Source organism: Filifactor villosus (assembly GCF_042652965.1).
GTDB lineage: Bacteria > Bacillota > Clostridia > Peptostreptococcales > Filifactoraceae > Filifactor > Filifactor villosus.
Map to the genome: position 1 here is coordinate 1 of NZ_JBHSHL010000051.1, position 57671 is coordinate 57671.

58 protein-coding genes, 1 other RNA gene and 1 other annotated feature (1 of these 60 running past the window's edge) are annotated in these 57671 nt (G+C 44.7%); of the genes, 57 read left to right on the forward strand and 2 right to left on the reverse strand.

The window, feature by feature from the left end:
• The 28 genes from ACFO4R_RS10215 to ACFO4R_RS10350 form a co-directional block, all read left to right on the forward strand.
• The coding region (locus tag ACFO4R_RS10215) for a hypothetical protein (RefSeq protein ID WP_379789008.1) at nucleotides 1-190 on the forward strand (190 nt) is incomplete at its 5' end.
• Nucleotides 190-744, forward strand: coding sequence for a phage protein Gp27 family protein (locus ACFO4R_RS10220; RefSeq protein ID WP_379789009.1), 555 nt, complete (start codon nucleotides 190-192; stop codon nucleotides 742-744). The genes ACFO4R_RS10215 and ACFO4R_RS10220, both read left to right, overlap by 1 nt.
• 179 nt (nucleotides 745-923) lie before the next feature.
• Nucleotides 924-2435 (forward strand): phage terminase large subunit, encoded by a 1512-nt coding sequence (gene terL / locus ACFO4R_RS10225; protein ID WP_379789010.1) that lies wholly within the window; start codon nucleotides 924-926, stop codon nucleotides 2433-2435.
• A 9-nt stretch (nucleotides 2436-2444) separates the two neighbouring features.
• Nucleotides 2445-3782 (forward strand): phage portal protein, encoded by a 1338-nt coding sequence (locus ACFO4R_RS10230; protein ID WP_379789011.1) that lies wholly within the window; start codon nucleotides 2445-2447, stop codon nucleotides 3780-3782.
• A gap of 8 nt (nucleotides 3783-3790) precedes the next feature.
• Nucleotides 3791-5380: a minor capsid protein gene (locus tag ACFO4R_RS10235; protein WP_379789012.1), complete on the forward strand. Its 1590-nt coding sequence runs from the start codon at nucleotides 3791-3793 to the stop codon at nucleotides 5378-5380.
• Nucleotides 5381-5396: 16 nt separating this feature from the next.
• Nucleotides 5397-5687 carry a hypothetical protein gene (locus ACFO4R_RS10240; RefSeq protein ID WP_379789013.1) on the forward strand — a complete coding sequence of 97 codons (291 nt, stop codon included), beginning with the start codon at nucleotides 5397-5399 and terminating at the stop codon, nucleotides 5685-5687.
• Nucleotides 5688-5801: 114 nt separating this feature from the next.
• Nucleotides 5802-6365, forward strand: coding sequence for a DUF4355 domain-containing protein (locus ACFO4R_RS10245; protein ID WP_379789014.1), 564 nt, complete (start codon nucleotides 5802-5804; stop codon nucleotides 6363-6365).
• A gap of 13 nt (nucleotides 6366-6378) precedes the next feature.
• Nucleotides 6379-7293: a hypothetical protein gene (locus ACFO4R_RS10250; RefSeq protein WP_379789015.1), complete on the forward strand. Its 915-nt coding sequence runs from the start codon at nucleotides 6379-6381 to the stop codon at nucleotides 7291-7293.
• An 11-nt stretch (nucleotides 7294-7304) separates the two neighbouring features.
• Nucleotides 7305-7598 carry a hypothetical protein gene (locus ACFO4R_RS10255; protein WP_379789016.1) on the forward strand — a complete coding sequence of 98 codons (294 nt, stop codon included), beginning with the start codon at nucleotides 7305-7307 and terminating at the stop codon, nucleotides 7596-7598.
• The gene (locus tag ACFO4R_RS10260) at nucleotides 7585-7962 is read left to right on the forward strand and encodes a head-tail connector protein (RefSeq protein ID WP_379789017.1); all 378 of its coding nucleotides are present in this window, start codon (nucleotides 7585-7587) and stop codon (nucleotides 7960-7962) included. The genes ACFO4R_RS10255 and ACFO4R_RS10260 overlap by 14 nt, the downstream gene beginning before the upstream one ends.
• Nucleotides 7963-7968: 6 nt before the next feature.
• The gene (locus ACFO4R_RS10265; protein WP_379789018.1) at nucleotides 7969-8307 is read left to right on the forward strand and encodes a hypothetical protein; all 339 of its coding nucleotides are present in this window, start codon (nucleotides 7969-7971) and stop codon (nucleotides 8305-8307) included.
• A 4-nt stretch (nucleotides 8308-8311) separates the two neighbouring features.
• Entirely contained in the window at nucleotides 8312-8710 is a 399-nt protein-coding gene (locus ACFO4R_RS10270) for an HK97 gp10 family phage protein (protein ID WP_379789019.1), read from the forward strand.
• Nucleotides 8707-9123 (forward strand): phage tail terminator family protein, encoded by a 417-nt coding sequence (locus ACFO4R_RS10275; RefSeq protein WP_379789020.1) that lies wholly within the window; start codon nucleotides 8707-8709, stop codon nucleotides 9121-9123. Before ACFO4R_RS10270 ends, ACFO4R_RS10275 begins: the two co-directional genes overlap by 4 nt.
• A 4-nt stretch (nucleotides 9124-9127) precedes the next feature.
• A complete protein-coding gene (locus ACFO4R_RS10280) occupies nucleotides 9128-10447 on the forward strand; it encodes a phage tail sheath family protein (RefSeq protein ID WP_379789022.1) in 1320 nt (439 codons plus the stop codon).
• Between the two features lie 12 nt (nucleotides 10448-10459).
• Nucleotides 10460-10945, forward strand: coding sequence for a phage tail tube protein (locus ACFO4R_RS10285; RefSeq protein ID WP_379789023.1), 486 nt, complete (start codon nucleotides 10460-10462; stop codon nucleotides 10943-10945).
• A 9-nt stretch (nucleotides 10946-10954) separates the two neighbouring features.
• On the forward strand, nucleotides 10955-11410 hold the full coding sequence (locus tag ACFO4R_RS10290; protein ID WP_379789024.1) for a phage tail assembly chaperone: 456 nt from the start codon (nucleotides 10955-10957) through the stop codon (nucleotides 11408-11410).
• Between the two features lie 169 nt (nucleotides 11411-11579).
• A complete protein-coding gene (locus ACFO4R_RS10295) occupies nucleotides 11580-13601 on the forward strand; it encodes a tape measure protein (protein ID WP_379789025.1) in 2022 nt (673 codons plus the stop codon).
• A complete protein-coding gene (locus tag ACFO4R_RS10300; RefSeq protein WP_379789026.1) occupies nucleotides 13602-14018 on the forward strand; it encodes a hypothetical protein in 417 nt (138 codons plus the stop codon).
• The gene (locus ACFO4R_RS10305; protein WP_379789027.1) at nucleotides 14015-14986 is read left to right on the forward strand and encodes an XkdQ/YqbQ family protein; all 972 of its coding nucleotides are present in this window, start codon (nucleotides 14015-14017) and stop codon (nucleotides 14984-14986) included. Before ACFO4R_RS10300 ends, ACFO4R_RS10305 begins: the two co-directional genes overlap by 4 nt.
• Nucleotides 14979-15353, forward strand: coding sequence for a DUF2577 domain-containing protein (locus ACFO4R_RS10310; protein WP_379789028.1), 375 nt, complete (start codon nucleotides 14979-14981; stop codon nucleotides 15351-15353). Before ACFO4R_RS10305 ends, ACFO4R_RS10310 begins: the two co-directional genes overlap by 8 nt.
• Before the next feature lie 9 nt (nucleotides 15354-15362).
• Nucleotides 15363-15791, forward strand: coding sequence for a DUF2634 domain-containing protein (locus ACFO4R_RS10315; protein WP_379789029.1), 429 nt, complete (start codon nucleotides 15363-15365; stop codon nucleotides 15789-15791).
• Nucleotides 15792-16832, forward strand: coding sequence for a baseplate J/gp47 family protein (locus ACFO4R_RS10320; RefSeq protein WP_379789030.1), 1041 nt, complete (start codon nucleotides 15792-15794; stop codon nucleotides 16830-16832).
• The gene (locus tag ACFO4R_RS10325) at nucleotides 16829-17455 is read left to right on the forward strand and encodes a YmfQ family protein (protein ID WP_379789031.1); all 627 of its coding nucleotides are present in this window, start codon (nucleotides 16829-16831) and stop codon (nucleotides 17453-17455) included. The genes ACFO4R_RS10320 and ACFO4R_RS10325 overlap by 4 nt, the downstream gene beginning before the upstream one ends.
• 11 nt (nucleotides 17456-17466) lie before the next feature.
• Nucleotides 17467-18513, forward strand: coding sequence for a hypothetical protein (locus ACFO4R_RS10330; protein ID WP_379789032.1), 1047 nt, complete (start codon nucleotides 17467-17469; stop codon nucleotides 18511-18513).
• Nucleotides 18514-18528: 15 nt separating this feature from the next.
• Nucleotides 18529-19551 (forward strand): hypothetical protein, encoded by a 1023-nt coding sequence (locus ACFO4R_RS10335; RefSeq protein ID WP_379789033.1) that lies wholly within the window; start codon nucleotides 18529-18531, stop codon nucleotides 19549-19551.
• Between the two features lie 19 nt (nucleotides 19552-19570).
• The gene (locus ACFO4R_RS10340) at nucleotides 19571-19882 is read left to right on the forward strand and encodes a hypothetical protein (RefSeq protein ID WP_379789034.1); all 312 of its coding nucleotides are present in this window, start codon (nucleotides 19571-19573) and stop codon (nucleotides 19880-19882) included.
• A gap of 81 nt (nucleotides 19883-19963) precedes the next feature.
• Nucleotides 19964-20161, forward strand: a complete 198-nt coding sequence (locus ACFO4R_RS10345; RefSeq protein WP_379789035.1) for a hypothetical protein — start codon at nucleotides 19964-19966, stop codon at nucleotides 20159-20161.
• A 95-nt stretch (nucleotides 20162-20256) separates the two neighbouring features.
• Complete coding sequence (locus ACFO4R_RS10350) at nucleotides 20257-20607, forward strand: DNA adenine methylase (RefSeq protein WP_379789036.1); 351 nt, start codon at nucleotides 20257-20259, stop codon at nucleotides 20605-20607.
• 457 nt (nucleotides 20608-21064) lie between these two features.
• On the opposite strand, the gene ACFO4R_RS10355 is transcribed toward ACFO4R_RS10350, so the two are convergent.
• Nucleotides 21065-22177 carry a glycosyltransferase gene (locus tag ACFO4R_RS10355; protein WP_379789037.1) on the reverse strand — a complete coding sequence of 371 codons (1113 nt, stop codon included), beginning with the start codon at nucleotides 22175-22177 and terminating at the stop codon, nucleotides 21065-21067.
• A gap of 1102 nt (nucleotides 22178-23279) precedes the next feature.
• Between ACFO4R_RS10355 and ACFO4R_RS10360 the strand changes: the two genes are divergently transcribed.
• From ACFO4R_RS10360 to ACFO4R_RS10450, 19 genes are all read left to right on the forward strand, one after another.
• Nucleotides 23280-24062 (forward strand): TraX family protein, encoded by a 783-nt coding sequence (locus tag ACFO4R_RS10360; RefSeq protein WP_379789038.1) that lies wholly within the window; start codon nucleotides 23280-23282, stop codon nucleotides 24060-24062.
• A gap of 737 nt (nucleotides 24063-24799) precedes the next feature.
• Nucleotides 24800-25152, forward strand: a transfer-messenger RNA (tmRNA) gene (ssrA, locus tag ACFO4R_RS10365).
• 2043 nt (nucleotides 25153-27195) lie between these two features.
• Nucleotides 27196-28800, forward strand: a complete 1605-nt coding sequence (locus tag ACFO4R_RS10370) for a histidine kinase (protein ID WP_379789039.1) — start codon at nucleotides 27196-27198, stop codon at nucleotides 28798-28800.
• A 15-nt stretch (nucleotides 28801-28815) separates the two neighbouring features.
• Nucleotides 28816-29481: a response regulator gene (locus tag ACFO4R_RS10375; protein ID WP_379789040.1), complete on the forward strand. Its 666-nt coding sequence runs from the start codon at nucleotides 28816-28818 to the stop codon at nucleotides 29479-29481.
• A 69-nt stretch (nucleotides 29482-29550) separates the two neighbouring features.
• A complete protein-coding gene (locus ACFO4R_RS10380) occupies nucleotides 29551-30327 on the forward strand; it encodes a hypothetical protein (protein ID WP_379789041.1) in 777 nt (258 codons plus the stop codon).
• Nucleotides 30328-30347: 20 nt separating this feature from the next.
• On the forward strand, nucleotides 30348-30743 hold the full coding sequence (locus ACFO4R_RS10385) for a hypothetical protein (protein ID WP_379789042.1): 396 nt from the start codon (nucleotides 30348-30350) through the stop codon (nucleotides 30741-30743).
• The gene (locus tag ACFO4R_RS10390; RefSeq protein ID WP_379789043.1) at nucleotides 30712-31965 is read left to right on the forward strand and encodes a signal peptidase I; all 1254 of its coding nucleotides are present in this window, start codon (nucleotides 30712-30714) and stop codon (nucleotides 31963-31965) included. Before ACFO4R_RS10385 ends, ACFO4R_RS10390 begins: the two co-directional genes overlap by 32 nt.
• Nucleotides 31940-33100, forward strand: a complete 1161-nt coding sequence (locus tag ACFO4R_RS10395) for a DUF5305 family protein (RefSeq protein ID WP_379789044.1) — start codon at nucleotides 31940-31942, stop codon at nucleotides 33098-33100. The genes ACFO4R_RS10390 and ACFO4R_RS10395 overlap by 26 nt, the downstream gene beginning before the upstream one ends.
• A gap of 300 nt (nucleotides 33101-33400) precedes the next feature.
• Nucleotides 33401-33639, forward strand: a binding site (T-box leader).
• A 454-nt stretch (nucleotides 33640-34093) separates the two neighbouring features.
• Nucleotides 34094-35278: a M20 metallopeptidase family protein gene (locus tag ACFO4R_RS10400; protein ID WP_379789045.1), complete on the forward strand. Its 1185-nt coding sequence runs from the start codon at nucleotides 34094-34096 to the stop codon at nucleotides 35276-35278.
• Between the two features lie 27 nt (nucleotides 35279-35305).
• Nucleotides 35306-36187 carry a MetQ/NlpA family ABC transporter substrate-binding protein gene (locus ACFO4R_RS10405; protein WP_379789046.1) on the forward strand — a complete coding sequence of 294 codons (882 nt, stop codon included), beginning with the start codon at nucleotides 35306-35308 and terminating at the stop codon, nucleotides 36185-36187.
• 536 nt (nucleotides 36188-36723) lie between these two features.
• Nucleotides 36724-37785: a M24 family metallopeptidase gene (locus ACFO4R_RS10410; RefSeq protein WP_379789047.1), complete on the forward strand. Its 1062-nt coding sequence runs from the start codon at nucleotides 36724-36726 to the stop codon at nucleotides 37783-37785.
• Between the two features lie 14 nt (nucleotides 37786-37799).
• Nucleotides 37800-38357: an elongation factor P gene (gene efp, locus ACFO4R_RS10415; protein ID WP_379789048.1), complete on the forward strand. Its 558-nt coding sequence runs from the start codon at nucleotides 37800-37802 to the stop codon at nucleotides 38355-38357.
• 84 nt (nucleotides 38358-38441) lie between these two features.
• Nucleotides 38442-38810 carry a CD1247 N-terminal domain-containing protein gene (locus ACFO4R_RS10420; protein ID WP_379789049.1) on the forward strand — a complete coding sequence of 123 codons (369 nt, stop codon included), beginning with the start codon at nucleotides 38442-38444 and terminating at the stop codon, nucleotides 38808-38810.
• Nucleotides 38811-39096: 286 nt separating this feature from the next.
• Entirely contained in the window at nucleotides 39097-39789 is a 693-nt protein-coding gene (gene rnc / locus ACFO4R_RS10425) for a ribonuclease III (protein ID WP_379789050.1), read from the forward strand.
• Nucleotides 39779-40882 carry an elongator complex protein 3 gene (locus ACFO4R_RS10430; protein ID WP_379789051.1) on the forward strand — a complete coding sequence of 368 codons (1104 nt, stop codon included), beginning with the start codon at nucleotides 39779-39781 and terminating at the stop codon, nucleotides 40880-40882. Before rnc ends, ACFO4R_RS10430 begins: the two co-directional genes overlap by 11 nt.
• A gap of 14 nt (nucleotides 40883-40896) precedes the next feature.
• Complete coding sequence (locus ACFO4R_RS10435; protein WP_379789052.1) at nucleotides 40897-41421, forward strand: GNAT family N-acetyltransferase; 525 nt, start codon at nucleotides 40897-40899, stop codon at nucleotides 41419-41421.
• Between the two features lie 747 nt (nucleotides 41422-42168).
• On the forward strand, nucleotides 42169-45705 hold the full coding sequence (smc, locus tag ACFO4R_RS10440; RefSeq protein ID WP_379789053.1) for a chromosome segregation protein SMC: 3537 nt from the start codon (nucleotides 42169-42171) through the stop codon (nucleotides 45703-45705).
• Between the two features lie 580 nt (nucleotides 45706-46285).
• Nucleotides 46286-47638, forward strand: coding sequence for a signal recognition particle-docking protein FtsY (gene ftsY / locus ACFO4R_RS10445; RefSeq protein WP_379789054.1), 1353 nt, complete (start codon nucleotides 46286-46288; stop codon nucleotides 47636-47638).
• A 21-nt stretch (nucleotides 47639-47659) separates the two neighbouring features.
• Nucleotides 47660-48091 (forward strand): GNAT family N-acetyltransferase, encoded by a 432-nt coding sequence (locus tag ACFO4R_RS10450; RefSeq protein WP_379789055.1) that lies wholly within the window; start codon nucleotides 47660-47662, stop codon nucleotides 48089-48091.
• A gap of 278 nt (nucleotides 48092-48369) precedes the next feature.
• Here ACFO4R_RS10450 and ACFO4R_RS10455 read toward each other — a convergent pair whose 3' ends face one another.
• A complete protein-coding gene (locus tag ACFO4R_RS10455; protein ID WP_379789057.1) occupies nucleotides 48370-49608 on the reverse strand; it encodes an aminopeptidase in 1239 nt (412 codons plus the stop codon).
• Nucleotides 49609-50233: 625 nt separating this feature from the next.
• Here ACFO4R_RS10455 and ylxM point away from each other — a divergent pair.
• From ylxM to rplS, 10 genes are all read left to right on the forward strand, one after another.
• A complete protein-coding gene (ylxM, locus tag ACFO4R_RS10460) occupies nucleotides 50234-50587 on the forward strand; it encodes a YlxM family DNA-binding protein (RefSeq protein ID WP_379789058.1) in 354 nt (117 codons plus the stop codon).
• A complete protein-coding gene (ffh, locus tag ACFO4R_RS10465; RefSeq protein ID WP_379789059.1) occupies nucleotides 50584-51948 on the forward strand; it encodes a signal recognition particle protein in 1365 nt (454 codons plus the stop codon). The genes ylxM and ffh overlap by 4 nt, the downstream gene beginning before the upstream one ends.
• Before the next feature lie 63 nt (nucleotides 51949-52011).
• On the forward strand, nucleotides 52012-52290 hold the full coding sequence (rpsP, locus tag ACFO4R_RS10470) for a 30S ribosomal protein S16 (protein WP_379789060.1): 279 nt from the start codon (nucleotides 52012-52014) through the stop codon (nucleotides 52288-52290).
• Between the two features lie 62 nt (nucleotides 52291-52352).
• Entirely contained in the window at nucleotides 52353-52583 is a 231-nt protein-coding gene (locus tag ACFO4R_RS10475; protein ID WP_379789062.1) for a KH domain-containing protein, read from the forward strand.
• 779 nt (nucleotides 52584-53362) lie between these two features.
• Nucleotides 53363-53866, forward strand: a complete 504-nt coding sequence (rimM, locus tag ACFO4R_RS10480) for a ribosome maturation factor RimM (RefSeq protein WP_379789063.1) — start codon at nucleotides 53363-53365, stop codon at nucleotides 53864-53866.
• Nucleotides 53863-54642 carry a tRNA (guanosine(37)-N1)-methyltransferase TrmD gene (gene trmD / locus ACFO4R_RS10485; RefSeq protein ID WP_379789064.1) on the forward strand — a complete coding sequence of 260 codons (780 nt, stop codon included), beginning with the start codon at nucleotides 53863-53865 and terminating at the stop codon, nucleotides 54640-54642. Before rimM ends, trmD begins: the two co-directional genes overlap by 4 nt.
• A gap of 271 nt (nucleotides 54643-54913) precedes the next feature.
• Nucleotides 54914-55243, forward strand: a complete 330-nt coding sequence (locus tag ACFO4R_RS10490; RefSeq protein WP_379789065.1) for a tRNA-binding protein — start codon at nucleotides 54914-54916, stop codon at nucleotides 55241-55243.
• A 490-nt stretch (nucleotides 55244-55733) separates the two neighbouring features.
• Entirely contained in the window at nucleotides 55734-55976 is a 243-nt protein-coding gene (locus ACFO4R_RS10495; protein ID WP_379789066.1) for a hypothetical protein, read from the forward strand.
• A gap of 14 nt (nucleotides 55977-55990) precedes the next feature.
• The gene (trpB, locus tag ACFO4R_RS10500; RefSeq protein ID WP_379789067.1) at nucleotides 55991-57247 is read left to right on the forward strand and encodes a tryptophan synthase subunit beta; all 1257 of its coding nucleotides are present in this window, start codon (nucleotides 55991-55993) and stop codon (nucleotides 57245-57247) included.
• Between the two features lie 128 nt (nucleotides 57248-57375).
• Nucleotides 57376-57671, forward strand: the 5' portion of a protein-coding gene (gene rplS / locus ACFO4R_RS10505; protein WP_379789068.1) for a 50S ribosomal protein L19. Its footprint extends 52 nt past the window's final position; the window shows 296 of its 348 coding nt (coding positions 1-296); it begins with the start codon at nucleotides 57376-57378; its stop codon lies beyond the right edge, outside the window.

The window sequence follows — 57671 nt, forward strand, 5'->3', positions numbered from 1 at the left end:
GGGCTATGAGATTACGAAGAAGGAGTTCGAGGCGAATATCTCTTATCTGGTCGATGATCATTTCGTCGAACTACAGAAATTCGGAGAAGTGTCATTCGTCGAAACGCTGAGTAACAAATTCTACAAACTGACCACTTCCGGAGTTGACTTGGCAGAGGGGACGGTTGAAGACAAAGGGGTGTGCTTGTAATGAATCGAGCGCACAGCAAAATCGATAAGCTGCCTGACGCCCTCCGCGAGGCTATTCACGATGCAATCGTAAATAAGAGGATGACTTACGAGCAGATCACAAAGATGATTCACGAGGCAGGGCATAAAGATATCTCCTCGAAGTCGGTCGCGCGTTACGGCAAGAAGTTCAGTGAGAAGCTCGAAAGCATAACAAGGGCGAAAGAACAGGCTAAGGCGATTATTGAATCTTCGGCAGGCTCAAAACTCGATATGGCTGAGGCAAGTTCTACAATGGCATTTCAATTATTGATGAATATGCTCCTGAACACGGAGGACGGGAAGGTCGACAAAAATGCGATTGCGGGAATGCAAGCATTGGCATCGTTGGAGCGCTCGGCGGTAAGCAGGGAAAAACTCCGCTATCAGTTCAACAAAGGAGTCGATGCTGCGGCGGAAAAAATCAAACTTGAACTGCAGGAAGTGTTAAAAACCGAACCGGAACTCCTCGGAAAGATTTTGGAAATCCTTGAAAGGGTTGAAAAACAGGCGAAAGAGGAGAATTTGAAATCTTGAAAGATGGGTTTGAAAGATAAAAATCGATGGAGAAGGCAAAGGGCAAATCGAATATAGCTATAAAATGCAAAAAAATGCAGTTTATAGCGTCTTTAAAATCGGATGTAAAAATATAAGAGAGAAATTTTGAAAGATAAATGAAAGGCAATGAAAGAAAATGAAAGGGGTTTTTTCTTTCTGTGAAAGATGAAACTATCAAGCGGGGTGAAAATGTGTCGATCTTGAGAGAAATCGCAGGGAGAAAAATCAATAAGACGAAAGAGGAAGAGGAGAGAGAACTCAAGATTGAAGAAGGCCGCTACTCGTTCCGGAAATTCTGCAATTATATGAATCCGTCTTTTTTCTCGGATTCAAGAACCTTTCAGGATGTATTATGCAATACTCTGCAACAGATGTATGAGAAAAAGCTCTTAAATAAGAATGGGAGGCCTTACGACAAATTGGTTATTAACCTTCCGCCCGGACATGGAAAATCCTATACCGCGGGGATGTTCGCTTCCTGGGCATTCGGGCAGGATGTAAAAAATCAGGTCATTACGGTTTCTTATAATCAGACGCTTTCCACACGCTTTGCCAAAACGGTGAGGGAGATGATCCAGGATCAGGAGATCCGAGGGGACTTGGATTATTTTGTTCCTTCTTCGTTCTTCCCTGGGTTGAAGATCAAAGACGGAGATGGAGCGATGGACCTCTGGTCCTTGGAAGGTTCTTATATGTCCTATCTAGCAACGTCTTTCAGCGGATCAATCACCGGTATGCGTGGCAATATCGGAATTATCGATGATCCTATCAAAAACAAAGAAGAAGCTGTAAACGAGAGAGTAAAGGACAATCACTGGGATTGGTATAAGAATACATTCTTATCACGGATGGTCGAGGGAGCGATTCAAATCATCATCATGACCAGGTGGGCAACAGATGACCTCGCCGGGAGACTGATCGCAGCATATCCGGACGAGTGTTTTGTGTTGGAGATGCCTGTTTTGTCTGAGGACGGTGTGCCACTTTGCGACGAAATCTTAAGCAGGGAGGCAATCGAAGATAAAAGAAAAGGAATCGATGAGGAGATTTTTCTGGCGAACTACATGCAGCAGCCGATCGACAAGACCGGAGCACTATACGGAGAATTTAAGACTTATGACGTATATGACCCGGATCGGGTCACAAGGCGCCTCGCCTATACCGATACGGCAGATCAGGGTGCGGACTTCCTCTGTCAGATCTGTGCGGATGAGATCAATGGATTTTTGTATATCACAGATATTTATTATACAGATGAGGCGATGGAGACAACGGAGAAGGAAGCGGCAAGGAGATTGACAATAGCAGGAACGAAGGAAGACGTCATCGAGAGCAACAATGGAGGAAGAGGCTTTGCTCGAAACGTAGAGAGAGAATTGAAAGACCTTAAAAACAAAAAATGCGTGATTACCTGGTTTCATCAGTCGAAGAACAAGAAAACGCGTATCTTAGTCAACGCTACGAATGTCATGGAGCAGGTGATTATGCCGGAAGGATGGAAGAAAAAGTATCCGGAGTTCGCAAAAGCGATTATGAAATATCAGAGAAAAGGAAAGAATGATCACGATGACGCTCCGGACTGCCTGACAGGTCTGGTGGAACTGTGTAACGGAGAAGTCAAAGGAAAGAAGAGAATGCGGATGCTCAGCAAAAAGCTGCTTGGATTATAGGAGGATGCGATGATCAAGCTACAACAATTCGAAGTAAACGAAAAGAATGTGAAATTGGTCGTCGATCGATTTCTGGCAAAAGAGTTCGGGCGTCTGAATCTTCTGTATCAATACTACTCCGCGGATAACGAGATCTTAAATCGTCAGACGGAAGCGGGGAAACCGAATAATCGGCTCGCCTGCGCGTATGCGAAGTATATTACAAAGCTTCAGACCGGATATTTTGCAGGAGTGCCGGTCAAGCTGAAATCCTCGGAAGAGGAGTATCTACAGAAGTTCAATGAAGTGATGGAGTACAATTTTTCTCAAGATGTGAATTTTGAAATGGCCAAGTCCGCCTCTATTTTCGGATATGGGGTTGAATTAATTTATCAAAACGAGAGGGCGGAAACAAAGTTCAAGAAGCTTGATCCGCGTGAGGTGATCCTGATCTTCGGCACGTCGATGGATTCTTTCCTTTTGTGCGGCCTCCGCTATTACGTTGTTTCCGGCTTAGATAACAAGGCGATCGAAGTCGCGGAAGTTTACACGGAAGAGGAAAAGCGATATTTTTCGCGAAAACAAGGGACAGCAAACTTTGTTGAAGACAAGGAGCGGCGAGAGGAGAACATCTTCTCCGAGGTTCCTTTTATCTTGTATAAGAACAATGAAGAGATGAAGTCGGACTTTGAGGACGTGCTCCGATTAAACGACGCCTACGATACATCGCAGTCCAACACGGCGAATGATGTCGATTACTTCAACGATGCCTACATGGTCATCGACGGAAGCAACGATATCACGGATGACTCCGACGACGAGGAGGGCGGTAGAACAAGCGCTGCAGAAAAGATGAAGAAAAACAGGATTTTGTTCTTTCCGGACGGCGGAGGTGCGAAGTTCCTGGTCAAAGACATCAACGATGCGGCGACGGAAAACTATAAGAATCGCTTAAATGCGGATATTCATAAGTTCTCGATGACACCGGATTTGGGCGACGAGAAGTTTGCAGGCAACCTCTCCGGGATTGCGATCAAATTCAAGACGATCCCGCTCGAAGAGGCGGCGACGGAGAAGGAGAATAAGTTCCGGGTAGGCTTGCGAAAGCGTAGCGAACTGATTACGAAACTCTTGAATATCAAATTTAATCGTGACTGGGATTTCCGTATGATCACAGAAGAGTTTACGCGAAACCTTCCTGTGAATGAGCAGGAACTTACGAATACGATCCTCTCCTGTGCGGAGTATATCAGCAAACGAACACTTTTGGAGCTTCTGCCGCAAATCGAGAATGTCGACGAGGAGCTTCGTCGGCTCAAGGAAGAGCAGGACGAATACGATAAGCTCGACTATGCGATTGAAAGCTAGGTGCTGTTATGACGACGGCGGAGTATTTTCAAAAGAGGGCTCTTCACAAAGAACAGAGACAGAAGAATCGAGGAGAGAAGTTCCTCAAGAATTTAGAGAAAACGTACAAGGAAGCACAGAAACAGATCGACAAGAATCTTGAAAAGTTTTATGAAAGATACGAAGTTGAGGCGGGAGGCGAAGCGAAGGACTTAAATCGACTGCTTAGCCCGAAGGAAGTCGAAGAGTTCTATCAGAATTTTGACGATAACATCAGCACGAGAGACTGGACGGATCAGGAGCTACAGGATCTGCAGAAGAGATATCTGAAGGAGCGTATTTCCCGGCTCGAGGCGTTGAAGAAGCAGATTGAATTGCAAGTGGAACTGATATCAAAAAGTACGGATGTTCAAATGTTCGAGCATTTGAACGAGGTCTACAAGGACAGCTATTACGACACCGCCCACCAACTGTATCATAATGAGACGATTGTAAATCAACTGGTCTCCTCTTCTGCGATCTCGCCTTTTAATGACTTTATGACCCTTTCCTTCGCCACGTTAAATGCTGCGGCTGTCGAGCTGGCAGTAAGCAGGCCGTGGTCGGGGAAGTCTTTTTCTTCCAGGATCTGGAGGAACAACAAGAAGACGATCCGAGAGGTTTCGCAGGCCCTGTCCGTGGGTTTTGCTCAAGGGCACAGTATTGACAAGATGTCGAGAAGGCTTCGAGATAGAATGAATGTATCGTTCTCCAACGCCAAACGACTCGTTCGGACAGAAAGCAACTACGTGATGGGAGAGGCGACGTTCGACTGTTACCAAAATGCGGGGCTTGAGATGTACGAATTCCTCGCCACTTTGGATTATCGTACTTCTGAAATCTGTCAGGAACTCGATGGGAAGAGGTTTCCCGTCAAGGATCGCAAGGTAGGAGTAAACTGCAACCCGATGCATCCGAATTGCAGGAGTACAACGGTACCTTATTTTCCGGAGGATGAGGAGCCGTTCTACCGGATCGCAAGAGGTTCGGACGGGAAGAATTACTTTGTAAAAGACAACATCGATTATAAACAGTGGTTTGATAATCTTTCCGTTGAGGAACAAACGAAGCTGAGCGTTATGGAAAAGCTCGACAGAAATAAGTTTGCGGATAAGAATCAATACAAAAGATATAAGGACATCGTTGGAAAGAAAGAACTGCCAAAAACCTTTGATGAATTTCAAGAAATGAAGTATAATAATCCTAAGGAGTTTGAGCTTTTAAGAAGGTACAACAAGTCGAGAAAAAAGAATACAATATCGGCTTGGAGCTCATTCTCGGATTACAAAACATATTATTACAAAGTGGAACGGGGACTTGTTGGTCTAACGACAAAGGATGGAGTACAAATAACCGGGCAAAAAACTCACTTTCTGGAGAGAGTGCTTGGAACAAGTCATGATCCGGTGACAAAAAGACCGCGAAATGGAGTTGAAATAGAACATATCAAAGACGCTTTGTTGAATGCGAATGTAGTGAAGAGCAAAAGCGACACCTCTGTTACGGAATATCGAGGAGCAAAAGCAAAGGTGATCGTTAATCATGAAACCGGGAAACTAATTAGTGTAACGCCACAGTAAAGAAGGAGGGTAACGGATGATAAATATATTTTTCTCTAAAAAAGATATCGATTTCTTAACAGCTTTTGCAAAAGACTGTTTTGAGTATGTTAAGCATCGTTCGGAGAAGGAAGGGAAAGTTGTGTTGAATATTGAAAACGACTCTGATTTCGACGAGTTTCATTCTGCTCTGTTTCTTGCAAGTTCGACAAGTGGAGTTGATGAAGATGACGAAATTACAGATGTTGGTATAAAACTCGAATCTATAATGGATACGATTCACTACGAATATAAAAAAATGGGAAATACAGAGGTACAAGTATCTTAAGCACTAAGGCGAGAGCTAAGGTGCTTTTTGATTGCATTCAAAGAGGTTTTAAAGCCCTTTCGGAGGAGATCCGGAGGGGCTTTTAAAATACAAAAAAATAAGGAGGATAAGGGCATGAGATATGTTTTAAACAAAGAAAATTTTAAATTTTTCGCTCCGGATGACGGGGCTACAGGCGGAGGATCCGCGGAAGGACAATCTACGCAGGCGGAGGAAGCGAAGACTTTCACGCAGGAGGAAGTCGAGGCTATGAAGGCCGAGTGGGAAAAGATAACATCGGAGAAGCATGCTACTGAAATCGAGAAGGCGAAACAGGCGGCGACGAAGGAGGCGGAGAGAGTCGCAAAGCTGTCGGCGGACGAGAAAAAGGCCGAGGAACTTAAGAACTTGCAGGACAAGGTGGCGGATTTGGAACGTGAAAAAGTATTGTCAGCTTTAAAAGAGGATGCGAGGGCGGTTCTGGAAGAACAAAAGCTGCCTTCTTCTTTCCTGAACTTCGTCCTCGGAGAAGATATCGACAAAACAAAAGAGAACATCAACGCCTTGAAAAAAGTATTCGATGAGAGTGTCCAGGCGACGGTCGAAGAACGACTCAAAGGAAAGACTCCTGAAAGTGGAGGAACAGGATCACAAGACAACGATATTCAAGCGCAGTTTAAAGCGGCACTGAGAGCTTAAAGGAGGAAAGAACATGGCTATCAATACATTAGAGTATAGCAAAATTTTTCAGGAGCAACTGGATCAGCAAATTGTAGAAGAATCGACAACCGGCTGGATGGAAGACAATGCCGGTCAAGTCAAGTATTCCGGAGGAGACGAGGTTAAAGTTCCGACGATTACGATGCAAGGACTTGGAGATTATTCCAGGGACGAAGGATATGTTCAGGGGGCTGTGACGCTCGGATATCAAACGATGAAGCTCACACAGGACAGAGGAAGAAAGTTTCATCTCGACATCATGGACGTTGACGAAACGAACTTTGTGTTGAACGCGGGAACGGTAATGGGAGAGTTCCAGAGAACTCAGGTTATTCCGGAGATCGATTCATATCGATATAGCAAGATTTTTGCTTTGGCGAAGGCAAAAAGCAAAGCGACAGAGGGATATACGGCGGTAAAGGCTACGATCTTGGAAAAACTCTTGAATGACATTCGCTCCATCCGAGACATTGCTCCGTCTGCGGAGCTGATCATCATAATGTCGCCGATCATCGCGGGAACTTTGAGTGACGCGCTTGAAAGCTCAAGAAGAATCAACATAGGAGAATTTAAGCAAGGAAATGTGAGCACAAGAGTAAAATTTCTTGACGAGATGCCGATCATCGAAGCGCCGAGCGCACGCTTGAAAACCGTATATAAAAAGAACGATGGGAAAACAGGAGGGCAGGAAGCCGGAGGACTTGTTCCTGATGTTTCCGCGAAGGACATCAACTGGATCATTATGACAAGAAAAACCCCGATCGCTATCTCCAAGCAGGACATTACAAGGATTTTCACTCCGGAGCAAAATCAAAAAGCGAACGCTTGGCAGATCGATTACAGGAAATTCCACGATCTCTGGATCCCGGAGCATCGCCTCGACCTGGTCCGCGTATGCAGTAACTAAGGAGGTGCAAGATGTACAGGCTTCAACATTTGAACATTATCATAGAGACAGAAAACGAAATACAAAAAGATCGGTTGATTATGCAGGGCTACACCTTGCTTGATCATCGGGAAGGGGAGGATACGACCTCGGACAACTCTTCGTCCGAGGTCGTATCCTCACAGGATTATAAAAAATACAAGGCAGAGGAACTTCGAAAGATCGCAACAGAAAAGAACCTCTCCGTCACGGAGGGGATGACGAAGAAGGAGCTCGTTGAGCTTCTTGAGAAAAGCGAAAAGAGTGAGGAAAATGAATCTGCGTAAGGATGAGGTCCTGAGAGGAGTTAAGCTCCTCTCGGGACTCAAAAGCACGGAAAACGACGAAAAACTGATGTACCTGATCGAGTTGATCATCGAACAAGTAAAAAGTTATATCAACTACTCGGAGGAGATGCAGCTTCCTTCCGCATTGGAGAAGACGATCGCGGCGATCACGTCGCATGTCTTGACGATAAACGACTTTGGTATAGCTGAACTCAAAAAAGACATTCAAGAAAAAGCGATCACGCGAGGCGACACAAAGATCGAGTTCAATGTTGCATCTGCACTTCCTTCGATTGCGGAGGTAGAGGGATTAGGGCCGTATCTTCGAGTGTTGAAGAGATACAAGCGAACACAAATGAGGTGAGCTGTGATGAACGAGCGTGCGATTTTAGAAAAGACATATGCAGATACTTGTAACATCTATGATTACGAGGAAGAAATAGAAGAGGACGGGAGCACGACACAACGAAAGAGATTGTTGTATGAAAATGTGCTCTGTGCTTTCTCAAAGAGATCCTTGAGCGATCTTAAAATCGAAGACACTTCGAATCCGGTCGCTCAGTCATATATGCTCTTTCTAAGCGATGAAATTATAGTTTCAGAGGGGTTTCTCGTGTTTGTCCGCGGGGACTACTTCAAAGCGGGAAAGGGCATCATGTATAAGGGATCGCACCAGGAGGTTCCGCTGCTCTTCACGGATCGGGCGTGATACTATGAGTTTTGATTACTCCGGCTTTATGCATCTGTATCAGCGAATCGACCGTCTGCACAGAGAGTTTGGTGCTTTTTTACAAAGGTTTCTTTTAAAGCAAGCACTTGATGCGCTTGGAAAGACAAAGCGAATCACTCCTGTTGATACCGGGTATTTGCAAAACACTTGGATGATCGGCAACATACAAAGAGAAGGGGAAATGCTGAAAATTACGATCTACAACACGACGGAGTATGCTGCCTTCATCGAGTACGGACATTTGACAAGGGATCGGATGTCCTGGAAAAGAGGATACTTTATGTGCACTCTATCTATCAAAGAAGTAGAGCGGAGGATGCCGACACGGTTTCGGAGTGAGTTCGCGACCTTTGTCGCGGGATTGGGGATGGAGATAAGATGATATTTCACAGCATTATAAGCTCGCGTCTAAAAGAAAAATACGAGAATTTCACGATCTACAAGGAGCGTGCGGAAAAGCTTAAGAGGCCCGCGTTTTCTATTTTTCTCGTCAATCAAGAGCAACGGAAAGGCATCGGAAACGTATATAAAAGAAAGTCGGATTTTATGATCTGTTGCTATCTTGAGCGTGATGACGATACAGACTATATCCGTCTTCAAGAAATTGCGAACGACCTATATTCACACTTGGAGTACTTTGAATACAAGGAAGAGCACCTGCGAGGCTTCGATATGCACCACAGGATCCAAGACAACGTGCTTCAGTTCTTTGTGTCGTTTAACAGTGTCCACTATAAAGAAAAAAGGAATACGAAAATGGAAAACTTAGAAACAAAAGAAAGAAGAAAGAGGTGAACCCATGGCAGGAGGAACGTTTTTAACAATGAACAAAAAACTCCCCGGTGCATACATCAACTTTAAGAGTGTGCCGGCACCGACCGCGGCGGTGGGAAGTCGCGGTATTGCGACAATGCCGATCCCGCTGAGTTGGTCGAACGAAGGCGAACTCGTTGAACTGTTCTCGACGGATCTTCTTGATGGGAAGTCGCTCCCTAAAGTGGGGCTGACCGCCTTCGATCCGGAGAGTTTGGTGCTTCGGGAATGCTTGAAAAATTGTTACAAGCTCCTGATTTATCCCATTAACACTGGAGGGGCAAAGGCTACTGCGACAATCGGAAACTTGACGATTACGGCGAGGAGGCTCGGAACGCTTGGCAATCAGATCAAGGTCGTCATCAAGAAAAATAAGACAGATTATGACGTTCAGACTTTTTTCAAGACAAACAAGGTAGACAGTCAGACCGTTAAAGAAGCCACAGAACTCGTATCCAATGACTTTGTAGAGTTCTCCGGCGAAGGAACTGTTACGGTATCCGCGGGAGTGAATCTGGAGAACGGCACGGACGGAACGGTATCGAAGGCGACTTATACAAAGTATTTTGAAATGATGAAAACAAAGGAGTGGCAAGTTATGGGAATCCCCTCCGCGGACTCTTCGATTCCGCCTTTGGCAACGGACTATATCAAGCAGCTTCGGGAAAAGCAAGGGAAAAAGGTGCAGGCGGTCGTTCTGGACTACGTCGAAGCGAACTATGAGGGGATCATCAGTTGTAAACAAGGATACAAGACTAGAACCGAAACGGTCGAAAAAGAAAACTTTGTTGCTCATGTGACAGGAGCAACGGCGGGGGCGAACATCAATCAAAGTAACTGTTATAAAATCATCGAAGGAGCAATTGAAATTATCGGAGATCTGCCGGAGGACGAGCTTGAAACGGAGCTTTCAAAGGGCTTTTTCCTACTTTCAAAACGTGTCGACAGCAAAATCGTCGTCCTGGATGACGTCAACACGTTCACAGACTTTTCGCCCGAGAAGGACCGAGATTTTTCAAACAACCGCTCCATCCGCGTTTTTGACGAGATTGCGAATACAACCCGTCTTATCTTTGAAAAGTTTTACGCCGGAAAGGTCGATAACGTCGAAAACGGGAGAGATACCTTCAAGGCTCAACTGATTGCAAACGCACGAGCTCTTCAGGACTTGCGAGCGATTCAAAACTTTGAGGCAGACGATATCATCGTGGTCCAAGGAGCGGAGAAGGAAGATGTCAAAGTTGATATGAACATTCAAACCGTGGACTCTATGAAAAAGCTCTATATGACAGTATATGAAAGATAGGAGGCGTCAAACATGGGTGAATATTTGAGATCGGAGGATTTCACAAACGGGAAGGACGGTCAGATTCAGTTTATCAAAGACGGAGAAGTAATCACTCTCTACGGATCACAGAAGTTTAAAGCGTCCACAACGCCTAAAACCTCACAGCGTGGGCAGATCGGAACGAGAAACAAGCAGACGAAGATATCCGGATTTGAAAACAAAATAAGCATCACTGCGGACTACTGGACTGTCGGTTTGATGACGGAGTGGCTACAAGAATTTAAGAAGACGGGAAAATTCCCGAAAATCGATTGTCAGGTAATCAATCATGATAAAGGTACAAGCCTCGGCAAGATGTCAAAGGTATATTTTGACCTCATCCCATCTGGGGATATCACACTGCAGGAGCTGGACGAGTCGAACGAGGACGGGCTCCGTAATGAGTTCGAATTCTCATTCCGAGATTGGGACAGCTTGGAAAACTTTACGCGACCTGCCGCGATCGGCAGAGAATAGGAGGATAAGATGAATGAAGAATTGATGACCGCAGCGGTAGAAGATACACAGCAGGAACTTCCTGCACTGACTCTGGAGGACTTCCTGGCGGCAAATCAGGTAAATGAGGATATGACGATGGATGTGGTGATCTCGAACCGGTTGAAGGACTTTACCTTTACGATTGAGCTCTTTAACAAGAAGCAACATGAGAACTATCTCAATGCTTCTATCATTCGAAACGGCTCTGGTAAGATCATCAAGCAAAATTTGAAGCTCTTTAATGAGCTCGTTGTAATCAATCATTGTCGATATCCGAATTTCAAGGCCGTCGATTTTCTTAACAAACTAGGAGCGAGCACTCCTCAGGAGGCGCTTTATAAGACTTTGAAAGTCGGAGAAATCGACTTGTTAGCAAACAAAATCATGGAATTCAACGGATACGACGAGGAGTATTCTAAACTTTATCACGATGCAAAAAACTAATAACGGAAGGCGATGGAGAAACTCTTCTTTACATGTACTGCATTGAAGAGTTTGGCTTCATTCGACCTTCTGATTTTTTGAAAATGGAGCTACGGGAAAAGGCATTGCTTCAAGCAATACTCATTGAAATATCAAGGCGCAGAGAGAAGGCGAAGAAAGGAGCGAAACGATGATAGTAAGCAACAGCATAGCGCTTCAGGATCACATGACTCCTGTTCTTCGATATATCATTCAAACGATGAATATGATGATCTCAAACATGCAGCGTCTTGACGCTCGCTCGAACCTTGTGGGAACCGATGCCTTTAGCGCGATGCGAAGAAATATCGCATCTGCGGAGATCGCCTTGGATCAAATGGAGCGAGAACTCAATCAGATGTATCATTCCTCGAATGCCACCGCCTCGAGTTTCGGAGGCTGGGGGGCCCGTTTGATAGGCGTATGGTCGACCTTGCAGCTGATCCGGCAGGCGATATCGGCAATTGGACGAATCGCAGCGGTGGCAGATGAGTATACAAGTTTAAATGCACGATTGTCGCTGATCAACGACGGTCTTCAGACACAGAGCGAGCTTCAGGAGAAGATCATGCGATCGGCGAATCAAACCAGGTCGAGCTATGCAGCGACGGCGAGTCTTGTTACGAAAATCGGGATGACCGGCGCCATGAAGACGAATGACGACGCGATCGCATTCGCCGAGAAGGTCAACATGCTATTAAAAATAGGCGGAGGAACGAACTCGGAAAACGAGGCGTCGCTCCTTCAGTTGTCTCAAGCCATGGGTTCGGGTCAACTCCAAGGAGACGAGTTCAAGTCGTTAAAAGAAAACGCTCCCGCGCTGATGTCTGCGATAGCCGACGGACTTGGAATATCGATGCAACAGATGAAACAGATGGCGACAGCGGGAGAGCTAACCACCGAGAAGATCATCGGCGCTTTTGAATCCATGGATAAGGAGATCCGTGAACAATTTATGGCCCTTCCGCGTACCTTCGGGGAGAATGCTACGGTTATGAGCAATCTTATGACCGCTTGGATCGGGAAGTTTATGGAGACCGGATTCGCACTGTGGCGGATCAACGAACGATTCACACAGTTTGTGAATTGGCTGTATTCCGCGCAGGGTCAAAACCTGCTTGATATCGTTGCGAACACACTGAACGTGATTGTGTTTGCGCTTGATTTAATTGTTTCACTCTTCGTCGGATTCTGGAGCATGATCTCCGAGGCGGGTCCTGTCTTTGAATCGGTACTCACGGGTATCATCGTAGCCGGGTTCTTTGCGCTAGCACCTTTGATTTGGTCGGGAGTTACCGCCCTCGGCGCCTTGGTTGCAACCGCAGCAACCGCCGTGGCGCCATTTTTGCCGATCGTGCTGATTGTCGGAGTCATCACATTTGAGCTCCGTCGCATGGGCATCACTTTCGAGCAGATCTTCGCGACAATCGGAAGTGTGGCCGGGACGGTGATCGCCTTTGTCATCAACCGATTTATCGATCTGATCAACTTTGTAGGAAAAACGGCGGTATTTATTCAAAACGCCTTTAATCATCCTGTGTGGGCCATTCAGACGCTCTTCTACAACATGATTAACGCGGTGCTTTCGTTCTTCGAAAGTCTGATCAACGGAATTATCGACGGGTGGAACTGGATCGCTTCCGGTGTGAATAGTATCCCCGGGGTTGAAGTTAAGACATTTGAGCATGTCTCTTTGTCGTCAAAAAATCCGATGTCAAAGCCTGCAACTCCTGCAGGATTAAATTCCTGGAAAAACATTGATTATGTTGATTCTGCAAAATTTGCCGAAAAAGGAGCCGCTTTTGCGACCGGGCTCCTGAGCAAAGGTGAGGATGCGATGAGGAAATCAAAGGGAGCAGGAGGCACAGATGTAGAGAAGCAGTTGGGGGAAGGGAAGAACATCGGGGACGTTGGAAAGGTCGGGAAGGTCGGAAAGATCGAAGACAAGGTCAATATTGCTGATGAGGACCTGAAGATGCTGATGGATATCGTGACCAAGGATCGAGTAAATCAGATCAATCTATCCGTTCAAACCCAGTCTCCGGTCATCCACAACTCCGCGACGATCAGAGAAGAGGCGGATCTGGAGAAACTGGCAAATAAACTTGCGGAAAAACTGGACGAAGCCGCGGAAACCTCTGCGGATATCTACTACGATGAGGGAGTGATATAGATGTATGAAATGTATCTCGGCAAACTGAAAATACCGCTCCTTCCTTCATCGTTGAAGGAAAGTGCATCCAAAGACAATAAGAAGTATGATGTGCTTTCCCTCGGCGAAGTGGTGAAACCCGGGCGCATGAAACTGAGAACGTGGACGATCACGTCGGAACTTCGATATACCGACGGGGTCGATGCGAAATCGACGATTGAAGCGATAAAAAAGTATCTCTATGACGAGAAGACAACGATGAAACCGCTCAGGTTCATCGTAAACCGATTTAACGAAGACGGTTCGATTTCGCTAAACACAAATGCTCTCGTTGTGATAGACAGCTTCGAAATTACAGATAAGGAAGCCGAGCCGGGGGATTTTCACTATTCAATAAAGCTAACAGAGTACAGAAAGTTCGAGGCGAAAATACTATGATGATCCGTGCCCTGCTTCATAGCAAAGCGGTTAAAAAGACCTACGAAGTTTCTCCAATCCTTGACGGAAATCTGACCTATACGACAGAAAGAGCCGGTCAAGCGTCAAAAATCAGCTTCAATGTATTGAAGAACGGAGAGATCAACTATCACGCGGGCGACTTGTTTCAAACTTTTCTGGAGGATAAGAAGTTTTGCTCCGGTATTGTTTTTCAGAAGAGCAAAAAGCAGGATGTTATCACGACGACCGCCTGGGACCTTCTGCGTTACTTGAAATATAAGCAGTCGTATTTAATCAAAAATATGACCTTGACCCAGGTCGTCAAGTTGATCGCGGAAGAGTTTGCACTCCCGCTTGGCGATATCGAAAATACCGGATATATCCTTCCTAAAAAATTGTACGACGACAAAACTTTGATGGACATCATTACGGACTGCATTCGAACGACGGCAGTTGCGACAAAAAAGATCTATGTGTTGTTCGATGATTTCGGCAAGCTGAGCTTGAAGGAAATCGGAAATATGAAATCCCGATTTATCCTTGGAAGTGAGTCGTTTGTGACGGACTACACCTACGATACGAGTATTGAAGAAGCGTACAATTACATCAAGTTAGTAAGACCCAACAAGTCAACAGGGAGAGCGGATACCTATATCGCAAACGACTCAAAGAAGGTAGAACGATGGGGGCGTCTTCAGTATTATCAAAAGGTCGACGAGAACATGAATCCGGCTCAAATCAAACAAATGGCAAAGAAGTACCTGGAATACTACTGCAGGACCGGGAGGAAATTAAGGCTCAGTTGTATCGGGATACCGGAGATTCGTGCCGGGATGATGATCCCCGTTTCTATTCCGGACTTGGGAGATATTTCATTGAATAAGGTTCTTTTGATTGATCGATGCACACACAAGGTGAGCGCGTCGGATCATATCATGGACTTGGAAATGCAGGTGTACAATGGATAAACTTTTACATGTGATCAAGAAGATCAATCACAAACAGATTTCCGCGACGGAGCTGGCGGACTTTGTCCTTGGAACGGTAGTGAGCGTTTCACCTCTCCGGGTACAGGTCTCGGATCGTATTACACTCGATGAGGATATGCTGCTTTTTTCAGAGCTCGTTCTTGAAAAGAAGGTTAATCTCAAGCACAAGCACAATGATTCACACGAGGCTCTTGAGACAGTGATCACCATCCAGGAAGGGATAAAACAAGGCGACACGCTCCAACTGATCAAACTCTCTGCGGGTCAATTGTTCTTGATTATAAGTAAAGTCAGGGACAAGAAAAGCGTGGAAATTTCAAAGGAAGACAGATGGCAGTGGAGTTAGGAGGATATCATGAAGCTTTTGCCGGAACAAATAGAATATACGAGTCAAGAAGACTTGCAGCGTCAAAAATCGGATAAGGTTCATCATATCCAAACGAATCAAAAGCTTTCATCTGCGACTATTGATAGTCTGTCGGCAGTAAAGCAGGCGACGTTTTGTATCTTGGCAACAGAGCAGGGAGCACATGAAATCTACACTCCGAACTACGGCCTCCGGACTCTGGATCTATACGGCGAGGCGTTCGGATACGTGGTTTCGGAACTCTCCAGAAGGATCAAGGAAAGCCTTGTGAAAGACGAGAGGATCACAGATGTCTTTGATTTTGAGTTTGAGCAGGCCGATAAGGACGCGATAAGGGTGCTTTTCAAGGTTGAAACCATCCATGGAGTCATTTCGGAAAGTTATACGGCTTCGATTATAAAGGAGGGAAAGGAATAGATGGAAAAATACAGCTATGAGGCTCTTTTGAAAAGAACCTTGTCTCGCGTTCCGAATGAACTCGACAAGCGAGAGAGCTCGCCGATCTACTCCGCTCTTGCTCCTGCTTGTTTTGAGCTCAGCAAAGCCTACGAAGAAATGAAGAAGATGTTGTCGCAGGTGTTTGCGCAATCGGCAGATCGAGAGTTTTTGTTGCTCCGAGCGAAGGAGAGGGGTATCGATGCCTTTCCTGCGACATTTAATACGAAAAAAGCTGAATTTAAAGACATCAATGAAGAACTTGTCGATGTCGATTTAAATCTGCGATTCTCTATTGATGACTACACCTTTTTGACAACGAAACGCCTGTCCACAGGTATTTTTTTAATTACTTGCGAACAGGCGGGTGAGGCACCTAATGCGTCGCTGGGCGATCTCCTTCCTGTTGACAATATCAAAGGGCTCGGTTCTGCGAGAATTCTGGAGAATGTTGTTCTCGGGGAAGAGGAAGAGAGTACGGAGCATTTGAGGGAGAGATACCTGTCAAAAGCACGGGAGCCGGCTACAAGCGGGAACACGTATCACTACAGGCGTTGGGCACTGGAAGTCAAAGGGGTAGGAGCCGCAAAGATCTTCCCTCTTCATCAAGGACCAGGGACTGTGAAGGTTGTAATTGTGAACAGCAAAATGCAGGCTGCGGACAAACAGCTTCTTGAAGCAGCAAAGACTCATATTGAAGAGAGCAGGCCCATAGGGGCCAACGTAGAGGTCGTGACCGCCGTGAGTAAGGAAATTTCCGTATCGGCGAATGTGAAAACGGAGAAATCTGCAAGTTTGTCAAAAATACAAAGCGAGTTTTCAAATGCCTTAAAAGAGTATTTCAAAAAAGTTTCCTTTCAAGTTGACTATATCTCTGTCGCGAAGGTCGGGAACCTCCTGCTCAATACCGAAGGCATTGCTGATTTTGAAAATCTTCAATTGAATAAATCCGCTTCGAATATTCCGCTTGAAAATACAGAAATTCCTGTACTTTCAAGCATATCGCTAGGGGTGATGCAGTGAGAAAATACTATGGTGCCACTCTATACGGTGCTTCAACCTTTGCGAACAGCCTGAAGGATGAGGTACAAAAAGAAGAATGCTATCTTGATTTGATGAAGTATCTCCCTCGTTATTGGCAGCAAATCAAAGAAATGATTATGTTACAAAGATCCCTTGGGTTCGAAGTCGGAGAACTTGAGTGTAGCCTAAATGACTTATTTGATCAGTTTTTTGTTGAGAAGGCAACTTGGGGACTGTCAATGTGGGAAGAGGAACTCGGTCTTCCTGTAAATCCAAACCGGAACCATGAAGCAAGGCGGGAGTTGATCAAAGCAAAACTTCGAGGTGCTGCGACCACGACGAGCGAGATGATCCGACTCGTTGCCCGCGCCTTTTCAGGCGGGGAGGTTGAGGTTGTGGAGCACAACGATCGCTATACTTTTGAGATAAAATTTGTAGGAATAAAAGGAATCCCACGGAATATGAATTCTTTCAAGTCGACGATTGAGGAGATCAAACCGGCACACCTCGCTGTCGAATATTCCTACACTTACACCGTATGGAAGGAAGTCAAGAGGAAAACCTGGAGCGAATTGTTCAACACCCGAAAAGTTTGGGCCGATATTAAAAACAACGATCTGTAGGAGGTGGACGAGTGACTGTATTTTATGAAAAGTTAAATGTCAAGGAAAACAAGGAACTGTATCAAATCGAGGAAGAGATTACTATGCAGTCGGGAAGATACGAGGGTTTTCTTCAGCACGACAATGCAATCGAGTCCTCGATTGCTCTATACACGGACAAAAAACTGACGGGAGAGAAGATCGAGAACTTCGTGTTGTCCATCGACGAGAACTATCCATGGAGGACATTTATCCGAGTTTCATCTGCACATGAAAAATTGTATTTGTCTTACGAGACAATCGGTGATGTTATCGAAGCTGACGATATTAATGAACTCCAAAAGGCAGTTATGAAATTGGAGAGGGACGTTGCCTCTGTTGATACATCCGCCTTTGTTACAAGTGAGGAGTTTAACCGTTTAAAGCAATCATCGCTTGAGTCTAAGACTGCCCATATTCAAGCGATTGAGGAGAGGGTAGGGCAGAGTAGCGGGCTGACAACGTCAAGCTCGTGGCGGGACATTTTGTATTTTTGGAATAATGTCGTATCGGGTGGATCCGGAGGACTTAATTTTGCATCGCTATTTTTCAAGATGGTTACATTCGAAAAATCGTTCTGGAACGCAGGGTTTCAATCTTCGAAGTTGACGGCTTCGGAATTGAGTTTGAAGCTTAAAAATGTTAGGTTGCAAGAGATTCCGATACGCAGTGGAATTGAAACGCTGAACATAAGCACAACATCAAAAATGATCCTGCTTATCTTTAAACAAACCGACGGATACACCTATTCTCAAGGAGTTTCTCTTGAAAGGTTGCAAACGGGAGGTGGAGAAAAGTTCCAAATCGCAAAACTTGCGATTGGAGACTATGAGGTCGATTTCAACAAACCGAACAAAACAAGATTAATTACTGAACACATGAATGAACTCGGAGAACACAACAGCTTAAGTATGAACGTCTCAGCAAAACAGTTCCTCTATATTTTTCCGGAAACAACACCCGTGACACTTAAAGGACAGGTCTCCTGGACAAAGACAGAGGGAAAACTCCTAATTTTCGAAACGGATGGATTTCTTTAAAAGCGAGGTGAGAAGATGAAGCTAACACAGAACTTGAAATTGAAAAAACCGGATTACGAGGATATTGCGGATATCGAACAGCTCAATGAAAACATGGACATTTTAGATCGAGAGGTGAGCAAAAAGGCGAGCAACTCAGAGGTTGAGCTTAAGCTCAACGAAAAGGCGCCCGCAGATCACGCTCATACCGAATATTTGCAAAAAACGGCGCGAACTCAAGAACTTGAAACGCTCGAAGCATTGGTTGACAAGAAAGCTGCAGTAGGATCTGTTTATTCTAAAAGTGATATCGACCGCATGCTCAGAGAGTTAAAAACCCAGGGGATCACAGCGGAGCAGGTGGCTCAACTCATCACCGCTCAACAGATCCTTCAGAAATTGAAGACAGTACACGGCCCTGGGTCAGGATTGGAAGCGGCGTCAGTCAGATGGACCGGAGTGACAGGAAAACCATCCTCGTTTCCGCCCACGACTCATACCCACGACTACTTGGGTCGGACGGCAAAGGCGGCAGACAGCGAGTTGTTGGACGGACACGACAGCACATATTTCGCCACATCCACAAGAGTAGAGCAACTTTTTCAGCTATCCGTTAGCGGGAAACAAGCCCACGTTAACGCGATAAACAGACTCTTAGGATATAATTCAGGGCTTACAGTTAACAGCACCCTCTCCGACCTTGCGTGGTGGTGGGAAAACAAAGTACTACCACACAAAGAAGTTGTTTCGATTTCCCAAACGACAGCAAATGGAGCAACATGGAAGGATCATACATTTAATGTGCAGTGCAGTTCCACTCAAAGAGGTTGGAATACTCCACTGTTAAACATGTATGCTGTCATTGTCGACAAGAAGGTAGTTCCAGTTACTACAGGAGCTGGGAATTCAGCTGCAACGGAAGTGACAATTGGACAAAACGTTTTCAGTGTGTATATCGATACAGACTCATTCAGCTCAACTCTGTATTTCTACTATCAAAGGGGAACTATAACGAACTGGACAACCATTCCTGTGGCTGCAAAAGTAATGAAATTATAAAACGAAGGGAGACAAAACTATGAAGATTTTAATTACCAGCATGACGTCTGAAAAGGGGAAGAGTGTAGTTCAATCTCAAATCTTACCGAAGGAAACCGAAAATATTCTGCATGAAGTGATTGAAGTCGCTGAAATTGAAGAAAAAGAAGGCTGCTTTAAGGAGCTTGTATATGACAATAAGATGAAAAAATATAAGTTTGAGTACAAGGAGATCCCGAAAACTTCTGATCAAGAACAAGAAGAAAGAATCAAAGTTCTTGAAAAAGCGCTCGCAGAGGCGCTTAAAGACAAAAAAGAAGACATCATCAGCGAGGAGCTCGGCGATTTGTAAAAAAAGATATTAAACTGCTTTGAAAGGGGTTTGATATAAATGCTAATTCGATTTTTTAAAATAATGATGGAGGTAATTCAAATGGCAAAAAAACCTAAAAGTGAACTATCCGGAAGACTTCAGTTACTAATCAACCAGGATGCACTCGATATTTCTTTAAAAGCGATAACTATAGATGATACGGTCAATCATGCCGTATATAGAGAGTATGTCCTTGAGGAGTGCGAACATGCCCATAGTTGCGACGGCTATGGGAATCCACTACCGGAAAATCCATAAAAAAATAGCAAAAAAAGAGCAGTAAAGAGTAATGAATTCTTTATTGCTCTTTTTTTAACCTCAAAAAGAACATATGTTCAAAGAAAGGAGACACAATGATAATAAAACCACCAATCTCACGCCTTGGAGGGAAATCGAGATTAAAAGGAACAATTATTTCAATGCTGCCGGAGCACGATTGTTATGTAGAAGTGTTCGCGGGTGCTGCATGGGTCTATTTTTCGAAGAACCCTTCTGCGGTGGAAGTCGTAAATGACAAAGATGATCACGTCCGGTTAGCTGAAACTTTACACCGTGCAAAAGGTAAGTTTCTACTAGCCATCAATGACCATCCTCTCTCGCGTCAATTATATCATAATTACAGAATAAAAGAAGTAGAAACGATGTATTCCGCTTCAAAAACTTCCAATAAAAAAGTGAAGGAGCTGATCATAACCAACTACTAATTTTGAAAGAGGATCTTTCAAAAAATCTTTCATAATCTTTCATGAGAAAAGTGCTCTAAAATTCGCTTTATTTATACTCAAAATCGACTATAATATAAAGAAGAAAAGAGCGCTTTTTTTGTGAAAATCGCATTGCCAACTAAAATGAAAAATTTTGCCAAGAATGTTGCACGGCTACAGGGATTTTGCTTTTAAAGACAATAGAATTTCTTGTGCGGAGGGTTTGCCGTGTTTGTGTATTACTATTGTCCGTTTGGAATACCGATGCTATACATATCAAAAATGCTCGATGATCGTAGAGTAGGGATCACATGAGCTGAAAGTCTATACTATTTCTCCGATAGAGGTGTGGTTATATCCAAGTCTGCAAGCATAAGATTTTATTTTATCGCCTATAGAATAAATGGTATCGATGTAAATGCTTCAAATGGATAATCATATTAAACGGATAGCGCTTTTAGGGTCGCAGTACAGTCTCATAGATTTTTACGACAAGAGGGAAAACAGTCTCTATGGTATAGGATTGTATCTTTTTCAGGTTGTTATCTTTTATCCTGTCGGAGGACAGATCCTTCATAACGCTACTTATAGCTTGAAACAAAGTATCTTCGTCATCCAAGTCAAAGAGGTATCCGTTCTCTGCGTTTTCGATCAGGTCTGAATGGCCTTTTACGTTGGAAGCGAGAACAGGAAGGCCCAAGCTCATCGCTTCCATGATATTGAAGGGAAGACCTTCACTTTTACTTGAACTTATAGAGATGTCACAGGCGCATAGGGTATCTTTGATATCAACGATATACCCCGGAGTGAGGATGACATCTTGGAGATGATCGGAGTGTATTTTTTCTCTACAGAATTCGAGTTTTGTTCCTGTCCCGGCTAATATAAGTTTGATGTAGGGGTGATAGATTTTTATTTTTTTGAAGTTTTCAATCAAAAAGATCTGGTTCTTTCTATCGGAAAATTCCCCGGGATAGATCATGATGATGTCTTCTTTCGATAGTCCCAAATGTTCACGAATGAGGGTTCTCTTTTCCGGGGAGCAGGGAGGGCTACAATGAATTCCCATCCCCGGGATATTTATGATATCATTGGAACACAGTTTGTATTTGACGGCTATCTCAAGGTCCTCGCGGTTCATGGTGAGTAATACGTCGGTTGCGGGAATACAGAGTTTTTCCGCCAAAATGTAAATACATTTTTTGAGAGCGGGGCTGTTGTTTGAGAAGAGGTATCCGTGTGAAATATGGATGAGTTTCGAATGCTTGTTTTTAGACAGCATTAGAGCGACCCGTGTGATAAAGCCCGCTAAAGTGGAGTTACTGATGATCAGGTCATAGTTGTTCTGTGACAGGAGGGCTTTTAACTGAAGGATGCTGCCGATATTTTTTAGAGATAAGATTTTTTTGTAGAAGGTGATGTTAAAAATACGGTCAGCAAAAGGGATGGGTTCTTCTCCTTCAACGGCAACATCGACCATATGTCCTTTGGATTTAAAATACTCAAGATAAGGCAGATGAAAGTTGTTGATATGTGATGCTCTTGAAGCTGTTATAAGTATCTTTTTCATAATAAATTCTCCTTGAAGACGTCAGAGGAAAGTGTTGTGTATGAACACCATCCGTTTGTTCGTGCGATTCATCTCATACTATTGTACTGACATAGTGATATTTAGCTTTATTTCTTATCTCAGTTATAAACCGAAAGAATTCATATCAAAGTCGAAATTACCATAAATTTCAACGTGCGACTATACTAGACATGTTCGCTTTTTTGTTGCTCTGTTTGAAGATTGATACTATTCTTCGATAGAAGTATGGTTATATCTGTTTTGCAACCACGAAAATTCGAGTTCTCTTCTATGGAGTGCAAATCGTTGATATCCATTATTCAAAGGAATAGTAGTATGAAACGGATCGTTGGCCAAGGTTTATAAGGTTCTTTGGTTCTTTTTTCTTATTATAATCGAAGAAGGTTGCTGTGTATAGAGACGAAAAGAAATCTGCGTTCGCTATTGTTTTACAGGAAAATACCAGATAATTCGAAAAATCTGCATAGAATCAGTTTTATGCGAAGGATAAAATTTTTGAAAACATTGATACGATGAATTTTCGTATTTTATAAACTCAGAGAAAAATCGGGAGTTTGACTTTGTGTGAGGTGTTTCCATAGTACTATTTGATCGAGGAGGGTCTGTAGAAGCGATATAAGGGGAAAAATTGATGAAGATGTGTAATGGGAGATATCAGTTTATGGAATGAACGGTTAACAGCGTTGAGAAAGGATCGGGACGTTGGAAGAAAAATACCGTGTAAGTTGCAAGTGGAACAAGTTTTTTGAGTAATGTAGTGTCACTTGTGTTTTTAAAAATAGGGCTTGAAAGACCTGTTATTTTATCATACAATTTAATTAGTTAATGTAAAACTTTGGGAAAATGATATAAGATTTTTTGTGTTGCAAAAAACTACAAGTCTGATACTGAGGCAATACCGCACAAAGGTAAAATTTTGATTTTCTTATGGATTTGTAAAAAATAGAATTCTGTCAAATCAATGCTTTTAAGAAATTCATCATCCCTTTAAAAGTGATGTTATGATGATTTTTTTGAATTATGCGGTGTTTCCCTAAAAGTTATTGGAACTGTCATCGCAGGTATAACAAGGAGGCAAAGGATGTCCGAGATTATCTGTTCAAAAGAAGAAGGGCGAAGAGGTTTGTCCTTAAATGCATTAAAGTATATTGCGGTTGTAGCGATGTTGATCGATCACAGTGCGGTTGCTCTGGTAGATCCCGCGCTTCCCCTGTACTCGCTGATGCGCTGTATCGGCAGGATAACGGGGCCGGTGATGTTTTTTGCTGCTGCGGAGGGCTACCATCATACGAGGGATGTCAAGAAATATTTGGGCAGATTGTTTTTGTTTGCCCTGATCAGCTATGCTCCGTTTCTATACTTCGACAGCGCGGGACAGCTTTCGAATGTGAATTTCTTGTATATGAATGTTATTTTTACGATCTTTTTGGGGGTCCTTGCCATCCATATTCGAAGGACGGTCAAAAATCCCGTGTTGAGAGTTTTTCTGATTGTGGTCTGTGTTGCCTTGAGTTCGCCTGCCGATTGGGGCATCATAGGTGTGATTCTTATCCTGATCTTCGATTATTACTATGGCTACAGAAGGTTTCAATTGTTCGGTTATTTTATTTGGGTCCTGTTTGATCGCGGTTTGCTGAGGTTGCTGGGCGAGGTTTCGGGCTTTATTTTTTACGGAAATCAGCTTCCTTATGACAAGGAGTTTTTGCTGTGGGAAGTTGTCGAATGGGCTGCTGTGCTGCCTTTGATTCTGCTGTGTTTTTATAAGGGAGAAAAAGGGAGAAAAACGGCGTTTTCGAAGTGGTTCTTCTACGTTATCTATCCTTTACATCTTGCAATCTTGGGTTACATAACAAGTCTGTCGTAGAAGGGGCAGAGAGGTGGATATGCAGATAATACGATTCTCCAATTGAAGTGCCGGATATATAGAATATATCATTACCGAAAAACAATTGGGATGATTATACTATGGTAATACCGCATAATTCAAAAAATGGTATAAAATCAATTTTGTACGAAGGATGAAATTCCTAAGGCGGTACCGCACAAAGACAAAATTTTGATTTTCTTATGGATTTTTAAAAAATAACATTCTGTCAAATCAATGCTTTTAAGAAATTCAGCATCCCCTTAGAAGCGATATTACGATGATTTTTTGAATTGTGTGGTGTTTCCTTAAAAATATTGACATGTTCAACCTTTGCGTTTTATAAAATCTAAGAAAAAGCGAAAGGTCCCCTTGAGGGCTGTTTCCTTATTCAAAACGTTGGATTGTCAATTTTATAAAAGGTGGTAGTATAAGAGGGTAAAGACGGAGCTGTTTATCTTTGTGTGTTGCCTCCATACAACCCAATCTCCGGATGAACGGTCAGTGATCGGAATATAAGGTCGGCTACAAATTAAACAGTCATGGTTACAATTTTATAACAAGTATAGGTTTAAAGTTGAAAAAAACAAGGAATTATGCTATCATACTTATGAAAAATCGGTACTTTGTCTGATCGATCTTGGTGCTCCCGTTTTGAGAGCGGAGGTGTTTGCAGTTTCAATAACATCGTTTTGTGCCGAGTCGGGCGGATGAAGATCCGATAAGATTTGTATTAAGGGGACGTAATGGTTTCGACGGGGTCTTGAAGGTTTGAGTTGCGAGTCGTGTAATTCCTCTATCACGTTAATCTCTGAGGAGCTAAATATAAACGCAAACGAAAATAACTTAGTAGCTGCCTAATTGCGGCTTCTGTTCCCTCTAGTCCTCCTGCCGATTAGAGCTGAACATCAACTATGCAGGGAACTGTACCGCGGATATCCGGACGCGGTATAGACCTATTCGGAAGTAGTGAATCTCTAGCCTGTTTTTCGGGCGATTGAAACACGAATCAAAAAACGAAAAACTACACTCGTAGAAGCTTGAATTGAATTGATTTCGGACATGGGTTCGACTCCCATCGTCTCCACCATTGTAAGCCATGAAGCTAAGGAATTCGAGGGACGGTTTGTTCCGTGGAGGAGCTTTCAGTATGATGCAAAGATAGGTCTTAAAACCTTGAAAGAAATTAAGAAAAGTGCCGGCAACTTAGTAAGGAGAATTGTTTTGAAACTCGGAACGAGTTCTTTGAATAATCCGTTACTGTAAGTCATAATTGTTGGCATTCCTTTGTTGCTCAAGGTTCTAACTACAGCCTTTTTGCTTGTCTTATTTTATATATGGGTTTCGTGTCTGTATTTAAAACAGGTGCTCCCCAAAGCTCCGACAACATCTTTATCTTATGGCTTGAAGGATCAATATTTTTTGAATTATCCACTCACATCTTTGTTTTATCTTAAAATAATAAATATTTACAAGGCGGATCTGTGTTTGTAACAACGCCTTCAAGAAGTATTTTATCGATATATCCCTCCAACGGGGTATTCTTAAAACATCAATCCGAGTTTATTCTGAATAGCAAGAAGAGTTTGAATTGCAAAAATTTTATACGTTTAAGTTGTGTGCATCCGATATTTGATGATTTGCGATCGTTTTTCTTTTGGAAGAAACGGATTCAGGAAAATGTCTCCCAGTTCGAAAAAAACAGTATAAAACCTCTTTCGCACAGACATGCAAGATTCTTGAGACGAATTATTTCAAAAGTTTTTTATTTTTTCAAGCAGTGAAAAAGTGGAGGATCAATCGCGGATTTCAACGATTTGAATGAATAATAACTAATAAGAAAATACCACGAAATTTAACAAACATTCTGAAATCAATTTCATACGAAGGACGAGACTTTTGAAAGTGTTGATATGACAAACTTTTATATTTTATAAAATCGAAGAAAAATCAAAAGTTTGTCTCTGTGGGTGTTTATCATATGAAGGTGAAACGCATAAAGGGGTATCTTCTTTCGTTTTTGCTTTATACCGTACAGAAATCTTGTGAAAGGAATGTTTTCGAGTATTTTGTTTTTGCATGAAACCGGTTTCGCTCCATGTTTTCGGATTATGTGTTACTTCCTAAATTGTCTGCCCGTGTTTCATCAGCGGGTCATACTTCGTCAATGAGGAGAAGATGTTTCATATTTGTGGAGGGTTGCTTTGCTTTTATCGAGTTTCGGCAGGCATGGGGGATTACGATATATTTTTCGGTCTTTTTTAATATTTATGTCGTTTGATACTATTTTCCGATAGAAGTGTGGATATATGTGTTTTTGGAACATGAAAATCTGTTTTATCTTCTATGAGTTACACATCGTTTATATCCATAATTTAAAGGAAGAATAGTATGAGACCTTATATGAGGATCGATATGGACAGTTGTAGGTTTTCACTCGATCGGAGGACGAAGGTGACGAAATCGGTCGGCGAGCGCAGCAGCCTACAGTATTTAAACAAACAGGACAAACAAGGTACGGATACACCTCTGAAAGATGAGCTTGGAACTTTTCGGACAACTTTGTGTTTGGGCTTGTTTGATTCATCTCGCAATAAATATAGAAAAAGTGTAAAAAATTAAAAAGGTACAAAAAAACATAAATGAAACAGAAAAATATATCCCTTTGATACCAATAGTTCCACTACCATATACCCCTAATGGGTAAAAAAAGTAATACTTTTGGGTAATAGACAAAATTTTTTTATTTGATTAAAATAAAAATAAGAATGAATAGGTTTGTATTTCTTAAACGGAATTTAAGAATATTCAGACTGTGAGGTGTGGCGATCTCGGTTTTAGGGTCACGGCCAAGGCGTGATGTACAGGATTTGTGACAGACATCATTATTAAACAGTAAGCACATCGGAAGATTTGCCGATTTAAAAAAATTTAACGATATTTGAAGTTTTTCGTCTATCGAAAACACCTTGCTTTTTATCTTGTTGTGGTATATCGAAATGGGTTCAGCTCATACTAGAGAACACCGCTTTTAACGTTTGAGGAAGACTTGTATTGTAAGGGTTTATCAACAAGTTTCAGAATTTCGGTTCAGGTGAACTGAAGAAATTATTCGCAAAAAGAGGTGTTTTCCATGGAGGAAAAAGATTGGCCTGAATATATAGACCTGTGTATTGCCTATCGAATAGTGACATTGTTTTTTTCAACGATAGTGTATGTTGCAATGTCGGTGTATTATAAGGATAGGACAGGGTATCAGATAGTTGTGATGGGGATGGCCGCATCGTGTTTCCTGAGCTCCTGGCTCTACAAAAAAATCGGAAATCGCGAGCCTTGGCTTAGAGTTATGTTTGCTTTGGAAGTCTTTGCTTACGGGGTTTTTACGATGGTAAGCGGAGGTTTTTCCAGTCCCTACCTATGGTATCAGATGAACTGTATTTTGCTGATGATTACCTTGGAAAAGTACATCGGAGTGACGATTTTGGCCTCGGCCTGGTGTTTCTTTACTGTGATTGCGGGTAAGATAGAAAGCGGTCTTACCTATCAGGAACTCAATGTTGCACTGGGAATCATTATAGTGATAGGCGGGTTTTACGTTCTTCGTTTCTATATAGGACGTATCAATGAGCAGAAGACGGAATTGCTCGCTCTCAATGAAAAGTTGGAGGAAGAAAAGGAGAAGAGTGAAGCTGCATTCTTGAAACTCACAGGGGTTTATGAAACCTTTAATCTCTTTGCGATGACAAACCCTGAAAAGATCATAAAGGAATTGCTCCAGTTACTCAAGCGGGCTATTGCACCCGGGGGTTGTATGTTGGTTAAGTTGGACGGTCTGTCTTATCCTCAAAAAATAGAACACCTCGGTTTTTCGCAGGAGGTCGTTGAAGAGCTGCTCAAAGGAATCGGCGAAGATAAGATCAATTCCGTCAGAAACGACGGAGATAACGAGTTTGATCTCCATGCGGAAGGATGTCATTATAGAGTTAGGATCATCGGAGAAGATACCTCGTTGAAGGGACTTTTTATTCGACGTGTTGAAGATATGCAACGAGAGAAGGAAGATTTCTACTGGCAGCTGATCAATGTTATTTTTACCAATCTTGATATCCATGCCCAGTTGGAACGCTTTATTACAATGGAAGAGCAAAATCGTATTGCAAACGAGATTCATGACACCGTGATCCAAAAGCTGTTCGGGGTGGTATGCAGTCTCAAGGTGATGGAGAACAAGGCGAACAGTAAGGAAGACGATGAGTTTAAAGAACACATTGTTATGCTCAAACGTTCGATCGAGCTTACGATGACGGAGCTTAGAGAGAGTATATACGGAAGAAGGTTCAAGGATACCTTCCATACCTTTACGGGAACGATGAAGTTATATATGGAAGAGGCGGAGAGGTTAAGCAATACAAAAATTGAAATGGATATCGACGCAAATTCGGACTATATGTCTCCGGCTCAAAAAATTGCTGTGTACCGTATCTCCTGTGAAGCGGTGAACAATGCGATTCGTCATGGGAATGCCACCATGGTCAATATCATACTCAAGTTGTTTCCCGAGCAGATCGTTCTCAAGGTCGAGGATAACGGAGGGGGCTTTGTCAAAAAGCAGGAAGGGTTGTACGAAGGCAACGGTTTAAAGAATATGAAGAATATAGCGGAGCTCTTGAAGGGAAGATTGGTGCTCGATACTCAAAGTGAAATGGGTATGAAGGTCGAATTGGTTTTACCCAGATAGGAGGATGAAGAAGATATGATAATGGTTTTAGACGATCACCCTATTGCAAGACAAGGTCTGGAAGCAATCATCAAAATGTATAAACCTGAAGAAGATATCGTCCAAGCGGGTACAGTGAGAGAGGCGATGGGTATAATGGAGTCACAAAAACCCGATATGGTGTTTGTGGATATCAACTTGGGTCAGGAAAGCGGCTTTGATTTTCTGGAATGGTTGCAACCGAAGAGAAACGGAACAAAGGTGTTTATGATTACATCATCTTCCAGTGAGAGTGACTTTTTACATGCGAGATCGTTGGGAGTTGACGCCTATCTTTTGAAAGATGCTTTTATTGATGACATCGTCTATAGTCTTAAAGTGATAGAGCGGGGCGGAAAGTTTTATTCTTCCGATCTGATTGCTCAAATGGGTCAGGTAAGTGAAGAGGAAAAGTTGTTGGAAACTCTCACCAAAAGAGAGTTGGAAGTCTTGTTTTTTCTAAACCAGGGCTATTCCAATGCAAAAATAGGAGAAGAACTCTTTGTTTCCGAGGGAACTGTCAAAAAGCACATCTCAAACCTTTTGGGGAAACTCGGACTTGAAAACAGAATGGAAGCCGGACTTTTTTCAAGCAGAAACAGTGAGAAGTTGGAATTGATGGTTAAGTTTGGAGAGGAAGCGATCAGAGAGTTTTCGGGATAACAGAACAGTTTTGATTTGAACAAAAAATTGATTTCTTGCTAAGGATAGAGCAACGGGAGGTTAAAAATTATGAGAAAAGTGAGAAGGACAAGGGCAAAGAAGTTCTTGATCATTTCGGTATTGATGGCGGGAATGGTAACGGTAGGTGCCAGTTATGCAACGTGGAATTCTGGTTTGAGTATAGATGCCAAGATCAATACAGGAAGCATGGACGTTCTCTTTAGAGACTTTGTTCAAGAAAAGTACCGAGCATCTTTGGTGGATGTTGACGGGAGAGAAAAAGTAAAGTTAAATGCGGACTTTCTCATGGAGGAACAGGGTAAAAAGATGAGGGTGTCTTTCAAGACGGGACTACCTCTGACAGAGCTTGTGCAAGGGGATCTTATAAGGATCGACTTCCCTTTGATTCCTTCCCCGGAAAGTACGGTCAAATTTTTCGCCAATGCTGAGATAGATCTCAGCAAAGAAGGAGAACTTGTCGAGATGAAGTATGATAAGGCAATGGTGCTTTCCAACTCCGAGCTTTATTCAACGGATGTGTTGGAAGCAATTTTTACACAGGACTTGAAATTTGATCTGTACCGTACAGTCAGTCCTGAATACGGAGCAGAAAAAGGTGCCTCAATAGGGACTATTTTGTTGAAGCTTCGAAATGAAAGTATTCAAAGCTTAGAAGACTTGCCTCAGACACTTACATTTAAGCAATCCGAATTACAGAGGATGACCACCTTGACCGACGAGGAAAGAGCGGAGTTTCAGCAAGACGGGATTGTAGTTTCATACACATGTGAACTCCCGTTTTATTTAGAACAGAGCGAGGCTCAGGCGTTTTCTAACGAGGAGTAGGGATTAAGGAGGAACTTAAGATGAAACGAAGTATAGCTTTTTTCGTTGCAACGGTATTGATCGCAATGCCGATTACGAAGGTATATGCGTTCTGGACCGATAAATTGGATGTGGATCTTACCGCCATGTTTATCTATCCGACCGAAATCCTGGTGGAAGAAGATGAACAACTCAATAATTTGAATCCGATTTTGCCGTTGGAAGAAAATCCGGGGGTGATTGAAGGAGACACTTCAACGGAGCAGACCCAACCCGATCTGCAAACTCCGGAGGTTGAAAACAAAGATTTGTTGCAGTCGGCTGAAGAGACAGCACCGGTTCAGGATGTTCAAAACGAACCGATTATAGAAGAACAAGTGGAGACGGAGCAGGGGGAGATCAATAATGATGCAGTCTCTGAAGAGGTGGGTTCATAAAAGTCCGGCCGACATAAATAAAGACAGCAACTACAAAAAGTTTTTTATTCTCTTTCTTGTGTTGCTGTCAGTGTCTGCGATTCCTCAATGGAGGGTCAAACTGAATAATGTCTTCTATATATCATTGTTTTACTGGGGGGTTGTACTGTTTTTGATGTCGACCATAGTTCCAAGTGTTCATATACCGGGAAGAGAGACGATAAGGGATTCGATTCGCGGTTATGCAATTATGGGAGCGGGAGTCTACATTGCGATCAACTTTATTATCGGAGTGATCTTAAAACAGTTGAAAGCAACCCCCTATGATATATCGCCAAAAGGGATCTTTATCAATCTTATGATCATCATTCCCGCCCTGCTCGCAAGAGAAAAAATAAGGGCCTATGGGATCGGAACGATATGGCGTGTAATGCGGTATAGGAAGCTCGGTATTGTTGTGTTCACCATAGTGATGGCATTGACGGAGATCCACCTGGGAAAGATACAAAAACTCAATAGTACAGAAGACGTTGTAATGTACTTACTATGTGATGTTTTGGTGGTATTTGCAATGAATTATTTGATGTCGGTGCTTGTATTTTATGGAGGAAGCAGGGCATCCATCTATTATTTCGGTGTAGTACAACTGTTTGAAAAATGTTTTCCGTTTTTACCGGAGATTCCTTGGATCGCTACAGGAGCAATCGGAATCATGTTTCCGATATTTTTCGGGACCTATCTTGCAGAACGTTCTGCTATTGAGAAAGAAGAAAAAAGACAGGAGGATCCCAAGGGAGATTTCGGTTATATAGCTCTTTTGACCTTATCCATCTTGTTTTCGTGGTTTAGTGTGGGCGTGTTCCACGTATATCCGTCCACCGTATTGACCGGAAGTATGGAGCCTATGATCTATCCGGGAGATGTGATCCTGATCCAAAAAATGTTGAAAGAAGAAGATGTCAGCTCTCTAAAAGAGGGAGATGTCATCAATTTTCAACGGGGGAAGATTACAATCACACATAGGATAGAAAAAGTTTTGAAAGACGAGGCGGGGAATATATCGTTCGTCACCAAGGGAGACAACAATAAAAGCAGGGATGAAGAGATTGTAATGCCTAATGATGTTAAGGGGATTGTAGTACAGGTAGTGCCGAAGATAGGAATACCTATCCTGCTGGCTAAAAGTGGAGAGGCGGTACCGGAAGGAGTTATTGACTATGAAGAAGGAAATAATGGGAAGTGAGAATTCACAAACTCAGGATGTCGATATGGGGCAGGGAACAGATCGGAAACAAAAGAAAGATCATGCTGACAAACCTCGCAGAGAAATGAAGAAGTTTGGGATTCAAAGAAAAAAAAGGCGTATTTCTCTTCTGCTCGGCATAGTGCTCCTGGTCATAGGCGGTATCGGTTTGTTAAGGTTTGCCCTCCCGAGGGAGCAGGAACAGCAGGTAAATCTTGCTACTTATAAGATAACGGCGGATTCCACTCACAGGGTCCATCTAAAGCCCAATTCCTTATTTTCAAATGAGTGGATGGAAGAGGGAATGTTGTATCCGGATCGGTTGACGGACTTTTTGGAGATCAAATTGAATCTCGAAGGAATCCTCACAAAGGAACAGAAAATATCCGGAGAGTATGAGATCAGTGCATTGTTGGAAGGCTTCCAGATGCGTTCGGAAGAGAAGAAAACGATTTATGAAAGACGTTATTCTTTGAAAAAAGTAACGGTGGAAGAAAGCACGACCAACCATGTGTCATTTGAGGAAGTCATTCGTATCACCCCTTCTGCTCATGTGAAGTTTGCAGAAGAGGCGGAAGCTGTTCTTGGAGGTAGAACTTCGAGAGGTCTCTACGTTATTTTGGATGGAACTTTTCTCATAGCGGATCAGGAAAAAAAGATCTCTTATAAAATTCCCATTCCGGTGGAGGGAGAGCAGTTCTATGAAATAAAGAAACCGGAACCTCTGGCGGAAAACGGAGAGATCACGGAGACCTCTACCGTAAGTTCTGTGCCTGCCTTGTCGGAATATATCTTGTTTTTGCTTCTCGTTTTGGCGGGCCTTGTACTTTTAGTTGTCATAGCCGTTTTTACAAGAGATTTACGGGCGGATGAACTTTGGAAGGTCAATCTGTTGAAAGTTATGAGAAAGTATGGAAGCCGGATGGTTTGTCTGGAAGAGTTACCCGAGACAGGAGATCGAAAGGTGTTGTCGATCAAAAATATGCGAAGCATGGTGGAACTTGCCGAAGAGGTAAGGGAGCCGGTACTCTATTGTTTGGGAGAGAACGAACTCCCGAAGGATGGGATTTTCTGCGTTTTGGGGAAAGAGTATATTTATATGCTTAAGTTTAACGAGAGAGATACGAGTATTTAAGAACTTCTGTAGAAGCTGAGCGGCAATTGCTGAAAGCAAGAAATTTTGTCTTTTGATGAAAGTTTCTTGTCTTAAGGAGAGATTGCATAATTTACAAAAAAGTATAGGTCAGCTTTTGTACAAAAAATAAAAATTTTGGACATGTGTAGTTCATAGGCTTATCATACTCCGCAAAACAATTAAAAATGTACGGTGTTTCCTTTCTTAAGGAGAACTCCAGCATCCGAAAAATTTTAAAATATTTAAAAATAACGGTTGACAAGCAGAAAAAATGTGATATACTTGTCTACAAGTTCAATAAGAAATGCTGAGAAGAGAAGAGTACTTTGCAGGAATATGTACAGAGAGGTCGGTTAGGTGAAAGCGACTCATAGGACGGCAGACGAATATGGTCTTGGAGCAGTGCAGTCGATAGTTAGACTGCAACGGGAAGTGCCCGTTACAGCACGACGGTATGACGAGTGATCAAGTACCGGGAAAGGTCGGAGCAGTGATGTTTCGATAAAGAAAGGTGGTACCGCGATATTGTCGCCCTTTTTGTTCACATAGAACAAAAAGGGCTTTTTTATTGGACGGATGTGGGAGAGGTTGACTTCCCCGGATATTCGGTATTATATTCGTGTACTGATATCCATGTGATACTATTATCTATTAAAATTGACAGGTTAAATGCTTTGAAGCATATCATCCTCAAATTGTTTTTTGGCAATGACGGATGTTTCATACCCGACATTCCGAACGGAGAATAGTATGAATTATGGATATCGCCGATGTATGCTCCATAGGAGATAAAACGAGTTTGTGTGCTCGCAGAACAAATACAACCACAGTCCTATCGGAGAATAGTATTACCCATTTTAAACGGTGTTATCGATGATCCGTACTCCGTAAGTGTCGAAACGATGTTTCGCATTTGAAGAGTATCGGCACACTGCGATCAGGGTTTGGGTAAGTGAGAGAGGAATTAGAAGTACAATAGAAGGAGGAGATGCAGTGTCGATAAAAGAGGTAAGATTAAGCAAAGAGGTGGAGGAAATCTCACAGCAGATCATTGAGTGGAGGAGACACTTCCACAGGAATCCCGAACTGAGCCTTAAGGAGTTCAAGACTTCGGCAAAGGTCAAAGCTTTGCTTGAAGAGTGGGGAGTCCCCTATCAGGGTGTAGGTCAGACAGGAGTGTTGGCAACGATAAAAGGAGGTTTGGGAGAGGGATCCACCATCTTGCTGCGCGCCGATATGGACGCTCTGGAACTCGATGACAAAACGCAGTGTTCCTACACCTCGCAGAATGAAGGAGTCAACCATGCCTGCGGACACGACGGACACACGGCCTCTCTGTTGGGAGCGGTCAAGGTGTTAAAGGATAAGGAGTTCAAGGGGACGATAAAATTTGCCTTCCAAGCTGCCGAAGAGGTGGGTCTGGGAGCCAAGGAGTTTATCGACGGGGGACATCTTCAGGGAGTTGATCTTGCGTTCGGCATCCACCTTCATTCTCCGATGGAAGTCGGAAAAGTCATTGCGGCGGTAGGCCCCAGAAGCGCCTCCTGCGATATCTTCGAGATAGAGGTAAGCGGAGAGAGCGCCCATTGCTCCAAACCTCACGAGGGAAGGGATGCTCTGATGGCAGGATCTCATATAGCGGTATCCTTGCAGAGCATCGTTTCAAGAAGGATCGATCCCTTGCATCCTGTCGTTATAGCCATCGGAGAAATGCATGCGGGAACCAAGTACAACATCGTGGCGGGCAAGGCCCTTCTCAAAGGCACCCTTCGCGCCTTCGAACCCAAGACGAGGGAGTTGGCCTTGGAGCAGATCGAACAGGTCGCACAGGACACCGCCAAGATCTACGGAACGACGGCGGAGTTTCGAAACTTTGCAGCCTCTCCCTCTCTGATTAACAAGGAGAAGGAAGTCGAACTCGCTAAGAAGGTCCTTATGAATATCGTAGGAGAAGACAATATCGTGGAGCACATGCCCGCCTCCTTGGGCGGAGAAGACTTCGCAGACTTTTTGGAATACGTGCCGGGACTGTTCCTGCACGTGGGCACGAGAAACCTCGAGGATGAGGGGACGTGGTATCCTCATCATCACGAGAGATTTGATATTGATGAACGCGCATTGCCGATAGCAACACAGATCCATGTGGATACGGCACTTGCGTTTTTGGCACAGGAATAAATTGTAATGTAAACGGAGGAGAAAGAAATGAAAAAACTATTTACACTGGTATTGACAGGACTATTGGTAACGGGATTGTTCGCAGGTTGCGGAGCAAAACAGGAACAAACACAGGAGCAGACTCCGGCGGAAACGACCGAAACTGCCGAAACACCTGCGGAAACGGTAACTTTGAAGGTCGGAGCAACTCCGATCCCTCATGAAGAATTGCTCAAGTTTGTTGCTCCGAAGTTGGAAGAACAGGGGATCAAACTGGAAGTAGTTACCTTCACCGACTATGTGCAGCCAAACGTAGCCTTGGCTGACGGACAGCTGGATGCGAACTTCTTTCAACACGTTCCCTACCTCGACAGCTATAATGCAAGCAACCAAACGAACTTGGTCTCCGCAGGCAACATCCATGTGGAGCCCCTTGCCCTATACTCTCAGAAGGTAAAATCCGTATCCGAACTCGCAGCGGGAGCGACCGTTGCCATCCCCAACGACCCTACAAACTGCGGTCGTGCCTTGATTCTGCTTCAAGCTAAGGGTATCATCAAACTGTCCGAGACGGCAGGTCTTGAGGCAACGGAAAAAGACGTGGTTGAAAACCCGTCCAACCTTGTATTCAAACCGGTAGAAGCGGCTCAATTGCCCAGAATTTTGGCGGAAGTCGATGCAGCGGTTATCAACGGAAACTATGCGATCGAATCCGGTCTTGTTCCGACTAACGATGCCCTTCTGCTAAAAGACGGCGAGGAAGACAGAGTAATCGAAGGAGCCGAGTCTCCCTATGCAAACATCATTACGGTAAGAGAGGGAGAAGAAAACAACGAGAACATCAAAAAGTTGGTAGAAACTCTTCAAAGTGAAGAAGTCAAGAAGTTTATCGAAGAAAAATACAACGGCGGTGTCGTTCCTGCATTCTAAAGGACAAAGGGCGGCGTGATCCGGTGCAAACGCCGGTGGTGTATAAGCTCTGAAAATAATTTAAGTGTAAGAAGAGCTGGCCCTGTCAGTATCCGAAAACTGATAAAAAAGACAGAGAGTTTCCCGGAAGAAGCGGGAGACCTCTGTTTTTTTGTCGCTATATTGATTAGGATCATTACAATACTATTATTCATTTGAACTATGGATATCACCGATTTATACTCTGTAAGCGATAAGAGGAATTTGTGTGGCTCCAAGGTGTGGAGATATCTATCTTGTGACTGGGGAAAACAGTTTTATCTTCTATGGGTCAAAGATCGTTGATATCCGCAACTCAAGGAATAATAGTATCAAAACTGTAGAATTTGAACGTTTGTCCTACCAAGTTCATCCCCGGGCTACTTCGCCTCTCGTCCAGTGCTTATAGCCTTCTTTTCTCCAAGATAATCAAAATTTAGGCCTATGTTTGTTTCACAAATAACATATTTGTGATAAAATAAAAGCGTAAATTCTAAAATGAAATGAGGAGGTTGGATATGGAACGAATCAAGAAGTTGAGAGAGTATATGAGTAAGAATAATCTCGATGCCGTCTGGATCACGAAATCGGAGAATATGAGATATTACGCAGGTTTTACAGGCACAGAAGGCTCTGCGCTCGTAACGGAGAAAGAGTGTTTCTTTTTTGCGGACTTTCGTTATACGAAACAGGCAACTGCACAGTGCGTAGGTTATGAGATCAAGACGATATCTTTTGATAAACCGGTATATGATTATCTCAAAGAACTGGCAGTCGGGCAAGTGGGTTTTGAAGATGAGGCGATGAGTGTATCTCAATACAAACAGTTGATCAGGGTTGTCGATGAGAACAGACTTCACGGCTTGAAAAATGCACTCACCTTGCTAAGAGCAATCAAGTTTGAAGACGAGATTGAGCTGATCAGACAGGCGGCCGCCATTGCGGACAAGGGCTTTGAATATGTGCTCGGTATCGTCAAACCGGGAATGACGGAGAAAGAGTTGGCCTTGGAGCTGGAGTTTTTTATGAGACGACAAGGAGCTTCGGGACTTTCCTTCGATACCATTGTCGCATCCGGAATTCGTTCCAGTATGCCGCACGGGGTCGCAAGCGACAAGGTAATAGAAGCAAACGACCTTCTGACCTTGGACTTCGGTTGCATCTACAAAGGATACTGCTCCGACATGACGAGGACCTTCGTCGTAGGAAAGGCAAGCGAGAGACAAAGAGAACTCTACCACATCGTCTTGGATGCACAGTTGCAGGTGCTTGAAGGCATCAAACCGGGAGCGTCTTGCAGGGAATTGGATGCAATCTCAAGGAAGGTCATCGGAGAAGCGGGATATGCGGACTTTTACGGCCACGGTCTGGGCCATGGAGTCGGAGTCGAGGTACATGAACTGCCCATCCTGAATCCGAAGTCCGATTTTATCTTAGAGAAGAATATGATTATTACCGATGAGCCGGGAATCTACCTTCCCGATTTCGGAGGTGTAAGGATCGAAGACTTGATTTTGGTAACCGAGAACGGATACGAACTCCTCTCTCGATCGCCGAAAGAGTTTATAGAAATTAATTAATTGGAGGGGAATCAATGATTTCAGCAGGAGAATTTAGAAAAGGTATCACGTTTGAAATGGATGGACAGCCTTATTTGGTCGTGGACTTCCAACACGTTAAACCGGGAAAAGGAGCGGCCTTCGTACGTACCAAATACAGAAACTTGGTGACGGGAGTGCTCAGAGAAGAGACCTTCAACCCCAACGACAAATATCCGCCGGCACCGATTGAGACCAGAGAGATGGAGTATCTCTACAATGACGGAGAACTCTACTACTTTATGGATCAGGAGACCTATGAGCAGATCCCTTTGAACTACGAACAGGTGGAAGATGCCATTCGTTATCTCAAAGAAAACGATAAGGTCGTCATCCGTTTTTACAAAGGAAATGCCTTCCAGGTGGATGCACCCAATTTTGTGGAACTGACCGTGACCGAAACGGAACCGGGAGTAAAAGGAGATACAGCGACCAACGTTACCAAAAACGCAGTCGTTGAAACCGGAGCGACAGTACAAGTGCCCATGTTTATTAACGAAGGCGATAAAATTAAGATTGATACACGTTCGGGAGAATATCTTTCTCGTGTATAAGTTGAAGTTTTATGATATGATAAATAAGGGTATATACCAAAAGGGTTTTTTTGATATTGGAAGCATATAAAAGGAGAGATGAGCATGGAATATTTGTATGAGAGAGTTGCTTATTTAAGGGGTCTGTGCGACGGCATGGATATTTCAAGTGACAGCAAAGAGGGAAGACTTTTGATGGAGATCATCAACGTGCTCGGGGAATTCTCCGATGCGATGGTCGATTTGGAAGAAGAACAGTTGGAGCTTGGCGAGTATGTAGAATCCATCGATGAGGATCTGTCCGACTTGGAAGCGGACTTCTACGACCTTGACGAGGAAGACTGGGACTACGATGATGAGGACTGGGATGATGAAGAATGGGAACTGTGTGATGACGATTGGGACGATGAAGGTGTACACGTTTGTTCCTGCGGAAAAAATCACGCAGAAGAGGATGGCGACTTGGAAGGTTAGTTAAAAGAAGGTCAAACAGTCCCTCTGCATAAGGGCGGAGGAACGGAGTTTTGACATGACAGGACCGGACAGAAAGCGTCCTCCGCATAGCAGAGTATGGCAGGAGGGGAGGCCCCGTCTTGCCGTATTGAGAGATTTACAATATCACTTAGGCAAAGGGAAACCCATGTTACATCGGTTTCCCTTTGTGATAAACAGAGGAGGAAAGGCTTATACAGCCTTTTTTGATAATCATACAAACACTCTTATCGTTCTTTGTGTGATTATCAAAGAGAGGAAGGACGAGATGAGATCATTACAGGAATTTCAAAAAAAAATAGGATATTCGTTTCAAAATGAAAAACTCTTGAAGGAAGCGTTGACCCACACATCCTACATCAACGAAAACAGACGAAAAAAACTCAAACCCAACGAGAGACTTGAGTTTTTGGGAGACAGTATTTTGGGAGTGGTAGTGAGCACCTATCTGTTCAAAAATCGAATCGATCTGCCGGAAGGAGAACTCTCGAAGATAAGGGCAGCGATCGTCTGTGAAGAGTCCCTCCATCAGGTGGCCGAAAAGATCGATGTCGGGATTTACCTCTATATGGGCAAGGGCGAGGAGATGACGGGAGGAAGACAGAGAAGCTCGATCCTCGCCGATGTGATCGAGGCAGTGATTGCAGCAATTTATCTGGACGGAGGAATGAAGGCTGCGAGGGAGTTTATCTTTGCACAGATGCAAGACATCATCGATAATGCAACGAGGGGAAACCTTGACAAGGACTACAAGACCCAACTCCAGGAACTGATCCAGAGGCAGCCGGGCAAGACCTTGGAATATCGTCTGATCGGCGAAAAGGGACCCGATCACTGCAAATTCTTTACAGTAGAACTTTTGGTCGACGGCAAGCAGGCGGGTGTCGGCGAAGGTCGCAGCAAGAAAGAGGCTGAGAAACAGGCGGCAAAGGCGACCTTGGAGAGAATGAATGAACAGTAGGATCACGATACCGATCTTCGTGCCTCATAAGGGCTGTCCCAACGACTGCTATTTTTGCAATCAGAGGAGGATCACAGGTTTTGTTGAGGAGATGACCCCGGAGAGGGCAAGAAGAATCATAGAGGAGTATCTGGGTTTTTCGGGAGATAACAGACGTTTTGAGATTGCCTTCTTCGGAGGGAGTTTTACCGCCATTCCCAAGGAGAAGAGGAGGGCCCTGCTTGAGGTAGCCAAGGAGTATATTGACGGACATCGTAGGATCGACTATGCACATATTTCGACCAGACCCGACTGTATCGATGATGAGATCTTGGATGAACTGGACGCCTACGGGGTAAGGGTCATTGAACTGGGGGTCCAGTCCTTGGATGAAGAAGTGTTGAAGCAGAGCAATCGGGGGCATGATACGATTTGTGTCTATCGGTCCGTCCGCAAGATTCGGGAGAGGGGTTTTTTGCTTGGACTTCAGATGATGACGGGCTTGAAGGCGGACACCGCAGAGAAGTCTCTTGACACTGCACACAAGTTTGTCCTTTTGAGACCCGATATGGTTAGAATCTATCCTACCCTTGTCATTAGGGACACGGCGTTTGAACAGCAACTTCAAAGGGGAGAGTACCTCCCTTGGAGTTTGGAGGAGACAATCGATGTGGTCAAACGCTGTAAGGTTCTGTTCGAGCGAAGCGGAATAAGGGTAATGCGTATGGGGCTGCAACCCAGCGATACCGTGCAACTAGGTTCGTCCGTGGTGGACGGACCTTTTCATGCGGCCTTTGGAGAACTTGTCTATACGGCAATGTACCGCGATTTTTTGGAGAAGGTGCTTTTTTTCGACGGGAACGGAGAAAATGAGAGGGATGTAAGCGGGAGAAACCGAAATAAAGAAGGGTCTCCCTCATATACAATCACTGTCAACAGAAGAGAGATTTCAAAGTGGGTGGGAGAGAAGAGGTCGACCTGTGAATACTTTCGTTTGAAGTATGGGGTAGAGCTTCGTTTCAGACCTCACGAGGAGGAAGCTGTCATAATAGAAGAGAAGAAGTACCGTCCGGAGGAGGTCATCGAAGACCTCTATCGAAGTTATGCCCTGTAGGGAGGAGAGGAAGTATGGAAACCTTGGAACTGAAACCGGCTACAGTGTCGGACGAAAAAGAGATCATGGACTTGCTGAAGGAAACGGCGACATGGCTCAAAGAGAAAGGTTCAAAACAGTGGAACGGGATCCTTGAAGGAAAGGATAACCATCACACCGATGTTGCGATAGCAAAAGGGAATGTTTTTGTCTTAGAGGAAGAACACAAGATCGCAGCGGTCATGATCCTCTACCCCGGTAAGACGGCGTGGGACACGGTGCTTTGGAAGGAGGAGGAAGAGATGGATGCCTTCTACCTCCATCGCTTGACCCTAAGTTTGGACAGGCGGGGAGAGAGACTTGCACATCGTTGTTTGCAGTGGGCGATTGAACATGCACGCAAAGAGGGCAAGAAGGCGGTCAGACTGGATTGTTTGAAGAAGATCCCCTACCTGAACCAACTCTATGCGGAAGCGGGGTTCAGCCGTTTGAGAACGGTCGAGGATTTCAACGCAAACGAACAGATCGCCGATTTCAACCTGTACGAATACAGGGTGTAAGAAGGTGTGAGGGTTTGCGTTATCGTACTGTTGTCCTATCTGGGAGTAGGGAATGGACATCAAAAAAATAATTGAAACGTTTGTGCCATAATACTATTTGTCCGATCCAAGAGTGCAATTATCCGCTTTACGGATTGTACAAAGTTGTGGAGATATCGCATAGTTTAGTTTAATACTACTATTCTTTTGAATAGTGGATATAAACAATCTGTGCCCCATAGAAGACAACATAGTTTTTCGTCATCGAAAAATAGATATATCCACACTTCTATTGAAAAATAGTATAAGAAAACAGCGTAAAAGTACTTTTTATAGAAAGGGTATATTTATGAATACCGTTATCTATTAAACTTGTCCGGTCGTAAAGTTTGAATCCTACGATTACTCAAAACGTTTCCGGCAAACCTATACTCTGTTTGCCGGACATTTTAAACGGAAAATGGTATAAAACCATTCGTTTCACAGCTTTCTCTTACCTGTAAATCAAGAAAGGAAGCATGGTGTAACCTTGTGCGGTATCTCCTTGTTTCTATAAAGCGCGACCATCGATATCAATGATGTAAGGGCAATACCGCACAATTTGAAAAACCGGAATAAAATCAGCCTTATTATGAAGGGTGAAATGTTCGAAGATGTTGATAGGACAAACTTTCGTGTTTTATAAATCCGAAGAAAAATCGGAAATTTGTCTCTGTACAGTGTTCCCTGAGGGATTTCTAGTGCAAAGGCAAGATAGAGGTGTCACAGTTGCAACTAAAGTCAATAGAATTGAAGGGCTTCAAGTCCTTCCAAAATAAAACGAGTATATTGTTTCCGGGCGACGGTCAGGTCAGTATCGTAGGCCCCAACGGAAGCGGAAAGAGCAACCTGCTCGATGCTTTTCGCTGGGTACTCGGTGAGCAAAGTGCCAAGAACCTTCGCGGGGAGAAGATGGAGGACATTATTTTTTCGGGGACCCAGTACAAGAAGCCGATGAACGTCTGTGAGGTCGAGATCATCTTCGATAACAGCGACAGGAGTCTGAACATCGAGTACGATGAGGTCAGTATCCGTCGCAAAGCCTATCGAAGCGGAGAGAGTACCTATTATCTCAACAATCGTTCCTGTAGGCTCAAGGATGTCAGGGAACTTCTGATGGATTCCGGAATAGGAAGGGAAGGCTACTCCATCATCAGCCAGGGCAAGGTCGATGAGATCGTAAACGGAAGCTCTTCCGAGCGTCGCAAGATCTTCGAAGAGGCCTGCGGGATTACCCGTTACCGTTACAAAAAAGATGAAAATCAGAGGAAGCTCGAGAAGGTCAAGGAGAACCTTGAGAGGATCGAGGACATCTATACCGAAATAGAAAGGACCGTACTTCCCCTCGAAAAGGAGAAAAAGAAGGCAGAGCAGTATTTTGAGCTCAAGAAGGAGCTTAAGGTGTGCGAGCTCAACCTCATCTTGAAGGAAACCGGAGGGCTTCTCGAAAAACTGAACAAGGATGCACGCGAAGCTGAAGAAGCGGAGAAACTTCGCCTTGCCATCGAAGAAGAACAGGAGAAGAACTACGATGAACAGCAGGAGTATGCCGAGAGAATACGTCAAAGGGAACACTTGATGCGTACCATCGAGCAGGAAATCAAAACTCTGTTTGAAAGGCAGATGGAAACAGATGCCAAGATCGTACGGGGCAGGGATGTCATACAGTCCATCCACGACCAGGAGGCGTATCGGATTAAGGAAGAAGAGCACTTAAAACAAGAGATCGACAGGCTGGAAGAAGAGAGGGTCCGTCAAAGTGACCTTCTTCTTAAAAAGAAGACCTTGCAAGAAGAAAGTGCTGCCGCCCTGCTACAGGCACAGAAGGAGCAGGCGAGCAGTGAACAGGCGAGCCTTGAGCTGAACGACCTCTTGGAAGATTGCAGGAGCAGATATGCAAGGATGAAGGAGGACTATACCTCCCTTCAAACCAAGTTATCGCTGTTGCTCGAACAAAAACAACAGGAAGAAGAAAAAAACGCGGAGTCGGCCGGTCGCTGCGAAGAGCTTGGACAGCAGATCGGGGAGCTGAACTCCGCTTTGAACGGATACAAAGCCGAAAAAGCAAGGCTGGAGGAAGAAAAACGGCTGGCACAGCAGAAACATCTCAAACTTCTGGAAGGCTATCAGAGTCTTCTTTCAGAAGAAAAAGAGGTGGGGGAGAGCTGCCAACGGATCGAGATCGAACTTAAGACTCTCGAATCGAAACTGAAGATGATGTACGAGTTGGAGAACGACTTCGAGGGCCTGCCCAAGACCGTCAAGGATCTGATGAAGAACAGTCGGATAGCGGGACTTCGAAACGTAGTCGCCAACCTGATCGACATGGAGGAACGCTATGAGGTCGCGATCGAGGCGGCTCTGGGAGCTGCCATCAACAATGTGGTCGTAACCGACAGTCAGGCGGCCAAGGAGGCGATCGCCTATCTCAAACGCCACAAGCTCGGCAAGGTCACCATGCTTCCCTTGGCGAACATCAGGGGGAACAGACCGGTGCTCAAGGGGGAGATCTTTGCAGCTGAGGTCGTTCGCACACAGGAGGAATATAGGGTTGTAGCGGATTATCTTCTGGGCCGTACCGTCCTTTGTGATACGATCGATGATGCCATTCGCATCTCGAAGAAGTACAACTATCTGTATCGCGTTGTTACCCTGGAGGGCGATATCTTCAATGCCGGGGGTTCCGTAACGGGAGGATACCGCGGTCAGAGAAACAACCTCCTGTCCAACAAACGCATTCGCAGGGAGCAGGAGGAACGACGCAGACAGTGTGCAGAAGCTCTTAAGGAAAGACGGAAACAGAGAGAAGATCTCCTGCGTTCCAAGGAGGAGGCGGAAGCGGAACTTTCGCAGAGCGAGCAGGACAACACCTCGCTTCGAAGGAGTTTGGAAGAAACGGAAATGCTCATCCACAAGAAGAAACAGGAGATCAACTTCCTCAGATTGAGATTGGATGACCTTGAGAAGAGTCGCCGACTGGCAGAGGAGAAGAAGGAAGAGCTTGATCAAAGGCGGGAAGAGTATCTCTATGAGCAGGGCGAACTGGAACAACGGCTAGAAGAACTCGAAAGAGAGCTCGGAGAACTTGAGGGAAAACGTCGAGAAGATGATATCGAGCGTCAAGCACGTACCGGACACTTGGAGGAGTTGAGACTGACCCTCGTTTCCTTGGAGAAGGAGACCGAGGGCATCCAAAATGCTCTGAAGATACAGCAAGATACCGTTCGCGCGATGTACAGAAGATCGCAGGAGAGGCAGGGACAGCAAGAGGCCGATGCGAAGAGGCTCGAAGAGCTTCAGGCGCAGATTTCGGAACTGACTCGGGACTTGGAAGAACTTCGATCGAAGAAGACGGAACAGGAGAAGTACCTCAATGCCCAAAAAGAACTGGTGGAGAAGGACAGACAAGAGAGCCTTCGTCTGGGGGCACGAAGGAAGGAACTTGATTCCGATAGGTTGGAGCAGATGCAGAAGACCTTTGAACTGGAGAAAAAACTCGGCAAGAACAGGCTGATCGTCGAACATTACAACACCAAACTTCAGGAGGAGTACTTTCTGACTCTCGAAGAGATCGAAGACTATAGGGACGAGAAGGCCAACACGAAGAAGACCCACATTCAGGAGCTCAGGAAGAAGATCGACTCCCTCGGCAACGTCAACCTCAATGCCATCGAGCAGTACAAAGAGGCCAAGGAGAGGTTCGACTTCTATCGGGAACAAAAGGATGACCTCGCGGAGGCGATGGTCACGACCGAAAAGATCATCTCCGACCTCAAAAACACGATGGCCCTCGAGTTCAAGGAAGAGTTCCACAAGATCAACGAGTGTTTCAAGCATACCTTCCAAGCTCTGTTCGGCGAGGGAGGAAGCGCGGAGCTCCTGCTTGCCGACGAGGCGGACCTGCTCAATACGGAGATCGAGATCAAGGCACAGCCGCCGGGAAAAAGGCTCAAGAGCATATCGGCGATGAGCGGAGGAGAGAAGGCATTGACCGCCATAGGTATCCTCTTTGCCATCCTTTCACGAAGGCCGACGCCGTTCTGCTACCTCGATGAGATCGACGCCTCCCTCGATGAGATTAACGTGCAGAGGTTCAACTCCTTTTTGCAACATATGTCGCAGGACACGCAGTTTGTGACCATCACTCACCGGAGAGGAACAATGAAGTCCTCCAAGTACATCTACGGAGTGACCATGGAGGAGAAGGGGATCTCGAAGGTTATCAGTATGGAGCTCGCAGAAGCGGGAAGGTTTATCGAAGAATAGAGAGAATCTTTTTGTTACATTCGATCCTATGAGACTTTGTGTCTTGTTTTAGGGCAATACCGCACAATTCGAAAAATTAGCATACAATCAATTTCGTAGGAAGGATGAGACTTCTGAGAATGTTGATAGGACAAATGTTCGCACTTTATAAATGCGAAGAAAGGTTGGACGTTTGCCTTTGTGTGTGGTTTCCTTAATTTATCTAAGGAGGAGAGCACCTTTTTGTAAGACGTAGACCTCGTTTATATAAGACGAGCAGGACCTGTTTGGATCGCTATACGAATACTATTCTCCGTTTGAAATGCCGGGCATATAGAATATACAATTGCTGAAAACAATTTGGATGATCCTATGCTTTCAAAGCATTCAAACCTGTCAATTTTAAATAGATAATAGTATAAAATCGTATTCTACGACCGAGTATTTTACACTTTTCGTCGTTTTATCGCAGAGGAGTATGGACGCCGTTTTTCTATCGAAGTGAGGGATGGTCCGTCATTACAAACATATATGAGGGGAAGGCCCTGATATCAAAAGTTCGAATGGAGAACAGCATAAATAAAAAAATAGGAGAACAGTTATGTTTAAAAAATGGTTTGGATTTGGAAAAAACAAGGATAAAGAAAAAGAGAAACAGCAGTTGGAACAAACTGCCACCGCTGAGATGGAGAGCGACTTTGAAGATCTGAAAAAAGAGTATGAAGAGAAGATGGAAGAAAAGGTCGAAAACCATATCAAGGACAGGAACCAAAACGAGGAAGTTTATGTGGAATACGGTGCTCAAGACGAGGAAGAGATCCCGGGCAGCGAGCATCCGTTGGAAGATGAGTACCTGACATCGGTGCAGGAAGAGGCGACAATCGAAAACGAAGTGAAGGAGAACCCGGAAGAACAAGGGGTACAAGCAGCTGTAGACAACCGGGAAGTCGAAACGGAACTTTTGAACTCCGAGGAGGAGATTGCTCGGGAGGAACCGGTTCAGGAAGATCTTCCTTCCGAAGAAGAGCCGAAAAAAGAAGGCTGGGGCTTTTTTGCAAGGCTCAAGCAGGGACTTACCAAGACGACGCAGAACATTACGGGCAAGATCGACATTATGCTCGGCAATTATACCAAGATCGACGATGATATGCTCGAAGAACTCGAGGAGATTCTCATCACCTCCGATGTGGGCTTTCAGACAACGGTCGAGATTGTTGAAAAACTGAGAGAGAACCTCAAGAAAAAGCGGATCGACGATGTGACAAGGGTCAAGCCGGAGTTGAAACTTGTGGTGGAAGAGATGCTCAAAGAGCATCAGGAGGGTCTGAACATCGACAAGTCGCCCGGTATCCTCATCGTCGTCGGCGTCAACGGGGTGGGTAAGACCACATCGATCGGAAAACTTGCGCATCAGATCAAGTCGCAGGGCAAGACCGTGCTTTTGGCGGCAGCGGACACCTTCCGTGCAGCGGCGGCGGATCAGCTCACCATCTGGGCGGAGAGGGCCGAGGTCGACATCATCAAACATCAGGAGGGAGCGGATCCTTCCGCAGTTATCTTTGACGGGATCCATTCCGCCAAGAAGAAAAAGGTCGATGTTCTGATCTGTGATACCGCAGGGCGTCTTCACAACCGCAAAAACCTTATGCAGGAGTTGGAGAAGATCTTCCGCGTCATCGACAGAGAGTATCCCGAAGCACACAAGGAAGTCCTGCTCGTCATCGATGCAACGACCGGACAAAACGCGATGAATCAGGCAAAGGTGTTTAAGGAAGCTGCTCCTCTGACGGGGATCATCCTTACCAAGCTCGACGGGACGGCAAAGGGCGGGGTCGTGCTCGCCATCAGTCAGGAACTTCAGATCCCCGTTAAATTCATCGGAGTCGGAGAACAGATCAATGATCTTCAGGCCTTCGATGCGGCATCCTTCGCCGAAGCCATGCTCGGAGAGTAGAGCAAAGGAGGCTGAGGTCTTATGGAATTGAGAAGAATCACCGAAGATAATTATGAGGCCTGCCTTGAACTGAAGGCAACGGTGGAAAACCAAGACTTCGTAGATCCCGTCGTCTACTCCCTTGCGGAAGCCTTTGTGTTCTACGACGACAGTGAAGTGTTTGCAATCTATCAGGAAGAGGAACTCGTCGGCTTTGTGTCGATGTATACGGGCGAAGGAAGACCTCAGATCATCAACTTTCTCATCGATGACTCCTTTCAAAACAGGGGCTATGGTACGACTGCGGCCAAACTTTGTATCGACTACCTGCGGGAGAACTATAATGCAAATATCATTTCGGCTCCCGTACAAGTCGAACATAACGCGGCTCAAAACTTTTGGAAGAAGCTGGGCTTTTCCCTCTCCGACACGGTGGAAAACGGCTATATCTTTATGAGACTGAAACTCTCGTGATTCGTGGATATGGGGAAACACTGTGCAAAGAGATATTCTGCTGCCGTTTGATACGGTACGAAGATCCTGTGAAATCAAGACCTTTAAGAATTTTTGTGGTCGAAAAAATAGGTATATCCATACTTCTATTGGAGAATAGTATAAATTGCAGTAAAAAATGAACGGAAGAGAGATAACCGTTCATTTTTTTATCTGTTTAATCAAAGTAACTCCTATATGTGTGAGCCTGATCGAGGTTATGGGAATCTATATCCGATGCTTCTTCCACAAAGCAGGTTCTAAAATGCCCAGTTTCCATCCTTGAAGATGGGAGTACGGGTCCCGTCTTCTTCGATGCCGATAATGGAGAGGTCCTTTGCACCGACCATAAAGTCCTCGTGGACGAGGGAATCGTTGATTCCTCTTTGGAGGAGTTCTTCTTCGTTCAGCTCGGTCGCACCTTCCACGCAGGTCGGGTAGGCCTTGCCGAAGGCAAAGTGACAGGAGGCATTCTCATCAAAGAGGGTGTTATAAAAGAGGATGTTGGAATTTGAGATCGGAGAGCCGTAGGGGACGAGGGCAACTTCTCCCAGGTACTTCGCATTTTCATCCATCTCGAGAAGGTTTTTCAGGTATTCTTCTCCTACTTCCGCCCGATAGTCGACAACGGCGCCGTCCTTGAAGGTAAGGCGGAAGTTGTCGATCAGGTTTCCTCCGTAATTCAAAGGCTTGGTAGCGACCAAGGTTCCGTTGGTACCTCCTCTTAAGGGTGCACTGAACACTTCCTCGGTCGGCATATTGGGTACGAACTTCGTTCCCTTTGAGTTTTTGGAAGCGGCGCTCATCCAAATATGATTTTTGGGTAATTCCACCTTCAAATCGGTGCCGTTGGAGGACTTGTATTCAAGAAAGCGAAACTGTTTCCTGTTCAGGAAGTCGCTCTTTTCCTCGAGAAGGGACAGGTGCTTCTTCCATGCGTCGATAGGATCTTCGAGGTTCATCCTCGTAGCATCGAAGATGGCATTCCAGAGCAGTTCGACGGAGCGTTCCTGTGTTTCGTCGGGAAAGATTTTTTTCGCCCATGCCTTGGACGGTACGGAGACCACACACCAGGTCACGATATCGTTCATCGTGTACTTTTGTGTATGTTTCAATGCAGTGGACTTCGCCTTGGTGGAAGCGGCAATCTTCTTGGGATCAATCGCAGACAGGAGTTCGGGGTCCGACGCATCGACAAAGATACGGGCATAGCCGCTCTCTCCGAGGAATTCCGCTTTTTTGACCATCCAGTCAGGGAACTCCTCCAAGGTCTCGATGGACTCGTGCTCCAACTTCATCTTGGTCAGCTCTTCATCGATGTAGTCCACGATGACGGTCTTTGCTCCTCGTTTGTAAGCAAGCTCGGTCAACATTCTTCCGAATTCCCTTGCCTCGATGGGGCAGAAGATGATCACCGGCTCATCTTTTTGCACATTGGCTCCCACCTCGACGATCAGTCTTGCATAATCCTTTAATTTCTTTTCAAAGTTTTCGTTCATTCTATTTCCTCCTTGTATCATTAAGTGCTTCTATCTTCCGTTAAAACAGCTATCAGCCTTCTCGAAAAATATGACGGTCAATACTATTTTCCGGTTGAAGTGTGATTATAGCTGGATCTACAGACAAAAATGTTTGTTCCTTCACCTATGGGATAAAGGAAACATCGCAAAAAGGCAAACTTTCGATTTTATAAAGTGCAAAAGTTTGTCATAGCAATATTTTCAAGGTTTTCATCCTTCGTACAAAATTGATTTTAGGCTGATTTTTCAAATTATGCGGTATAGACTAAAGTTGATATCGATGTGATATCAAAGGCTCGGATGAATATCGGCATAAAACCCTCTTACACAAGAGAACAGTATGGTGTCTGCTGAACCCTTCTTTGTATGTGCACTCTTTACTTTCTTGGGCATATTGGGACTGTTACCTTTTTATTCTACCATAGAATAAAGGGACTATCATTATATTTTTTGGTGCGTGTTCTTGCAACTGCTTTCCTATCCGTAGTTCTGAATTGCAACTTCTTTTGTTCGTCCTACAAAACTATCAAGTAAAAATACTTGACAGGCTATTTTTTTTCGTGTATGATAAGTCGGTAACATAGGAAATGTGGAGGAGAAGGGTATGGAGATTGAAACCTTTGTCGAGATAGATCGTCTCTATACGGTGTATCAGTCGCTTTTGACCGAAAAACAAAGGCAGGTCATGGAGTACTATTATCAGGAGGACTATTCTCTGACGGAGATCAGCGACCTGATGAAGATATCCAGACAGGCGGTACACGACAATATCAAGAGGACGCAGGCTCAGCTTTATGACTATGAAGCGAGACTCCACCTTTTGAAAAAGTTGGAACATACCCAAGAACTCCAAAGTCTTTTGGAAGAAGTTACAAATCAGTTGGAAAAACAGGACCCACGGGAATTGAAGTCCTTGGTGGAAAAGATGAAACAAGAGTGCGAGGGGTTATCGGAATGATATTTGAAGGTTTGGCGGATAAACTTCAAAATACGCTTAAGGGACTGAAGGGGAAAGGAAAACTTACGGAGCAGGACATCGATAAGGCGATGCGCGAAGTAAAGCTGGCCTTGCTTGAGGCGGATGTAAACTTCAAGGTCGTCAAGAACTTTGTCAAAACCGTAAAAGAACGTTCTCTCGGCACGGAAGTTATGGAGAGTCTTACACCCGGACAGCAGGTGATCAAGATCGTCAACGACGAGATGACCAACCTGATGGGTTCGGTGCAGAGCAGGATCACTTTTGCCTCGAAACCGCCCACCATCGTTATGATGACGGGCTTGCAGGGAGCAGGTAAGACGACCACCGTCGCCAAGATCGGAAAGATGTTCAAAAACCAGGGCAAGGTCCCGATGGCGATCGCCTGTGACGTTTATCGACCTGCGGCGATCAAACAGTTGCAGGTGGTAGGAGAGCAGGCAGGTATCGCCGTTTATACGGAAGAAGGCAATAAAGATCCCGTATCCATAGCAAAAAACGGAGTCGAGCGGGCAAAGACCCTCGGACACGATCTGGTGCTGATCGATACGGCGGGACGTTTGCACATAGATGAGGCTCTGATGGACGAGCTCAAGCAGATCAAAGCACAGGTCAGGCCGACCGAGATCCTTCTTGTCGTAGACTCTATGACGGGACAGGATGCGGTCAACGTATCTCAGAGTTTCGATGAGGCGCTCGGGATCGATGGGATCGTGCTCACAAAGCTGGATGGAGACACCCGTGGAGGGGCGGCTCTTTCCATAAAGGCGGTAACGGGCAAGCCGATCAAGTTTTCGGCAATCGGAGAGAAACTCGACGATATTGAGCCGTTTTATCCCGACAGGATGGCATCCCGTATCCTCGGAATGGGGGATATGCTGAGCCTGATCGAAAAGGCACAGGCGAGTTTTGACGACAAGGAAGCGAAGAAACTCGAAGAAAAACTCAAGAAGTCCGAGCTGGACTTTGACGACTTCCTCGCGCAGATGCAGCAGATCAAGAAGATGGGCCCCTTGAAGAACATCCTGGAGATGATACCGGGGATGCCTAAGAACCTCGGTGATGCCGAGATCGATGACAAGGCCCTTGTCAGAATAGAGGCCATCATCCAATCGATGACCAAGAAAGAGAGAAGCAATCCCGACATCATCAATGCGAGCAGAAGAAAGAGGATCGCAAACGGTTCGGGAACGAGTATTCAGGAAGTCAACAAGCTGCTCAAACAGTTCAACGAGATGAAGAAGATGATGAAGAAGCTGGGCCCGATGGCAAAGAACATGAAGGGCAAAAAAGGGATGAAGGGCTTCCCCGGACTTCCCAAGGGAATAAACTTCCCGTTTTAGCAGGGTGTAATGATCCGAGAAGATCATTCACATAGATCATTGTAATTTCAGGAGGTGACAAATATGGTAAAGATCAGATTGAGAAGAATGGGATCTCACAAGAAACCCTTTTACAGAATCGTAGTAGCAGACTCCAGAGCTCCGAGAAACGGTCGTTTTATCGAGGAGATCGGATACTACAACCCTGTTTCCGAGCCTAAGAAGGTTGAGGTAAACGAGGAAAAAGCGTTGAAATGGATGCTTACAGGTGCTCAAGCAAGCGAAACGGTAAAATCTCTATTTAAGAAAAACGGTTTGTTGGATAAGTTCGAAACTGCAAAGGCGGAGAGAAAACAAAAATAGTTTATGACAACAGGGTCCGATAAGATCAGACCATTTGCCCGCTCTGCTAGGAGGGATATATAATGGGAGAAATTGTAGCTTATATAGCAAAGTCTTTGGTAGACAACCCTGAGGCGGTTGAAGTATCGGAGACCTTTGGACAACAATCGATTATTATCGAGCTGAAAGTAGCTCCGGAAGATATGGGAAAGGTAATCGGAAAGCAAGGAAGGATCGCCAAAGCGATTCGAACCGTTGTAAGAGCCATTGCTACAAAAGAAAACAAAAAAGTCATTATAGAGATTATAGACTAGCAAAAAAGTCAGAAGGAAACTTCTGATTTTTTTGTGCTTGGAAACAAGATCCAAAGGCATATCGCGGTTTGGATATCGTTTCATACTACTATTCCTTTGAATAATGGATATCAACGATTTTCACTCCATAGAAGAGAACACGAATTTTCGTGGTTGCAAAACAGATATAACCATACTTCTATCGAAGAATAGTATCACAGAACATATGTAGCGTTCGGACAGTTCCATTGCCGGGATATCGATCGCACAAGGGTCCGAAAAGCAATTTTTTTCTCCTCGCTTGTAAAGGAGGGGGGAATTTGGTACACTTAAGAAAATACCGCGGAAATGTAGGAGAAAATTCGTTTTTCTTAAACAAAGCCATTCCCAAACGTGTTTATTTGAAAGGGTTTCTATATCCGGTGAAACAAAAGGAAAATTATTTTGTGTCTTTGTGCACTACTTCCTTAAAACAGGAAAACACGGACAAACAGAGAAGTTTGTGCACGGTTGAGATCGACCCTCCGTATTCCGGGGGAGGATGAAACGTTTTTGGATACCGTTATCTGTTTGAAAGTTTAAGGTACACGGGTGCCTGTTTAAATCGGCAGAGCATATCATTTTATGATCGGCTATACTTTTTTTGGTAATGATATATTCTGTATATCCGGCATTTCAAACGGAGAACAGCACCGGAGATCCGGGACCGATCAGGCATGTAGGGCCTATATCCGTTCTGAAAATACAATTCTTATGGGAAGACGATATAAACAAATAGCAGAGAAGTGAGAGGAAGAAAGATGAAGAAGTATAGAATGGGAACCATCGTCAACACCCACGCCTTGAAGGGCGAGGTCAAGGTCTATCCGCATACGGATGATATCGGACGTTTTGATGAGGTGGACTACCTTGTTGTGGGTGACACGGAGGAGAAACTTTATATTGAACGCTCAAGGTACCAAAAGAATATGGTCTATCTCAAGTTCAAGGGCAAGGACAGGATCGAGGATGTGCAGAAGTACTTGCAAAAAGAGGTTTTTGCAGACGAGAACAATCTGCGCGAACTCGATGAGAACGAATATATGGTAGACAGTCTGATCGGTTTGGCGGTCTGCTTGGAGGACGGGGAGCCGATCGGTGTCATAAAGGATATCCTCTCCTACCCCGCCAACGATATTATGGTCATCGAAAACAAAGATAGGAAGGAGTGTATGATCCCCTTTGTCGACGAGTTCGTTCCCGTGGTCGATCTCGAGGAGGGAAGGGTCATCATAACACCGATCGAAGGAATGATCGGAGAATGAAGTTCCATATTATGACCTTGTTTCCCGATGTGATACGCTCCTACACGGATGAAAGCATATTGAAGCTTGCACAGGAGAAGGGGATGATCGAGGTGTCCTGTTACAACATCCGTGATTTTTCGACAAACAAACACAGGAAGACGGACGACTATCCCTTCGGGGGAGGGCAGGGGATGGTGATGACGGTGCAGCCCATCTACGATTGTTTCCGGCATATCCTCTCGCTGATCCCCGAGGGAGAAACCTTCCGTACCCTCTACCTCTCGCCGAGAGGAAGGACTCACACTCAGAAGAAGGCAATGGAGCTGTCTTCTTTTGACAACCTCATCCTGTTGTGCGGACATTATGAGGGGATCGACGAAAGAGCGATCGAACTTCTCTCAGCCGAGGAGATCTCGATAGGGGACTATGTACTGACGGGAGGAGAGCTGGGAGCTCTCGTGCTTATCGACAGCATTTCGAGGATGGTCGAAGGGGTGCTTTCCTCAACGGAATCCTATCAGGAGGAGAGTTTTTACAATTCCCTGCTCGAATATCCGCAGTATACGAGGCCGCGGGAATTCTTGAGTTTGGAAGTGCCCGAGGTGCTTTTGTCCGGCAATCACAAGAACATCGATGAGTGGAGGAGGGAGGAGTCGCTCAAAAAGACCCTCCGAAACCGCCCCGATCTCTTGGAGAGGGCAAACATCACCGAAAAGGAAAGGGAGAAGATAGAAGTGTGGAAGAAGGAGAGTAAACTCTTGAGGACTGATAACGAGGAGGGGAAGAAGTTGTAGGGAGAAGAATGGCTTCACTCCTGTACAACTATCTGTTGTAAGAGGAGACTACCGACTGTGATGTGTAAGGGTTGTTCCTCATTTCGATAAAGTGCACGAGATTTTGAAACAAACACTTCAGAAAATCTTGTTTTTTTTGGGTGAAATCCCTCTTACGACATTTTTTGAAGATTATGCGGATTACCCTTGTGATTTATATACCTGATATGCTGAGAGTCCGATAGGGGTTTCGGTATAGAATATAAAAGTGAAGAAGTCGGGAGGTATGGAGATGGCTGTTTTTGACGATTTTTTGAAACTGGATATCAGGGTGGGAACGATTGTGGAAGCAAAGGTCTTTGAAAAGGCGAAAAAACCCGCCTACAAACTGAGGGTCGACTTCGGGCCGGAGTTGGGAGTGAAGAACTCTTCGGCGCAGATCACAGAGCTCTATACGTCCGAAGACCTTGTAGGCAAACAGGTGCTTGCGGTCGTGAACTTCCCTCCCCGACAGATCGCGGACTTTATGTCGGAGGTCTTGGTGCTCGGCACCTACAGCGAGGGCGGAGTCGTGCTGATCACCACGGATAAGGACGTGAAGAACGGGGATAAGTTGGGATAATGGGAATTGTTGGAGTTTGATCGATCAACTCGATGGAGCAAACCTTTTGTGTCGTGCCGGAAACGCATGAGGGTCATATCTTGACCGAATAATGACAAACTCCATCCGGGATCGACTGTTGAGCGGGGTAGAACGCAGTTTGACGATGAGGCGGAAATATCGCCATACGATCTCGGATCTATGGATAGGTTGGAGAAAAAGTTTGCAATATGTTTGGATGGGAATATTCCCTTACTTTGCTATCGAGCGGAAGGATTATTATTGCGGTTTGGTGCATAAAAAAGTGGAAAAATCCTGAAAAACAAATAAAACGGGATGAAAACCCTTCTACAAATATGGAGGAGGGCAGGATCGCCCTGCTGTGAGGTGTGGGAGCCCGGCTTATTTTCAGAATTTTTTGCAACAAGTCTTGACAAGGGGGAAGGGTTGTGGTAGACTGATTAAAATTTAAGGGAACAAACCTTTGAATAAGAGTGAGTAGGCCTATGGGATGTGCACAGAGAGTCTTGCGGCGGTGAGAGCAGGGACGACGGAACATAGGTTGAATGGACTTAGGAGGGCGAACGAAAGGGGAGACCCGAGTAGCAATCGACGGCAACCGCAGTCGTTATCAAGCGGAGCGTATGGAAGTACGTGGGCGAGGAGGGTGCTTTGCACCAATTTGAGTGGTACCGCAGGACAGTTCGTCCTGTCTCATAGTTTTATGAGACAGGACGTTTTTTTATGGAAATAAGAGGAGGTATGAAAATGAAGGGGTATAGAAGATTTCAACAAGGTTTAACAACTCTTCCCGATAAGGAAGGTTATTTCGGAGAATATGGAGGTGCTTTTCTTCCCAAGGAGTTGGAGCCCGCCTTTCATGAGATCACGAAGGCCTACGGAGAGATTTGTTCCAAGGAGGAGTTTATTGAGGAACTCAAGAGGATACGAAAGGAGTTTCAGGGAAGACCGACACCGATCTATTTCTGCGAAAGGTTGTCCAAACTGGCGGGAAGGTCTAGGATCTATCTCAAAAGAGAGGATCTGAACCATACGGGTGCCCACAAGATTAATCATTGTATGGGAGAAGGGCTTCTGGCAAAGTATATGGGCAAGAAGAAGATGATTGCCGAAACGGGAGCGGGACAGCATGGAGTCGCTCTGGCGACTGCTGCGGCGTACTTCGGTCTGGAATGTGATATCTATATGGGAGAGGTCGATATCCAAAAACAGCATCCCAATGTAATCCGTATGAAGATGTTGGGCGCAAATGTCATTGCCGTAAGCGAGGGTCTTAAGACCTTAAAAGAAGCCATCGATGCCGCATTTGAGGCCTATACGAGGGAGTATGAAGACGCGATCTACTGTATCGGTTCGGCGGTCGGTCCTCATCCGTTCCCGATGATGGTAAGGGATTTTCAGTCGGTTATCGGTTTTGAGGCCAAGGACCAGTTTAAGGAGAGAACGGGAAGACTGCCCGATACGGTCTGTGCCTGCGTAGGAGGAGGATCCAACGCGATAGGGATGTTTGAGGCCTTTCTGCCGGAAGAAGTAGAATTGGTAGGGGTTGAACCGCTTGGAAGAGGAGAAGCGGTGGGAGATCACGCGGCGAGTATGACCTTCGGCACCAAGGGAATATTGCACGGATTTAGGAGCATTGTCCTTCAGGATGAAGAAGGCGAGGCCCTTCCTGTCTATTCGATTGCAAGCGGTCTGGACTATCCTTCGGTAGGGCCTGAACACGCCTACCTCCGAGACAGCAAGAGAGTAAGTTACAGGACGATAAGTGATGAACAGGCAATGGAGGCCTTCTTCCTTCTGTCTCGACACGAAGGCATTATTCCGGCAATCGAAAGCGCACATGCCTTAGCCTATGCGCTCAAGTGTTCGCGGGATGGAGAGGAAAAGGACATCCTCGTCAACCTTTCGGGCAGGGGTGATAAGGACATCGACTTCGTCTATCGCAACTATGGAACCGGAGAAACCTTCACGGATAAACGAATAAGTTTAAAAACAAACGAATAAGTGAACAAAAAAGGTTTGCCATTTGTGCTCAATGATGATATAATAATCAATATTTAAAAATTTACCCGAGTATTCCGCTGGTTGCAAGGTTAATTAAGAATACTCACCACTAAGTAGGAGGAAGAAAAATGGAAATCATCAGACAAATTGAACAAGAACAATTGAGGACGGATCTGCCTGCGTTCGGAGCGGGAGACACCGTAAAGGTACACCTTCACGTAAGAGAGGGTAAGAGAGAGAGAATCCAGATTTTTGAAGGGCTCGTTATCAAAAGACAAAACGGCGGCGTAAGGGAGACCTTTACAGTTCGTAAACTTTCTTTCGGAGTCGGAGTAGAAAAGACTTTCCCTGTACATTCTCCTGTTATCGAGAAGATTGAAGTAACACGTCGCGGTAAGGTTCGTCGTGCTAAGATCAATTATAT

Bases quoted from the DNA above. Each gene is read 5' to 3' on its own strand.
- ACFO4R_RS10395 (WP_379789044.1), top strand. From the start codon at position 31,940: ATGAAGAAGGAAATAATGGGAAGTGAGAATTCACAAACTCAGGATGTC.
- trpB (WP_379789067.1), top strand. From the start codon at position 55,991: ATGAAGGGGTATAGAAGATTTCAACAAGGTTTAACAACTCTTCCCGAT.
- rpsP (WP_379789060.1), top strand. From the start codon at position 52,012: ATGGTAAAGATCAGATTGAGAAGAATGGGATCTCACAAGAAACCCTTT.
- ACFO4R_RS10475 (WP_379789062.1), top strand. From the start codon at position 52,353: ATGGGAGAAATTGTAGCTTATATAGCAAAGTCTTTGGTAGACAACCCT.
- ACFO4R_RS10430 (WP_379789051.1), top strand. From the start codon at position 39,779: ATGAACAGTAGGATCACGATACCGATCTTCGTGCCTCATAAGGGCTGT.
- ACFO4R_RS10490 (WP_379789065.1), top strand. From the start codon at position 54,914: ATGGCTGTTTTTGACGATTTTTTGAAACTGGATATCAGGGTGGGAACG.
- ACFO4R_RS10250 (WP_379789015.1), top strand. From the start codon at position 6,379: ATGGCTATCAATACATTAGAGTATAGCAAAATTTTTCAGGAGCAACTG.
- ACFO4R_RS10375 (WP_379789040.1), top strand. From the start codon at position 28,816: ATGATAATGGTTTTAGACGATCACCCTATTGCAAGACAAGGTCTGGAA.
- ACFO4R_RS10255 (WP_379789016.1), top strand. From the start codon at position 7,305: ATGTACAGGCTTCAACATTTGAACATTATCATAGAGACAGAAAACGAA.
- ACFO4R_RS10265 (WP_379789018.1), top strand. From the start codon at position 7,969: ATGAACGAGCGTGCGATTTTAGAAAAGACATATGCAGATACTTGTAAC.
- ACFO4R_RS10435 (WP_379789052.1), top strand. From the start codon at position 40,897: ATGGAAACCTTGGAACTGAAACCGGCTACAGTGTCGGACGAAAAAGAG.
- ACFO4R_RS10450 (WP_379789055.1), top strand. From the start codon at position 47,660: ATGGAATTGAGAAGAATCACCGAAGATAATTATGAGGCCTGCCTTGAA.
- ACFO4R_RS10280 (WP_379789022.1), top strand. From the start codon at position 9,128: ATGGCAGGAGGAACGTTTTTAACAATGAACAAAAAACTCCCCGGTGCA.
- ACFO4R_RS10295 (WP_379789025.1), top strand. From the start codon at position 11,580: ATGATAGTAAGCAACAGCATAGCGCTTCAGGATCACATGACTCCTGTT.
- ACFO4R_RS10335 (WP_379789033.1), top strand. From the start codon at position 18,529: ATGAAGCTAACACAGAACTTGAAATTGAAAAAACCGGATTACGAGGAT.
- ACFO4R_RS10310 (WP_379789028.1), top strand. From the start codon at position 14,979: ATGGATAAACTTTTACATGTGATCAAGAAGATCAATCACAAACAGATT.
- ACFO4R_RS10380 (WP_379789041.1), top strand. From the start codon at position 29,551: ATGAGAAAAGTGAGAAGGACAAGGGCAAAGAAGTTCTTGATCATTTCG.
- ACFO4R_RS10320 (WP_379789030.1), top strand. From the start codon at position 15,792: ATGGAAAAATACAGCTATGAGGCTCTTTTGAAAAGAACCTTGTCTCGC.
- ACFO4R_RS10220 (WP_379789009.1), top strand. From the start codon at position 190: ATGAATCGAGCGCACAGCAAAATCGATAAGCTGCCTGACGCCCTCCGC.
- ACFO4R_RS10455 (WP_379789057.1), bottom strand. From the start codon at position 49,608: ATGAACGAAAACTTTGAAAAGAAATTAAAGGATTATGCAAGACTGATC.
- trmD (WP_379789064.1), top strand. From the start codon at position 53,863: ATGAAGTTCCATATTATGACCTTGTTTCCCGATGTGATACGCTCCTAC.
- ACFO4R_RS10300 (WP_379789026.1), top strand. From the start codon at position 13,602: ATGTATGAAATGTATCTCGGCAAACTGAAAATACCGCTCCTTCCTTCA.
- ACFO4R_RS10230 (WP_379789011.1), top strand. From the start codon at position 2,445: ATGATCAAGCTACAACAATTCGAAGTAAACGAAAAGAATGTGAAATTG.
- ACFO4R_RS10345 (WP_379789035.1), top strand. From the start codon at position 19,964: ATGGCAAAAAAACCTAAAAGTGAACTATCCGGAAGACTTCAGTTACTA.
- ylxM (WP_379789058.1), top strand. From the start codon at position 50,234: ATGGAGATTGAAACCTTTGTCGAGATAGATCGTCTCTATACGGTGTAT.
- ACFO4R_RS10260 (WP_379789017.1), top strand. From the start codon at position 7,585: ATGAATCTGCGTAAGGATGAGGTCCTGAGAGGAGTTAAGCTCCTCTCG.
- ACFO4R_RS10495 (WP_379789066.1), top strand. From the start codon at position 55,734: ATGTGCACAGAGAGTCTTGCGGCGGTGAGAGCAGGGACGACGGAACAT.
- ACFO4R_RS10390 (WP_379789043.1), top strand. From the start codon at position 30,712: ATGATGCAGTCTCTGAAGAGGTGGGTTCATAAAAGTCCGGCCGACATA.
- rimM (WP_379789063.1), top strand. From the start codon at position 53,363: ATGAAGAAGTATAGAATGGGAACCATCGTCAACACCCACGCCTTGAAG.
- ftsY (WP_379789054.1), top strand. From the start codon at position 46,286: ATGTTTAAAAAATGGTTTGGATTTGGAAAAAACAAGGATAAAGAAAAA.
- ACFO4R_RS10385 (WP_379789042.1), top strand. From the start codon at position 30,348: ATGAAACGAAGTATAGCTTTTTTCGTTGCAACGGTATTGATCGCAATG.
- ACFO4R_RS10350 (WP_379789036.1), top strand. From the start codon at position 20,257: ATGATAATAAAACCACCAATCTCACGCCTTGGAGGGAAATCGAGATTA.
- ACFO4R_RS10270 (WP_379789019.1), top strand. From the start codon at position 8,312: ATGAGTTTTGATTACTCCGGCTTTATGCATCTGTATCAGCGAATCGAC.
- ACFO4R_RS10405 (WP_379789046.1), top strand. From the start codon at position 35,306: ATGAAAAAACTATTTACACTGGTATTGACAGGACTATTGGTAACGGGA.
- ACFO4R_RS10235 (WP_379789012.1), top strand. From the start codon at position 3,791: ATGACGACGGCGGAGTATTTTCAAAAGAGGGCTCTTCACAAAGAACAG.
- ACFO4R_RS10290 (WP_379789024.1), top strand. From the start codon at position 10,955: ATGAATGAAGAATTGATGACCGCAGCGGTAGAAGATACACAGCAGGAA.
- ACFO4R_RS10315 (WP_379789029.1), top strand. From the start codon at position 15,363: ATGAAGCTTTTGCCGGAACAAATAGAATATACGAGTCAAGAAGACTTG.
- ACFO4R_RS10355 (WP_379789037.1), bottom strand. From the start codon at position 22,177: ATGAAAAAGATACTTATAACAGCTTCAAGAGCATCACATATCAACAAC.
- efp (WP_379789048.1), top strand. From the start codon at position 37,800: ATGATTTCAGCAGGAGAATTTAGAAAAGGTATCACGTTTGAAATGGAT.
- ACFO4R_RS10360 (WP_379789038.1), top strand. From the start codon at position 23,280: ATGTCCGAGATTATCTGTTCAAAAGAAGAAGGGCGAAGAGGTTTGTCC.
- ACFO4R_RS10410 (WP_379789047.1), top strand. From the start codon at position 36,724: ATGGAACGAATCAAGAAGTTGAGAGAGTATATGAGTAAGAATAATCTC.
- ACFO4R_RS10275 (WP_379789020.1), top strand. From the start codon at position 8,707: ATGATATTTCACAGCATTATAAGCTCGCGTCTAAAAGAAAAATACGAG.
- ACFO4R_RS10340 (WP_379789034.1), top strand. From the start codon at position 19,571: ATGAAGATTTTAATTACCAGCATGACGTCTGAAAAGGGGAAGAGTGTA.
- ACFO4R_RS10420 (WP_379789049.1), top strand. From the start codon at position 38,442: ATGGAATATTTGTATGAGAGAGTTGCTTATTTAAGGGGTCTGTGCGAC.
- rnc (WP_379789050.1), top strand. From the start codon at position 39,097: ATGAGATCATTACAGGAATTTCAAAAAAAAATAGGATATTCGTTTCAA.
- ACFO4R_RS10370 (WP_379789039.1), top strand. From the start codon at position 27,196: ATGGAGGAAAAAGATTGGCCTGAATATATAGACCTGTGTATTGCCTAT.
- ffh (WP_379789059.1), top strand. From the start codon at position 50,584: ATGATATTTGAAGGTTTGGCGGATAAACTTCAAAATACGCTTAAGGGA.
- ACFO4R_RS10245 (WP_379789014.1), top strand. From the start codon at position 5,802: ATGAGATATGTTTTAAACAAAGAAAATTTTAAATTTTTCGCTCCGGAT.
- ACFO4R_RS10240 (WP_379789013.1), top strand. From the start codon at position 5,397: ATGATAAATATATTTTTCTCTAAAAAAGATATCGATTTCTTAACAGCT.
- ACFO4R_RS10285 (WP_379789023.1), top strand. From the start codon at position 10,460: ATGGGTGAATATTTGAGATCGGAGGATTTCACAAACGGGAAGGACGGT.
- ACFO4R_RS10305 (WP_379789027.1), top strand. From the start codon at position 14,015: ATGATGATCCGTGCCCTGCTTCATAGCAAAGCGGTTAAAAAGACCTAC.